The 57029-nt window shown below is 43.3% G+C and carries 59 protein-coding genes, 3 pseudogenes and 1 riboswitch (1 of these 63 running past the window's edge); of the genes and pseudogenes, 30 read left to right on the top strand and 32 right to left on the bottom strand.

The window, feature by feature from the left end; genetic code table 11:
- Nucleotides 1–496 carry the 3' portion of a TspO/MBR family protein gene (locus JCM16418_RS16330; RefSeq protein ID WP_036651042.1) on the top strand. It extends 263 nt beyond the left edge of the window, so 496 of the gene's 759 nt are visible here — the last part of the coding sequence; its start codon lies beyond the left edge, outside the window; it ends in the stop codon at nt 494–496.
- 89 nt (nt 497–585) lie between these two features.
- On the opposite strand, the gene JCM16418_RS16325 is transcribed toward JCM16418_RS16330, so the two are convergent.
- From JCM16418_RS16325 to JCM16418_RS16310, 4 genes are all read right to left on the bottom strand, one after another.
- Nucleotides 586–966, bottom strand: a complete 381-nt coding sequence (locus tag JCM16418_RS16325) for a RidA family protein (RefSeq protein WP_036651039.1) — start codon at nt 964–966, stop codon at nt 586–588.
- 73 nt (nt 967–1039) lie between these two features.
- Nucleotides 1040–1708, bottom strand: coding sequence for an oxidoreductase (locus JCM16418_RS16320; RefSeq protein ID WP_036651155.1), 669 nt, complete (start codon nt 1706–1708; stop codon nt 1040–1042).
- A 35-nt stretch (nt 1709–1743) separates the two neighbouring features.
- The gene (locus JCM16418_RS16315) at nt 1744–3156 is read right to left on the bottom strand and encodes an ATP-binding protein (protein WP_036651037.1); all 1413 of its coding nucleotides are present in this window, start codon (nt 3154–3156) and stop codon (nt 1744–1746) included.
- Between the two features lie 163 nt (nt 3157–3319).
- Entirely contained in the window at nt 3320–3529 is a 210-nt protein-coding gene (locus tag JCM16418_RS16310) for a CsbD family protein (RefSeq protein ID WP_036651034.1), read from the bottom strand.
- A 284-nt stretch (nt 3530–3813) separates the two neighbouring features.
- On the opposite strand from JCM16418_RS16310, the gene JCM16418_RS16305 reads away from it, so the two are divergent.
- The 6 genes and pseudogenes from JCM16418_RS16305 (at nt 3814) to JCM16418_RS16280 (ending at nt 9445) form a co-directional block, all read left to right on the top strand.
- Complete coding sequence (locus tag JCM16418_RS16305) at nt 3814–5163, top strand: MATE family efflux transporter (RefSeq protein WP_036651031.1); 1350 nt, start codon at nt 3814–3816, stop codon at nt 5161–5163.
- A gap of 205 nt (nt 5164–5368) precedes the next feature.
- A complete protein-coding gene (locus tag JCM16418_RS16300) occupies nt 5369–5776 on the top strand; it encodes a GntR family transcriptional regulator (protein WP_036651028.1) in 408 nt (135 codons plus the stop codon).
- Nucleotides 5773–6485: pseudogene (locus tag JCM16418_RS26700) on the top strand (ATP-binding cassette domain-containing protein). Before JCM16418_RS16300 ends, JCM16418_RS26700 begins: the two are co-directional and overlap by 4 nt.
- The gene (locus JCM16418_RS16290) at nt 6482–7270 is read left to right on the top strand and encodes an ABC-2 transporter permease (protein WP_036651026.1); all 789 of its coding nucleotides are present in this window, start codon (nt 6482–6484) and stop codon (nt 7268–7270) included. Before JCM16418_RS26700 ends, JCM16418_RS16290 begins: the two are co-directional and overlap by 4 nt.
- A 12-nt stretch (nt 7271–7282) precedes the next feature.
- On the top strand, nt 7283–8257 hold the full coding sequence (locus JCM16418_RS16285) for an ABC transporter ATP-binding protein (RefSeq protein ID WP_081765481.1): 975 nt from the start codon (nt 7283–7285) through the stop codon (nt 8255–8257).
- A 45-nt stretch (nt 8258–8302) separates the two neighbouring features.
- Nucleotides 8303–9445, top strand: a complete 1143-nt coding sequence (locus JCM16418_RS16280; RefSeq protein WP_036651023.1) for an ABC transporter permease — start codon at nt 8303–8305, stop codon at nt 9443–9445.
- A 19-nt stretch (nt 9446–9464) separates the two neighbouring features.
- Here the strand turns inward: JCM16418_RS16280 and JCM16418_RS16275 are convergent, their stop codons facing one another.
- The 3 genes from JCM16418_RS16275 to JCM16418_RS16265 all read right to left on the bottom strand — a co-directional run bounded on the left by JCM16418_RS16275 (nt 9465) and on the right by JCM16418_RS16265 (nt 11346).
- Complete coding sequence (locus JCM16418_RS16275; protein ID WP_036651020.1) at nt 9465–9683, bottom strand: hypothetical protein; 219 nt, start codon at nt 9681–9683, stop codon at nt 9465–9467.
- A 96-nt stretch (nt 9684–9779) separates the two neighbouring features.
- A complete protein-coding gene (locus tag JCM16418_RS16270) occupies nt 9780–10772 on the bottom strand; it encodes an anti-sigma factor domain-containing protein (protein WP_036651017.1) in 993 nt (330 codons plus the stop codon).
- Nucleotides 10765–11346: an RNA polymerase sigma factor gene (locus JCM16418_RS16265; RefSeq protein WP_036651015.1), complete on the bottom strand. Its 582-nt coding sequence runs from the start codon at nt 11344–11346 to the stop codon at nt 10765–10767. Before JCM16418_RS16265 ends, JCM16418_RS16270 begins: the two co-directional genes overlap by 8 nt.
- 190 nt (nt 11347–11536) lie before the next feature.
- On the opposite strand from JCM16418_RS16265, the gene JCM16418_RS16260 reads away from it, so the two are divergent.
- Together JCM16418_RS16260 and JCM16418_RS23885 are read left to right on the top strand one after the other, a co-directional pair.
- Nucleotides 11537–12751 (top strand): hypothetical protein, encoded by a 1215-nt coding sequence (locus JCM16418_RS16260; protein ID WP_052020418.1) that lies wholly within the window; start codon nt 11537–11539, stop codon nt 12749–12751.
- Complete coding sequence (locus JCM16418_RS23885; protein WP_081765479.1) at nt 12748–13110, top strand: copper amine oxidase N-terminal domain-containing protein; 363 nt, start codon at nt 12748–12750, stop codon at nt 13108–13110. The genes JCM16418_RS16260 and JCM16418_RS23885 overlap by 4 nt, the downstream gene beginning before the upstream one ends.
- A 192-nt stretch (nt 13111–13302) precedes the next feature.
- Here the strand turns inward: JCM16418_RS23885 and JCM16418_RS16255 are convergent, their stop codons facing one another.
- The 3 genes from JCM16418_RS16255 to JCM16418_RS26410 form a co-directional block, all read right to left on the bottom strand.
- On the bottom strand, nt 13303–14823 hold the full coding sequence (locus JCM16418_RS16255) for an HD-GYP domain-containing protein (RefSeq protein WP_036651013.1): 1521 nt from the start codon (nt 14821–14823) through the stop codon (nt 13303–13305).
- 577 nt (nt 14824–15400) lie between these two features.
- Nucleotides 15401–15673 (bottom strand): polysaccharide deacetylase family protein, encoded by a 273-nt coding sequence (locus JCM16418_RS26415; RefSeq protein WP_158442441.1) that lies wholly within the window; start codon nt 15671–15673, stop codon nt 15401–15403.
- Nucleotides 15649–16407 (bottom strand): polysaccharide deacetylase family protein, encoded by a 759-nt coding sequence (locus tag JCM16418_RS26410; RefSeq protein WP_148298834.1) that lies wholly within the window; start codon nt 16405–16407, stop codon nt 15649–15651. Before JCM16418_RS26410 ends, JCM16418_RS26415 begins: the two co-directional genes overlap by 25 nt.
- Nucleotides 16408–16527: 120 nt before the next feature.
- Between JCM16418_RS26410 and JCM16418_RS16245 the strand changes: the two genes are divergently transcribed.
- Both JCM16418_RS16245 and JCM16418_RS16240 read left to right on the top strand, forming a co-directional pair.
- Nucleotides 16528–16866: a L,D-transpeptidase gene (locus tag JCM16418_RS16245; RefSeq protein ID WP_036651012.1), complete on the top strand. Its 339-nt coding sequence runs from the start codon at nt 16528–16530 to the stop codon at nt 16864–16866.
- Between the two features lie 231 nt (nt 16867–17097).
- Nucleotides 17098–17634 carry a GNAT family N-acetyltransferase gene (locus tag JCM16418_RS16240; protein WP_052020414.1) on the top strand — a complete coding sequence of 179 codons (537 nt, stop codon included), beginning with the start codon at nt 17098–17100 and terminating at the stop codon, nt 17632–17634.
- A gap of 73 nt (nt 17635–17707) precedes the next feature.
- Here the strand turns inward: JCM16418_RS16240 and JCM16418_RS16235 are convergent, their stop codons facing one another.
- On the bottom strand, nt 17708–19243 hold the full coding sequence (locus JCM16418_RS16235) for a SulP family inorganic anion transporter (RefSeq protein WP_081765478.1): 1536 nt from the start codon (nt 19241–19243) through the stop codon (nt 17708–17710).
- 132 nt (nt 19244–19375) lie between these two features.
- Nucleotides 19376–20617, bottom strand: a complete 1242-nt coding sequence (locus JCM16418_RS16230; protein ID WP_036651008.1) for a sialidase family protein — start codon at nt 20615–20617, stop codon at nt 19376–19378.
- 171 nt (nt 20618–20788) lie between these two features.
- Here JCM16418_RS16230 and JCM16418_RS16225 point away from each other — a divergent pair, with 171 nt between their 5' ends.
- The 4 genes from JCM16418_RS16225 to JCM16418_RS16210 all read left to right on the top strand — a co-directional run bounded on the left by JCM16418_RS16225 (nt 20789) and on the right by JCM16418_RS16210 (nt 24058).
- Nucleotides 20789–21157 (top strand): hypothetical protein, encoded by a 369-nt coding sequence (locus JCM16418_RS16225; protein WP_036651006.1) that lies wholly within the window; start codon nt 20789–20791, stop codon nt 21155–21157.
- Between the two features lie 26 nt (nt 21158–21183).
- Nucleotides 21184–21615 (top strand): hypothetical protein, encoded by a 432-nt coding sequence (locus tag JCM16418_RS16220; protein WP_036651004.1) that lies wholly within the window; start codon nt 21184–21186, stop codon nt 21613–21615.
- A 153-nt stretch (nt 21616–21768) separates the two neighbouring features.
- On the top strand, nt 21769–22962 hold the full coding sequence (locus JCM16418_RS16215) for a glycosyltransferase (RefSeq protein ID WP_242403867.1): 1194 nt from the start codon (nt 21769–21771) through the stop codon (nt 22960–22962).
- 7 nt (nt 22963–22969) lie between these two features.
- Nucleotides 22970–24058 (top strand): glycosyltransferase family 4 protein, encoded by a 1089-nt coding sequence (locus tag JCM16418_RS16210; RefSeq protein WP_036650999.1) that lies wholly within the window; start codon nt 22970–22972, stop codon nt 24056–24058.
- Between the two features lie 77 nt (nt 24059–24135).
- Here JCM16418_RS16210 and JCM16418_RS24375 read toward each other — a convergent pair whose 3' ends face one another.
- Nucleotides 24136–24237, bottom strand: coding sequence for a sporulation protein YjcZ (locus JCM16418_RS24375; RefSeq protein ID WP_081765477.1), 102 nt, complete (start codon nt 24235–24237; stop codon nt 24136–24138).
- A 210-nt stretch (nt 24238–24447) separates the two neighbouring features.
- On the opposite strand from JCM16418_RS24375, the gene JCM16418_RS16205 reads away from it, so the two are divergent.
- Nucleotides 24448–25605, top strand: coding sequence for a hypothetical protein (locus tag JCM16418_RS16205; protein ID WP_036650996.1), 1158 nt, complete (start codon nt 24448–24450; stop codon nt 25603–25605).
- 481 nt (nt 25606–26086) lie between these two features.
- Here the strand turns inward: JCM16418_RS16205 and JCM16418_RS16200 are convergent, their stop codons facing one another.
- Together JCM16418_RS16200 and JCM16418_RS16195 are read right to left on the bottom strand one after the other, a co-directional pair.
- A complete protein-coding gene (locus JCM16418_RS16200; protein WP_036650993.1) occupies nt 26087–26296 on the bottom strand; it encodes a hypothetical protein in 210 nt (69 codons plus the stop codon).
- Between the two features lie 301 nt (nt 26297–26597).
- Nucleotides 26598–26900: an MTH1187 family thiamine-binding protein gene (locus JCM16418_RS16195; protein WP_036650991.1), complete on the bottom strand. Its 303-nt coding sequence runs from the start codon at nt 26898–26900 to the stop codon at nt 26598–26600.
- A 266-nt stretch (nt 26901–27166) separates the two neighbouring features.
- Nucleotides 27167–27377, top strand: a riboswitch (cobalamin riboswitch).
- 197 nt (nt 27378–27574) lie between these two features.
- Here JCM16418_RS16195 and JCM16418_RS16190 point away from each other — a divergent pair.
- The 3 genes from JCM16418_RS16190 to serS all read left to right on the top strand — a co-directional run bounded on the left by JCM16418_RS16190 (nt 27575) and on the right by serS (nt 32749).
- Nucleotides 27575–29908: a ribonucleoside-diphosphate reductase subunit alpha gene (locus JCM16418_RS16190; RefSeq protein WP_036650988.1), complete on the top strand. Its 2334-nt coding sequence runs from the start codon at nt 27575–27577 to the stop codon at nt 29906–29908.
- A 115-nt stretch (nt 29909–30023) separates the two neighbouring features.
- The gene (locus JCM16418_RS16185) at nt 30024–31055 is read left to right on the top strand and encodes a ribonucleotide-diphosphate reductase subunit beta (RefSeq protein WP_036650986.1); all 1032 of its coding nucleotides are present in this window, start codon (nt 30024–30026) and stop codon (nt 31053–31055) included.
- Between the two features lie 377 nt (nt 31056–31432).
- Entirely contained in the window at nt 31433–32749 is a 1317-nt protein-coding gene (gene serS / locus JCM16418_RS16180; protein WP_036650983.1) for a serine--tRNA ligase, read from the top strand.
- Between the two features lie 156 nt (nt 32750–32905).
- Here the strand turns inward: serS and JCM16418_RS16175 are convergent, their stop codons facing one another.
- Nucleotides 32906–33124: a hypothetical protein gene (locus JCM16418_RS16175; protein ID WP_036650981.1), complete on the bottom strand. Its 219-nt coding sequence runs from the start codon at nt 33122–33124 to the stop codon at nt 32906–32908.
- 133 nt (nt 33125–33257) lie between these two features.
- On the opposite strand from JCM16418_RS16175, the gene JCM16418_RS23880 reads away from it, so the two are divergent.
- A complete protein-coding gene (locus tag JCM16418_RS23880) occupies nt 33258–33461 on the top strand; it encodes a hypothetical protein (RefSeq protein ID WP_052020412.1) in 204 nt (67 codons plus the stop codon).
- Nucleotides 33458–33721: a hypothetical protein gene (locus JCM16418_RS23875; protein ID WP_052020410.1), complete on the top strand. Its 264-nt coding sequence runs from the start codon at nt 33458–33460 to the stop codon at nt 33719–33721. Before JCM16418_RS23880 ends, JCM16418_RS23875 begins: the two co-directional genes overlap by 4 nt.
- Nucleotides 33722–33813: 92 nt before the next feature.
- Here the strand turns inward: JCM16418_RS23875 and JCM16418_RS16165 are convergent, their stop codons facing one another.
- The 3 genes from JCM16418_RS16165 to JCM16418_RS16155 all read right to left on the bottom strand — a co-directional run bounded on the left by JCM16418_RS16165 (nt 33814) and on the right by JCM16418_RS16155 (nt 37122).
- The gene (locus JCM16418_RS16165) at nt 33814–35433 is read right to left on the bottom strand and encodes a bifunctional ADP-dependent NAD(P)H-hydrate dehydratase/NAD(P)H-hydrate epimerase (RefSeq protein WP_036650978.1); all 1620 of its coding nucleotides are present in this window, start codon (nt 35431–35433) and stop codon (nt 33814–33816) included.
- A gap of 139 nt (nt 35434–35572) precedes the next feature.
- Nucleotides 35573–36205: an NAD(P)-dependent oxidoreductase gene (locus tag JCM16418_RS16160; RefSeq protein WP_036650975.1), complete on the bottom strand. Its 633-nt coding sequence runs from the start codon at nt 36203–36205 to the stop codon at nt 35573–35575.
- Nucleotides 36206–36423: 218 nt separating this feature from the next.
- Nucleotides 36424–37122, bottom strand: a complete 699-nt coding sequence (locus JCM16418_RS16155; RefSeq protein WP_036650974.1) for a DUF421 domain-containing protein — start codon at nt 37120–37122, stop codon at nt 36424–36426.
- Between the two features lie 136 nt (nt 37123–37258).
- Between JCM16418_RS16155 and JCM16418_RS16150 the strand changes: the two genes are divergently transcribed.
- Both JCM16418_RS16150 and JCM16418_RS16145 read left to right on the top strand, forming a co-directional pair.
- Entirely contained in the window at nt 37259–37912 is a 654-nt protein-coding gene (locus JCM16418_RS16150; RefSeq protein WP_036650971.1) for an MgtC/SapB family protein, read from the top strand.
- Nucleotides 37913–37988: 76 nt separating this feature from the next.
- On the top strand, nt 37989–38843 hold the full coding sequence (locus JCM16418_RS16145) for a hypothetical protein (protein ID WP_036650968.1): 855 nt from the start codon (nt 37989–37991) through the stop codon (nt 38841–38843).
- 144 nt (nt 38844–38987) lie between these two features.
- On the opposite strand, the gene JCM16418_RS16140 is transcribed toward JCM16418_RS16145, so the two are convergent.
- The 4 genes and pseudogenes from JCM16418_RS16140 to JCM16418_RS16125 all read right to left on the bottom strand — a co-directional run bounded on the left by JCM16418_RS16140 (nt 38988) and on the right by JCM16418_RS16125 (nt 42280).
- Nucleotides 38988–39209 carry a YezD family protein gene (locus JCM16418_RS16140; protein WP_036650966.1) on the bottom strand — a complete coding sequence of 74 codons (222 nt, stop codon included), beginning with the start codon at nt 39207–39209 and terminating at the stop codon, nt 38988–38990.
- 166 nt (nt 39210–39375) lie between these two features.
- Nucleotides 39376–40235 (bottom strand): annotated as a pseudogene (cysW, locus tag JCM16418_RS16135) (sulfate ABC transporter permease subunit CysW).
- 65 nt (nt 40236–40300) lie between these two features.
- Entirely contained in the window at nt 40301–41134 is an 834-nt protein-coding gene (gene cysT, locus JCM16418_RS16130; RefSeq protein ID WP_036650965.1) for a sulfate ABC transporter permease subunit CysT, read from the bottom strand.
- 42 nt (nt 41135–41176) lie between these two features.
- Nucleotides 41177–42280, bottom strand: a complete 1104-nt coding sequence (locus JCM16418_RS16125; RefSeq protein WP_036650964.1) for a sulfate ABC transporter substrate-binding protein — start codon at nt 42278–42280, stop codon at nt 41177–41179.
- 355 nt (nt 42281–42635) lie between these two features.
- Here JCM16418_RS16125 and JCM16418_RS16120 point away from each other — a divergent pair, with 355 nt between their 5' ends.
- Nucleotides 42636–43556, top strand: coding sequence for an ArsR/SmtB family transcription factor (locus tag JCM16418_RS16120; RefSeq protein ID WP_036650962.1), 921 nt, complete (start codon nt 42636–42638; stop codon nt 43554–43556).
- 93 nt (nt 43557–43649) lie between these two features.
- Here JCM16418_RS16120 and JCM16418_RS16115 read toward each other — a convergent pair whose 3' ends face one another.
- The 4 genes from JCM16418_RS16115 to JCM16418_RS25015 all read right to left on the bottom strand — a co-directional run bounded on the left by JCM16418_RS16115 (nt 43650) and on the right by JCM16418_RS25015 (nt 46156).
- Entirely contained in the window at nt 43650–44708 is a 1059-nt protein-coding gene (locus JCM16418_RS16115; RefSeq protein ID WP_036650960.1) for a lactonase family protein, read from the bottom strand.
- A gap of 187 nt (nt 44709–44895) precedes the next feature.
- Nucleotides 44896–45312 (bottom strand): DUF4395 domain-containing protein, encoded by a 417-nt coding sequence (locus JCM16418_RS16110; protein ID WP_036650957.1) that lies wholly within the window; start codon nt 45310–45312, stop codon nt 44896–44898.
- A 207-nt stretch (nt 45313–45519) separates the two neighbouring features.
- On the bottom strand, nt 45520–45954 hold the full coding sequence (locus JCM16418_RS16105) for an RrF2 family transcriptional regulator (protein ID WP_036650955.1): 435 nt from the start codon (nt 45952–45954) through the stop codon (nt 45520–45522).
- 31 nt (nt 45955–45985) lie between these two features.
- On the bottom strand, nt 45986–46156 hold the full coding sequence (locus tag JCM16418_RS25015; RefSeq protein WP_156327226.1) for a hypothetical protein: 171 nt from the start codon (nt 46154–46156) through the stop codon (nt 45986–45988).
- A gap of 209 nt (nt 46157–46365) precedes the next feature.
- Here JCM16418_RS25015 and JCM16418_RS16100 point away from each other — a divergent pair, with 209 nt between their 5' ends.
- Together JCM16418_RS16100 and JCM16418_RS16095 are read left to right on the top strand one after the other, a co-directional pair.
- Nucleotides 46366–46698, top strand: coding sequence for a sigma-70 RNA polymerase sigma factor region 4 domain-containing protein (locus tag JCM16418_RS16100; protein WP_036650952.1), 333 nt, complete (start codon nt 46366–46368; stop codon nt 46696–46698).
- Nucleotides 46650–46880, top strand: a complete 231-nt coding sequence (locus JCM16418_RS16095) for a helix-turn-helix domain-containing protein (RefSeq protein WP_036650951.1) — start codon at nt 46650–46652, stop codon at nt 46878–46880. The genes JCM16418_RS16100 and JCM16418_RS16095 overlap by 49 nt, the downstream gene beginning before the upstream one ends.
- Nucleotides 46881–47139: 259 nt before the next feature.
- Here JCM16418_RS16095 and JCM16418_RS16090 read toward each other — a convergent pair whose 3' ends face one another.
- Complete coding sequence (locus JCM16418_RS16090; protein WP_036650949.1) at nt 47140–48843, bottom strand: DUF4127 family protein; 1704 nt, start codon at nt 48841–48843, stop codon at nt 47140–47142.
- A gap of 168 nt (nt 48844–49011) precedes the next feature.
- Between JCM16418_RS16090 and JCM16418_RS25010 the strand changes: the two genes are divergently transcribed.
- Nucleotides 49012–49185 (top strand): TetR-like C-terminal domain-containing protein, encoded by a 174-nt coding sequence (locus tag JCM16418_RS25010; protein ID WP_158442443.1) that lies wholly within the window; start codon nt 49012–49014, stop codon nt 49183–49185.
- 126 nt (nt 49186–49311) lie between these two features.
- The gene (locus tag JCM16418_RS16085; RefSeq protein WP_052020408.1) at nt 49312–49854 is read left to right on the top strand and encodes a CcdC family protein; all 543 of its coding nucleotides are present in this window, start codon (nt 49312–49314) and stop codon (nt 49852–49854) included.
- Nucleotides 49855–49935: 81 nt separating this feature from the next.
- Here the strand turns inward: JCM16418_RS16085 and JCM16418_RS16080 are convergent, their stop codons facing one another.
- Nucleotides 49936–51405, bottom strand: coding sequence for a sensor domain-containing diguanylate cyclase (locus JCM16418_RS16080; RefSeq protein WP_052020406.1), 1470 nt, complete (start codon nt 51403–51405; stop codon nt 49936–49938).
- A 187-nt stretch (nt 51406–51592) separates the two neighbouring features.
- Between JCM16418_RS16080 and JCM16418_RS16075 the strand changes: the two genes are divergently transcribed.
- Nucleotides 51593–51865 (top strand): hypothetical protein, encoded by a 273-nt coding sequence (locus JCM16418_RS16075; protein WP_036650947.1) that lies wholly within the window; start codon nt 51593–51595, stop codon nt 51863–51865.
- Nucleotides 51866–51916: 51 nt separating this feature from the next.
- On the opposite strand, the pseudogene JCM16418_RS16070 reads toward JCM16418_RS16075, so the two are convergent.
- Nucleotides 51917–53403: pseudogene (locus JCM16418_RS16070) on the bottom strand (amidase family protein).
- A 32-nt stretch (nt 53404–53435) separates the two neighbouring features.
- Entirely contained in the window at nt 53436–54134 is a 699-nt protein-coding gene (locus JCM16418_RS16065; protein WP_036650945.1) for a Type 1 glutamine amidotransferase-like domain-containing protein, read from the bottom strand.
- Between the two features lie 145 nt (nt 54135–54279).
- Between JCM16418_RS16065 and JCM16418_RS16060 the strand changes: the two genes are divergently transcribed.
- Nucleotides 54280–55788 carry an NAD(P)H-binding protein gene (locus tag JCM16418_RS16060; protein WP_036650942.1) on the top strand — a complete coding sequence of 503 codons (1509 nt, stop codon included), beginning with the start codon at nt 54280–54282 and terminating at the stop codon, nt 55786–55788.
- 635 nt (nt 55789–56423) lie between these two features.
- Here the strand turns inward: JCM16418_RS16060 and JCM16418_RS25005 are convergent.
- On the bottom strand, nt 56424–57029 hold a 606-nt coding region (locus tag JCM16418_RS25005), incomplete at its 5' end, for a BclA C-terminal domain-containing protein (protein ID WP_036650931.1).

Genomic DNA, 57029 nt, shown 5'->3' with positions numbered 1-57029 from the left:
TATCATCAGCTGTTTGCTAAACGTTGGATGGCTGTTACTTTGGCAATATCTATACATTGAGCTGTCCGTTGTCGTGATGGCATTGCTCTTGATATCGCTTATCGTCCTTTATTTGAAAACTCGTCGAATCCACTACCCTACACTGGGTGAAATGTGGCTCGTGAAGCTTCCTTTTAGCCTCTATCTTGGTTGGATTAGTGTTGCGACGATCGTAAATGTTGGAGTTGCTCTTGAGAAAAATAACTGGGATGGCTTTGGCCTTAGTGATGCCACATGGGCTATTATTATGCTGATTGTTGGAACCGTGTTAGCTGTGCTTGTCAGCTTTCCTTATAGAGATAGCATTTATCCTCTCGTTTTTGTTTGGGCTTATATCGCAATTGCGGTGAAACATCAAGATACGAACAACGTCTTTATAACCGCTTTGATTGCGGCAGGATTCCTGTTTATCTATCTCATTTGGCTCTTCTTCATCCGCAATCGTGATCGTGATTAAATATTTGCAGCAACAAAACAGGGTGACCGTCCATGCCATATCTGGCTCTCGGTCACCCTGTTTTATCGTATGATTTATTTCATTATCAACTATTTCAGATAAGCAATCGTTTCAATTTCAACCAGGCCATCTTTAGGTAAGCGAGCAACTTCTACTGCGCTGCGTGCCGGATAAGGTTCCGTGAAGTACGTGCTGTAAATTTCATTCACGGCTGCAAAATCATTCATATCTTTCAGAAACACAGTCGTTTTGACCACTTGATCCAACCCAGCACCCGCAGCTTCCAGAATAGCCTTCACATTGTTTAATGCCAGATGTGTCTGTTCCTGAACGCCATTACCAAACTCCATCGTTTCTGGATTCAATCCCAATTGCCCAGATGCAAAAATAAGATCTCCAATACAAACAGCCTGACTATAAGGCCCAATCGCTCCTGGTGCAGACGTTGTTGAAATCACTTGTTTACTCATAATAGATCACCCTTTCCTCAGTCTTCGATCTGTACCAATTGTAATCAGAGGTAGCCATATTAGCAATACTTGCCTATGCTGGCGCACCTAGTGCATGAATAACATCATTTGGATATACATGTACTCCAGGAACACAAGTAAGGGCAATATTAACCATGGCTCTAGCAACCGTTTCTGCTGGAATAGCCTTATATTTCGCCGCGCTCCCCGTCATAATCGGGTCCAAAACCTTCATCATTCGCCCGCCTAAGTCTTCGACAAAACGCTTCTTTGGACGATAACCTAATAGCATGGAAGGTCTAAACAAGTGCAGTCCCTTCAAACCAGCTATTGTTAGTGCGTCCTCGATTTCTCCCTTGGTACGGTTATAAAATATGCGGGATGAAGCATTCGCCCCCATCGCCGTGACAATAAGAAATTGGCGTACTCCTTGCTTCTGTGCCAACCTTGCAGCAGCAAGCGGGTACTCAAAATCGACACGGCGGAAATTCTCTCTCGAACCCGCTTTACGAATGGTAGTTCCAAGGCAGCAAAATACGTCCTCTACCCCTTCAAAAAAAGCCTCCTGCTCATCCAACCTGTCCCAATCTGCGATCTGTTGAAGAAGCTTCGGATGCGAAATCTCCAGTGGGCGGCGAACAAGCACTTTCACGCAGCTATATGCGTCATGCTCTAGCAGCTCGTGAACAACCTGTTCACCCACGAGACCAGTAGCACCAAGTACCAACGCTTGATAACCCATGCAACCACCTGCTTCCTGTAATCTATACATACGTATTATGCATCCTCTTGGCTCAGTGGTAAATAAAGCTTGAAGCAACTTCCTACGCCGAGTTCACTTTCAAGTCTGATAAATCCACCCAATAACCGCGAAAGATCTCTACTAATGGATAGTCCTAGTCCAGTACCTCCATATTTACGGTTAATCGATCCATCAGCCTGCTGAAAGGCTTCAAATATAGATTGTTGTTGAGATTCTGAGATACCAATCCCTGTATCTTTCACTGAAAATATAATCCACTCCTGCAGATCTCCCGGATCTGGACCATCCTCAGTGCGAATATCAAGTGTAACCTTACCTGAATGGGTAAACTTAAACGCATTGGACAACAAATTTCTGAGTATTTGCTGAACACGCACAGGATCTGTATAAAAGGTTAATGGCAAATGTTCGTCCATCTTCACTTCAAATTCTACAGCGTCCTTCTTCGAAGTCATCTCAAAATGCATAAAGGCAATCTGCGGAATCTCACTAATATTCATCTCTTCGTTGACAATTTCCAGCTTACCCGCTTCAACCTTGGACAAGTCCAAAATGTCATTGATAATGGTTAACAAATCCTGACCTGATTGATAAATAATATCGCCATACTCAATTAACTCTTCCTTCGTACGAGTACTATCATGTTCGCTAATGAGTTGAGCAAAATTAATGATACCATTGAGCGGTGTACGCAGCTCATGAGACATATTGGCTAAGAAATCCGTCTTATATTGTGAGGATAGCATTAAATCGCGGGCACGCTCCTCCAGCACCATTTTGGCTTTGTGAAGCTCATCTGCCTGTGCTGATAACAAGACATTACTATATTTTATTTGAACCAACCGGTTTCGCTCCAATTGAAAGTCACGAAGAATGAGCGAGAAAATAAGACTGAGTACCAGGCTTAGCGGAAGTGTTACAGGCATAATATCAAAAATATAGATACGGTATGGAATCACGCCCAGGAGCGTAATGTTAATGGAGTTAAAAATATTAATAACTAGGATGGATATCAGGCCTTGCTTCAAAAGACCAAAAGATTTGTGACGCATCCAATAACTAAGTGCTGCAGCTACAAACCCCAATATAACTAAATTCAGCGTTCCTGCTATGGCCGCCTCATTTACACCGAAGGTTAAGCGCGACAAACCAATTCCTGCCCCAATCACAATTAGAATCAATGGCTCTGAATAGGCAACCGTAGCTATTATTAATGGGATATACCGAAGATCAAATATGACTGCATCATGGACTTGATACCCAAAAAACATGCTGAGCCATCCACAAAAAATAATAAGAAGCACCGAACTTATGTATTTAACTGAGGATGAGGTGCGGCTTAATACATACTTATAGAACAAATTTGCGAGGTATGCTACGGTAATTAGTACCGCAGTATTACTCAGGAAAATTTTAAGAAATCCCACCCAACCAACTCCTGCTCTGAACATTTGTACATAACAGTATCATATCACGAATGTCACAAGTTAATCAGCCATGACAAATAAAAAAGAGCCCAAAGTACCATATCTAATGGTTTCAATGAGCTCTTCTATGATTCAATATCATATTAATTTAATTCATGATGCTCTAAACATCATCGCTATGTTTGCGGCTCCATGAATGATACTCGGCTTCAGCCGCATCCTTGGTGTGACCATAACGTTCTTGTAGTTTGCCCACCAGCTTATCCTTCTCACCGTCAATGACATCCAGATCATCATCGGTTAATTTGCCCCACTGCTTCTTGGCATCACCTTTGACTTGGTTCCACTTTCCTTTGAATACGTTGCTATCCATGATCTATCAGCTCCTTTACGTTGTTAAGAATTAGCTTCAATAAGCAATTCCTCTATGCTCTTTTATTACCCGCACCTGCTACATATGAATCTAGAGTAGTATGGGAACAAATACCTTGCCTGATCTCGCCCAATTCATTGAATTCGTTTAATGATCAGGGTATACTACATTTATATTTTAGAACGAACGTTCAGTATATAAGGTTGTCTTAAATCTGTGCATGTATTCACGCATTGAATTATTCGCTGTCATAATCTACGTTTCCACAAATGTTGGAGGGCATCATGAATCAAGAGAATGTTTCACTTCAGTCTATGGAATCCGATTTTGTAGCCAAGGTATTTATCCGTTATTTAATTCCGTCCCTGATTGGGATGCTTATGATGTCAGTCAATGTAGTTATTGACGGAATTTTCGTAGGCCATCGATTGGGAGCACTAGCCTTAGCAGGCATTAATATAGCCTCCCCCGTTTTCTCCGTATTCTTTGCAATGTCTCTATGGATTGGAATCGGAGGGGCGACCCTGTTCTCACAATCGATCGGGGCCAAGGCGTATAAGCATGCGCAGCGGATCTTTACCCACTCGCTCGTGCTTATCTTTGTACTCACACTAATTATAGCAGCCATAGCTTATATATTCCGCGTGCCACTAGCCTATGGGCTTGGAGCAAACAGCGATACACTACCTTATGTGCTTGATTATATGACCGTATTAATCACATACGGTTTTATCATAACCATTCAGAGCTCGCTTAGCCTATTCGTACGTAATGACGGCAATCCGAATCTGGCGATGATCTCCATGATTGTTTCTGCGGTGCTCAATATCATTCTTAACTATGTATTCCTGTTCCCGCTCCATATGGGGGCTCAGGGATCAGCCTTAGCTACAGTTGCGGCTACCCTTGTTGGAGCCATCGTATTGTTCCCCCATTTCTTGCGCAAAGATAACTCGCTCAAGTTCGTGAACCCTCGTTTCTCATGGAAGCTGAGCTGGGAAACACTCACGATCGGATTTCCAAGCTTTATATCCGAAGTCGGCTTGTCTGTGTTTACAATAGGCTATAATTTAGCACTTGTCGCTTGGGCCGGAACGGCTGGCGTCGCTGCCTTCTCTGTGCTGAACTATGCGCATAGTGTAATGCTTATGCTCTTCCTTGGTATGGGTAGTGCTATCCAACCATTGATTAGCTATTACCGCGGTGCGAAGCTGCGTTTGCACGAACTGCAAACGATCCGTCTTGCCGTGATTACAGCCTTCGTAACAGGCGTAGCTGTCTTTATCGCAGGATTGATCGGTGCAAATGCCATCGTCTCCGTCTTTGGTGAGTTCACAGCTGAAGTAAGATCTCTAGCTGTGATGGGAATCCGTATTTTCTTTATCGCCTACATGTTTATGGGTATCAATTTTGTCATGATGACCTACTTCCAAGCCACTGAACAAGTCAGAGTAGCGATCTATATTACATTCTCGCGTGAAATTATTTTAATGGTGATCTTTCTGTTTACGCTTCCTTATATCATGGGTACGAATGGGATTTGGTTATCGATTCCAATCTCTGAATTCTTAGTGACTGCAGCAATCTTCATCTATATACGCTATAAAAACAAACGTGAGAATGCCCTTCGCTAAAGCAACGAATGCTATCATATTACAAGGTCCAGAAGCCATTTAACCCTTATAGGGTAGTGGTTTCCGGACCTTTTTATTCTTTTTTTAAAAATTTTTGTGACTAATAAGGAAAAACGTAGTTGCATTAAGTGTATTAAGTGATATAATACACTATAGTCACCACAAAGAAATGACTTTGCCATTTGCAAGTTAGGAGGTACGCCATATGGAAGATCAACAGGTTGGCTCTTTGCGGTTCAATATCGATTTCAGTCAACCGTTGTATGAACAAGTCATAGATCAGGTAAGAAGCTCAATTGCAAAAGGAGAGATCGCTTTGGGAGATAAAATGCCTTCTGTACGAGAACTAGCGCAATTACTGAAAATGAATCCAAACACCGTTATGCGGGCCTATCAGGAGCTCGAACGCGACGGATTGACAGAGAAACGCCGCGGTCAAGGAACGTATGTTACATCTTCACCGGAACGAGTTCAGTCCTTTCGTGCAGATTTAGCAGCTAGATATATTGATAACTTTATGGAGCAGATGAAAAGTCTCGGACTTTCTTGGTCTGATATTCAGCAATATGTTAGCCAAAAGAGTAATTCAGAACAAGGAGGCCCACAAACATGACTTCCCCCATCATCGTCTGCGACCAAGTGACGAAACGATATAACAAAGTAAATGCTCTGGATCAGCTGAACTTTACCATTCCTGCGGGCCGCATTACGGGTATTCTTGGGCCCAACGGTTGTGGCAAATCAACGTTCTTCCGGGCACTAACGGGACTGGTTAAACCGGATAAGGGGCAGCTTCAAGTTCTCGGTAGAACACCAGGCTGGCAAACCAATCAAGGCATTGCTACTTACCTGATCGGGCACGCTGGTATCCAAGCCATACGACGCAGCAGGCTTTTGAGTGGGGACAATCCTTTCTGCCTGGCTTTTCAATGGAACGCGCTCATCATCTAGCTAACAACATGGATGTGGAGCTTGAAATGAAAATTGGCGGAATGAGCCGCGGGCAAGAAGCCCGGGTTCTCTTGATCCTTTGTCTTGCTCGTGATATCCCACTTATTATTCTGGATGAACCGTTTGCTGGAATTGATGTCATGTCCAGAGAAGCGATTATTTCCGGAATTATCGACTACCTAGAGGATCGTGAGCAATCTCTTCTCATTAGTACGCATGACATTACGGAGGTTGAAGGATTATTCGATTACACTGTCATGTTAAAGAAGGGACACGCAATATGGTCTGGAGACATGGATGATCTACGTTCGGAATACGGGTCGCTGCGTGACGTCTTCCGGACGATGTATGCAAAGGAGTGGAACAAATGAATGCTACCCGAAGTACTTTCTGGGCGCTTACTCTTCATGAATTCAAAAATAAGGGCAGTTGGAGAAAAAAGAATCGAACGAAAATGAGCAGAGCTTGGTGGCTGGCATACTGTCTATTGTTGGTCATAGCAGCTTTGGGAGCCACAACCTATTTCGCGGTTCGAGAAACCTTTCCACTTGACCGGATATGGCTGGCCACATTGGGATTTCCCTACATTGTTTTTTTCCTAGGATTCGGTAGTATCAAGCGAGAATGGGAGAACGAAACTTACGGATGGTGGCTTACTCTACCTTATTCACGTTTACATCTCATTGGAGCCAAATGGCTCGGCACATGGATTAAAGTATTAATTGTAATTTCGGCTGTATTTGTTATAGGAACGGTCTATATTTTCTTATTGTCACTTATCCTTAGCAATTACACCCTTTCCGATGCCGCTTCATTCATCATTACCGGCCTGAACTGGCTTAGTATTATGATCGGATTCAGTCCTATTCTAATTTCACTTGGCCTAATAATGAATAGTGTTATGCATAGTACTCTTCGCCCACTCACTCCGGTCCTATGGATTGTGTTCATGAGTAGTTTCAGTATTCTCTTTTACAATAACGACAATTTCTTATCTGAAGGTAGTTTAGACCTTTCCAACGGGTCTCAGCCGCATATGGCCGTTCTATTCCCCTACCATTGGGCTGTCCCTTTAAGCATGCTCATCAGTTGGCTGGTCACCTATTTCGTCATTCGGCTCACAGCCTATCTATTTCAAGAAAAATTATCTTTATAGGAGGAATGTTCAATGATTGAGACAACACCGAAAGCAAGTTCCACGTTACAATTCGCTTCTGCTCCGATTGAAACCATATTAGAAGTTTCTCATTTGCGTAAAACCTATGCTAAGAAGCAGGCACTGCAAGATGTAACATTCTCACTAAAGGCCGGAACTTCCTTTGGCTTTCTTGGACCTAATGGAGCTGGCAAATCGACGACTATGAAAATATTGACTGGTATAATCAAGGCAGACAGCGGTAGCGTAAAGCTATTCGGACAGGAATTAACTACAGATGCTGACGCTGTCTCCAAATATATTGGATACGTACCTCAAGAAATCACACTATACGAGAAGCTGAGCGCCTATGACAATCTGGAATTCTTCGGACAGACGTATGGCGTTCGTGGAAAAGAACTGAAGCAGCGCATTCAAGAAGTCCTCACACAGACTGGCCTCTTAGATCGGGCCAAGGATGAGATTAGCACCTTCTCAGGTGGAATGAAGCGGCGTATCAATATCGCCGCCGCCCTGCTTCACCGTCCCAAACTGCTTATTCTGGATGAACCGACGGTCGGTATTGATCCTCAGTCGAGAAATCATATTTTTGAAATGATTCGTGAATTAAACCGCGAAGGCGTAACCATCATCTACTCCACGCACTACATGGAAGAGGTTGAAGTGCTATGTGACGAGGTGGCCATTATGGATCAAGGTATGATTAAAGCCATGGGTCCACTGGGAGAGTTACTTGATCGTTACGGAGACAATGCAATTTATCTAGAAGTGAACGGTCTTCAAGAACTGCCTCCACTTGAGCATGTAACCTCTACACGTAAAGAAGGGTCTGGATGGGTGCTGGAAACCGAACGTATGAATTCAGTCATGCAGCATTTACTCCAGTTGGCCTCTACTCATAGCTGGGATGTAAAGCAGCTTACCGTTGTCAGACCTTCACTTGAGCATGTATTCCTTCGTGTAACAGGGACACAACTACGTGATTAATCTGCAATCCTAATATAATCATTTGTTAAGGGGAGAATTTCGAATATGAAAGCCATCATTATCAAAGAGTTAAAGCTGATCCGTAAAGATCGGCGAAGCTTCATCTTCCTGCTGCTCATGCCGATCCTATTTATAGTTATGTTTGGCTCCATTATGGGGGGTTCTTCGGATAGCTCCGCTATCTCGATTCACGTGATCGATCAAGATCAAAGTACAGCTTCTAAGTCGTTCATCCAGCAAATAGACAACATAATGGACGTCAAAGAAAGCCCAGCCGCGAGTTTGAATGATGAGCTTGATAAAATCAAACGTGGACAGTTCTCCTCCGTGCTTGTCATCCCGCAAGGCTTCGGCGCAGGGATGCAACAAGGCAAAGCTGCCGATGTACAGCTCCATGAAGACCCCTCTGCTAAAACAGATCTTGCTCCTATACAGGCCATACTTTCGGGTATCTCCAGTGAGTATCGTGAACAAAAGCTGAGTAAAACGCTTCTTGCAAACGGTGATTCCAAGGCTCAGGTCGAAGCTACGCTGGCCTCTCCTATTCGCATCCAGCATATCCCCACAAGTGCCGATCACTTCGACGCAATTGATCAGGTGGTTCCAGGTATGACCGTTATGTTTGTCTTCTTTATTATGATTACAATGGCACGGCGCTTTTTCGATGAGAAGAAAACAGGACTGCTATCCCGTGTACGCAGTACCAACGTGAAACCATTGCAATATTTAATCGGGATGTGGATCCCCTTCGTACTAACCGTCATCGCTCAGTGTGTAGTATTATTCGCCTTTGGCCATTTCGTATATGGACTCCAGCTCGGTGACTTATTCGCACTTGGAGCCGTCATCCTCTGTCTCAGCATAGCTGGAACTGGAATTGGACTCGGTCTTGCTTTTATCGTGCCTGGCGAAGGTGCTGCTATGGTCATTACTCAGCTCATCTCAACAGGTGGAGCTCTAATTGGCGGACTGTGGGTACCTTCATACCTCATGCCTAAGTTCATTCAAAATATTGGACACTTCTTGCCCCAATTCTGGGCTCAAAATTCTCTCCAGAACATCATAGCTCATGGAGCACATATTAATGATATATGGGGACCCGCGCTGATCCTACTCGTATTTGGACTCATAGGACTCATCATCGCGCTTGTACGACTGCCCGCATTCCTGCGCTCAGCGGTTAACTAACAAATCCAAAACTTAAATGCTAATGGGTCATCTGATAAAAAGTAATTTGAATCCAATCCAGCCTCATAAATGCGGTCGATTTACGCTTCAGACAGACTAAAAAGGTTGAACAGCCACGATGCTGTTCAACCTTTTTTAATTCAAACGTATCCTTTATGTTAGCTCCGCCAGAGCAATAATCGTTAATAACGCGATACTGAGCATCCCTCATGTCTTTAATCCAAATAGCTTTGGACATTGTGCAGCTCCAAACTATAACAAATAGGAAGCGTTTGTGAAGAGAAAATCCCTCGATATGCACGAATGTCATGCGTGTCGAGGGATTTCAATTACATTATATAGAACCTGCTAGTATGACCGTTCCTCTTGGCTGCTGCCCCTTGGCATCGGGTTCAAGTGTAATCGCTACAGTATCATACTCATCTGGATCGAAGGTATAGTATACAGCTCCTGTACCCTTCTTGTTCGCGACAAAGGTTCCGGCATTTAGCTTAACATCCCCTTTAATCAACCAAACCTGAAAGGCCTCATTACCCTTAAGCTCCGGCAGTTTCTCTGCCTGAACAACCAAATGAGTCCCTTTATCATCAATAACGACGGTCGCAAGACCCTGCGCAACAATGTCTTTCGTCGTTGGACTTAGCTGCACTGCCTCGTCAGCTTTTAGTCCCTGTGCAGGCTGCTTCATGGCACTCAACTGGTTATTCAGTAGTCCTGCTCGTTCATCAGATATCGCCAGCTGATTATGCAGTCCATTCACATCCCGCTGTAGCTGGGTTGTATACATCGCCAGCCCCGCTATGGCTGCTGCCAGCCCTATGCTCACTGTGCGCCACAAGAGCAGACTACCGCGCCGCGTATCATTGCGAGCCGGAATCCAGGCACCATTCGGCTGCTCTGATTCTCGCTTGAAAGAGATCGTTCCGCGTTCAGCCTCTGCTTGCGCGTTCGCTTCATTTACCTTACCCAACCTCGGATCAGCGTTATTCACGGATTCCTGAGCCTTATCATGCTCTATGATCCGTAGGCTTTCACCTTGATCAGCTAATGTTTGATGCTCAGACATCCCTTGTGTTCCATCTATTTCAGGCATAGTGCTATTAGCCAACACGCTTCCCAATATACGTGCCTTCATACCTTCTGGCGGCTGCACATCTTCGACAGCTAAGGGAAGCAGTCCTACCACTTCGCGAAGCTCTTGCACTAATTCTTGGCAAGCGGCGCAAGTTTGTAGATGTTCTTCAAATTCAGCTGTCTCCGCTGGATCCAGTCCGCCGATTGCGTACATTTCTGCCCAGTCACAACGTTCATTCTCTCTCTCATTCATGGACGTGTTCCCTCCTTCCCGCATCCGTCAGTCGCCTTTTAAGCTGTTTCATTGCTAGTCTCACACGGCTCTTTACGGTCCCCAGCGGAATGCCATGCTTCTCTGCTACCTCTTGCTGTGTCAGTCCCTGATAATAAATCAATTCAATCACATGCTTCTGATCAACACTAAGTACATTTAAAGCTTGCTTCATTTCTTCACTTTCAGCTCTACGCTCCACTTCCTGCGCGGTATCCGCCGTTTCATCCGTGAACTGCTGTAGAACTTCGGTCTCGATCGGAGCATCTTTATCTCTAACCGATTTGCGCCGTAGCATGTCAACAGCTATATTTCGTGTAATAACGAACATCCATGTTGTTAATTTTCCCTGGTTAGCCTCATATCTCTCACCATAGTTCCAAATCCGCAGGAACAATTCCTGCACTACTTCCTCGGCAGCCATGGCATCATTTACAATTCGGTAGGCAAAAGAATACACGACCCGCTCATAGCGGTCATAAAGCTGCTCAAGCGCCATCTGATCTCTTTCCCGAATCCGCGTCATAATCTGGCTATCCTCTATGAGTTCTTTCATTCGAGGGCCCCTTTCCGTGATCTCCCTCTATTATAACGTTCGCAAGAACCTTTGAAGAGGATGACTTTTTTTTATTTTTATTTTTTTAAAAATGATTGTGATCCAAAACTAAACTTCCTGCGTTTCATCAGCATAACCGCTTCTGAGACAGGCGGATAAATAATCCAAACTCAAAAGGAGAGTGCTATTCATGAAATCTCATATGAGCAAAATACTTACATTAATGCTAGCCGTATTCTTAGTCATCCCGGCGTTCGCAAGTGCAGCGCCAACAACGAAAGGTTCTGCGGCGGACCTCAGATCAGCCTTAGGCAATCTACTTGGTGAGCATGCCATCCTTGCAATCAACACGATGCAAAAAGGTTACGATGCTAAAGGTGATTTCACAGATGCAGCCAACGCGCTGAACATGAACACGGCTGATCTTAGCAAAGCCATTGCTTCAGTATACGGCGATGAAGCAGGTAAATCGTTTAACACCATCTGGTCTTCCCATATCGGCTACTTTGTTGATTATGTGAAAGCTACGAGTGCTAAAGATAATGCAGCGAAACAGAAAGCTGTAGATAACCTTGAAAAGTACCGTTTTGCTCAAGCTAAATTCTTTGCTACAGCTAACCCTAACTTAAGTGAAAAAGATCTTGCTGATGGTCTGAAGATGCATATCAATGAATTATTGAAAGCATTTGATAGTTATGTAGCTAAAGATTACAGCACGGTTTATAAAACCGAGCGTGAAGCATATGCTCACATGCTTATGACTGGTGATGCTCTTGCTGGCGGAATTGTTAAACAATTCCCTGCTAAATTTACAGGTGATATTATGAATAACCCAGCTTCCGACCTTCGTCAAACACTGGGTCAACTACTTGGTGAACATGCATCTGCTGCAGTATTCGCTATGCAAAAAGGAATTGACGGTGCCCCTGACTTTGACCAGGCTGCTGCTGTATTAACAATGAACACAAATGATTTATCCAACGCCATTGCTTCTGTCTACGGACAGGACGCAGGTAAATCGTTTAACACCATCTGGTCTTCTCATATCGGTTACTTTGTAGATTACGTGAAAGCTACAGCTGCTAAAGACAATACTGCTAAACAAAAAGCTGTAGATAACCTTGAAAAATATCGTTTTGCTCAAGCTAAATTCTTTGCTACAGCTAACCCTAACTTAAGTGAAAAAGATCTTGCTGAAGGTTTGAAAATGCATATCAATGAGCTACTGAAAGCATTTGACAGCTATGTGGCTAAAGACTACAAAACGGTATATTCCCTAGAGCGTGAAGCTTATGCTCACATGTTTATGACAGGCGATGCTTTATCTGAAGGTATCGTAAAACAGTTCCCTGCTAAATTTGAACCAACAACGACGACGCTACTGTACCTACAACTCCTCAAATGAGTACAGTGATGATGCAACTTGGTAGCAAAACGATTACAGTGAACGGTAACAAAATGATGATGGATGTAGCTCCTATGATTAAAAACGGCAGCACGTTTATCCCTGTACGTTACCTAGCTGAAGGTATTGGTGCAGAAGTTAAGTATGACAATGCAACCAAAACAACTTGGATTATGGCTGGCGACGACAAACTGGCTTTCTGGATTGGTAAAGACACAATGCAATTGAATGGTATGAACAAGAAAGTTGGAGCAACTGTATTTATAAAAAATGGCCGTACCGAAGTACCACTTCGCTTCATCACTGAGCTTCTAGGTTGGAATGTGGCTTGGGGCAAGATAAAACAACGATTACTTTAACAAAAATGATGGCACCGGCAAGTGCCGCTTCGACTACAATGTCTGACATGTCCGGAATGTCAATGGATCACATGTCTCACTAAGAAATCGATACATTCTCTCTTTGTAAAAAAAAGCTTCCGCATCGATGCGGAAGCTTTTTTATTTAATTCGATATATTATTCATTACATTTATCTTTACATGCACCAGATCTAATTCGCCAAACGTTTCCGCATATGATCCACAAATACCTTCGCAAACATAGGGTCCCACTGCTTCCCTCTTCCTTCTTCCAGAATCGATAACGCTTTAGTGCAATCCATTCCTCTACGGTAGGGACGATCGGAAGTCATGGCGTCATAAGCATCTGCTACAGCAATAATTCGGCCCAGCAAAGGAATGTCTTCCCCAGCCAAACCATCCGGGTATCCCTTACCATCATATCGCTCATGGTGAGAGCGCACTCCTGGCAATAGGGGAGCCATAGCATCCTTGGGTTCAATCTGCATCAAAATATTTTCCCCAAGTGCGGGATGGGCCTTAATTTGATCAAATTCCTCATCCGTTAGCCGTCCATCCTTGAGTAGAACCGTATCTCTAATCCCTATTTTGCCGATATCATGCAGCAGTGCAGATTTACGAATCACATTGATTTGTTCATCCGCCATCCCTGATAAACGACCGATGAGCTCGGAATACTCCGCCACGCGTGTAGAATGACCCGCTGTATAAGCGTCTCTTGCATCCAACGCAGTAGCCAGTGTTACAAAATAACTTTCAAGCATCGTGAGGCTTTGCACTTCACGGTTCTGCAAAGCCCTAACCATCATATTAAAGCCCGCTACTAGTTTAGAAAACTCATCCGAATATTCATTCTGAATCAGGACGAGTCGTCCTTCTCTAATCTCGTTCATGGCATCATATAACTTCCCAATGGGCTCCTCTACATTCTGAGTGATCAACCTTGCGCCCGCGTAAGCGAAACTAAGATCAATGACAAGAATGAGCCCCGCCCAACTCCAATAGTTCTGAATGATATCATGATCTAAACTTCGGAGCCGAAGCTGAGCTGCCAGACTGAAAAGCAACAACGGAGAAGAACCGATCAGCATAGCACTTACTAGAAATTTGGGTCGAATCGACATAAATACATGTCCATCCAAATCTAATTCAACCCTATACCGCTCCTCCGTTTGTTTTTTAAATTCCTGTATCAGCGGACGAATGGTAAGTGTAGTCAAGAAAAAATCGATCATCGCATGCATGCTAGCTACTAATATGGCTCCCAAAACCGCAATGGTCAGATAAAATGGAGGGAACGTCAGCAGCCCTACATGCAGCATCCATAGTGTCATGCCTACCGCAGGCACCATAAGTCCAAGCAGATGCGGACCGAGGATGCGATATATCGCTAACATAGGCAGCTTATGCGTTTGCAAATAAGCCTTTTCCAGAACATCAAACCCACCTTCAGGTTCGAGTAGACCCTTTCGTATCGGCTTAATATGTACAAAAAAGACGATGAGTTCCGTCACAAGCATTACTGCTAAGGATACAAGTAGAATGTACATCATACGTTTATACTCAGGGCCAGGAACTTCGAGAGTCGTTAGAACAATCGCACTTCCCACGACCAGCACAGCGAACATAGAACCTACAATATAGTTTCGTAGTAACTTCTTCAAAAATAATTGATACAACGCTTTACGTCTTCGCTGCTGTTCACTATCCATAGTTAAAGCCTACCTTTGTGTAAAATGACCTAGATCAACCCTCCTATTTTATCGGTCGAGTCCAATGAAATTATGACATAAAACCTGATTTATTCACTTTTCACTCCATTTCAGATCCCGGACTTTTCATATGATGGCTTTTTGAAGAATGCGAAGATACTCCATTGAGCATGTAGCAGATTTGTTATTTGGCGATATTTGTGATATAGTATAATCATAATGTTTATTTAACCCCTTTTATCGTTCCCCGCATTAAGAATAACTCTTCACTCTCACTGAAGTTTTAAATTCCTATTTTGATTAACCCAAACGAAGTATGAGTTTACAAAGACATTTTTATCTGATTCACGCTGGCGCGGTCATTGGAGCCGCAAGGACAAAAGAGAGGTAGGGCTTTTGTTGTTTTAGAAGTCATTATTCTGACACTAACTATGAGATCACTAAAGGAACCGGCTGCAGCCATTAACGATGGGCTGGCAGGGGTTAAATATACAGCGCAACAAGCGCCCACAACATAATCCCCGTGAAGCTCTTAAGAGCTTCACGGGGATTTTCCAATCTGATTCGTATCTATAATTTATTTTAGCAAGTTGGACATATTCATTGTGGTTGCCCCGCGTTTCATATACTCAATGAGTACATCTGGATCATTATCTGTACCCCCAGCATTTACCCGGAACCCATTAGTCTCGCCGGGTGCGTTAATCCCCTTTTTCACAGTAAAGGTTACCTGAATACCTAGCTGCTTGCATACATCCATAACTGGCTTGGAGAAACCACCATATGGAAAAGCCACAATGTTTCGATGATTACCGAGCTTTTTATTTAATATGTTATTAGCTCTACCCAAATCGTTAGTAATGCGCCGAACATACTGTTGCTGCTTTCATGCCGATTATATTTGACATCATCAATGGGACCCATCAGTAACGGTGCTAGCATAGCTTTTCGCTTACCAGGTATAAGGACCCAATCATATTTATGTGAATCATAGGTGTGATTATAGAAATCAATGCCACTTTTATGCATGGCCTTCACTTCATCCCAGTTTAATTTCTTAATCCCGATATGGTTTTTGTTGCCGATGGTTGATACGATCAGGAAGTTTGTCGCTGGAACTTGATATTTCTGCAACAACGGGAATGCGTACTTGTAAAAGGATTCATACCCATCGTCAAATGTCATTAATACCGCATTATCCGGTACAGGAGCATGTTTCGTAATGAAATTGGCATACTGCTCCATCGTAATCCAATGAAAATTGTTATTTTTCATCGAATCAAGCTGTTTTTGAAATACAGTAACGTCCAAACTCTTATTATTGATTGGATTAGCGGATACATCATGATACATCAGAACGATAACTTTGTTGCGATAATAAACACCATCAGGTGTAGGTTTAGTTGAAAAGAAGCCATGAACCAGCTTTGGATTTTTATCTGATTTATCATGAAGATCTGCCTTCGTTTTAGCTGGATGATATACATATGGACCTTGGGTCCAAGTGAAAATAATGCCGATCAGGGTGATGATTCCAAAACAACAGCTCAGTATCAGCTTTTTATTGGACATGTTGAATTTCATACTTTACCTCCAGGATACAACGTAAAGAAACGTACAATGATCTGTATAAACAAATTTAAATAACAAAATAGAGGCTTTCTTCCACTGTTATACATAACTTGGTAGCAAGGGGGAATTTTGATGCCTAACTACCGGATTATCGTGGATCTGTCAGACCGCACTTTATATTTACTTGATGGTGAACAAGTGGTTCATTCTTACCCTGTGGGCATTGGCAAAATGCTAACGGTCACACCAACAGGAGATTATAAAATCATTAACAAGCAGCTAAATCCAGGCGGGCCCTTTGGAGCCCTGTGGATGGGATTATCCAAACCTCATTACGGCATACATGGCACCAATGATCCATCCTCTATCGGACATGAAGTATCACATGGATGTATCCGAATGCAGAATAAGGATGTTCTGGCTCTATCCGCACTAGTTCCCGTCGGAACAGAGGTCACGATTCGACCTTAATGATTTAACACTCCATCTGCATTACACAATTCTTGCCGGGTGAGGCAAGGATTGCTACATACTGTCAACGGTGCACTTTCATTATGTATATGATGTAGAATGTTATCGTAATCGATAAATATCTTTTTTTCAATTTATCTACCTCCACAAACGCTGGATTGCCTTCTTGGACAAGCCTCTTTACAATAGTTACATACGTTTCTTACATCGATATCAGAGGAGGATCTTTACATGGCTGAACCATTCGTGATTACCAATACACATCTGAATCAGGAAATAACAGCCGCAATGGCGGTGCATGATGACCACGAAGCAGTGAACGGGCTTCTCTTGCAAACGGCGACATGGCTTAAGAGCATCGGCTCGACCAGTGGAATGAGATCCTCTTGGGAGAAGATAAGCATGATATTGCTGGCGGTATTTCTCGCAGGGAAGTGTTTATCTTCAGACAGAATGATGATCAACGTGGGTGTAGTCATTCTTCAGCCCCGAGCGAATGCATGGGATCGTAAGCTTTGGGGAGAAGACGGACATGAATCCTCCGTCTATTTGCATCGTCTTGCAATTCATCGAGACTACGCAGGACAGGATCTAGGGAGCGATATTCTTCAGTGGGCGCTTACAGGCATTCAATTCGCGGGAAAAGATCGAATCCGGCTAGATTGCATTGCAGGTCATGAGAAATTGAATGCGTTATACCTTCGCAATGGATTTACTCTTATCGAAACCACGCCAAATGGATTCAACACGTATGAGAGATTGGTCTGACATTAGTAAATGCCTATGATTACAGGTAATACATATAGAAGGCTCCCGCCGGGAGGCGGAAGCCTTCTTCGTTTTATTTAGTTTGAATCGTAATATCCATCCCCATCTTGTCCATCATCTGCTTACTCTCCTGATTAATTCCTGTTAAAGTAACCTTTTTATCTAAAACCTCATACTTATCAATGACTTTCAGTAAGGCGGCCATAGCTGAGTGATCCCATAAATGCGACTTCGAGAAGTCGATGATGACCCGATTCGGATCTTGTTGACAATCAAACCGATGGGTGAAATGTGAGGCTGTACCGAAATACAAAGGCCCCTCGACGCTGTACACAATCTGATCGTCAGAAGCAAGTTCTGTAGATATGTGAATCCGCGCCATTTTCCATCCAAAATTCAGAGCACTTAGAACAACGCCTGTAACAACACCTAGCGCCAAATTCGATGTCGCGACAACGATAATGACAGTTAGGATCATCACAACGGTATCACTTCGAGGAGCTTTAGTTAATGTACGCAATGATGTCCAGTCAAACGTACCAATCGCTACAACAAACATAACTCCCACCAGTGCGGCCATTGGAATTTGCTTCACGACATCTCCAAGCACAATGATAAGAAACAGCAGAAATGCTCCCGATATAAAGGTTGATAGTCTTGTACGCCCACCTGATCTGACGTTAATAACGGTCTGCCCGATCATCGCGCAACCTGCCATCCCACCGAAGAAACCATTTATAATATTTGAAATGCCTTGACCCTTAATTTCTCGATTCTTATCACTGCCCGTATCTGTCATTTCATCCACGACCGTAGCAGTCAGAAGGGATTCCGTAATCCCAACAATCGCGAGCGCCAATGAGAATGGAAGCACGGTTAAAATCATATGCACAGTAAATGGAACTCCCGGCAGATGAAATGATGGCAACGACTGCGTAATCGCACCCATATCTCCCACAGTACGAACATCTGCATGGGTAATCATAGAGATGATCGTCATCACGACAATCGCAATCAAAGCAGAAGGTATTACCTTCGTAAGCATTGGAAAGAAGTATACAATCAGTAGTGTACCTGCCACCATTAAATACATTTCCATTGAAGCACCTTTGAAATTAGGAAGCTGAGCCATAAAAACAATGATGGCGAGCGCATTTACGAATCCGACCATGACCGAATGAGGGACAAAGGTAATGAACCGCCCAAACTTAATTGCACCAAGTATCCATTGAATGATTCCGGTGAGTATGGTGGCAGCGAATAAATATTCGATACCGTATTTTGCAATTAAAGGCCCCATTAAAGAGGCCATCGCTCCTGTCGCCGCAGAAATCATACCTGGACGACCACCGAAGAAGGAAATACTGACTGCCATGACAAAGGATGCGTACAAACCGACCATGGGATCTACCCCAGCCATAATTGAAAAGGCAATAGCCTCTGGAATCAGGGCGAACGCTACGGTCAACCCCGATAACAAATCTTTTCTGACATTCGTAAAAAAACCTTGCTGTATCCACTGTAAAAACAAAGCTGTGACTCCTCCTATGATGTTGTTTAAATTAGGCGCCCCACTCTCAGGATTGCCGGGTCCGATGATTTGCTTCATCTATTATATCTAAGGTCAGTGGATCTCCAAAGCCGAATGTAAGCGATATATTATTACGTTATCTACGAAATTCGAGTTCATACGGCTGAATATTCATGAATTTAATATTTAATCACCTTATCTCTTCAGCAATCAAGTAATTACAATATTAGAGTATCCTGCAACAATAAACTGCGTTGTACTTGTATCCGTCCACACGCCGATATATCCACCCGGAGGTACACTAATAATATCAATATAATCTCCTATCAATGTGGTTGGCGTTGGGGAGCCCCCATTGGGATTAAACGAGATATTGGTAATTCTTGTATTCGTGAACGTTTGCCCTCCGTTAATAGAACGAGCCACAAATACATCGAGATTGAAACCATCTACTTGATTACTATAGTAAATTACGTTAACTGTACCTAAGAGCGGATCAACATCAATCGCTGGGAAGAAGTTCTGCGATCCCGCCGGCGCTCCTGTGATACTCACGGGCGATGAGAATGTACTTCCACCATCTCTTGAAACCGACATAAATATATCCGCATAACCAAGTCTATTATCCTGCCAGATCGTATACACCGAGCCTGTATATGGACTGATGGATTTGTCTGTCGAGATATTGGCAAAGGTCAGCACACGGAATGCATAGCCGGGCACAGGTAAAATGATGGGTACGGGGACGATGGCTGATACCTGATTGGGCGCTCCAAATGTAAGTCCTCCATCCGTAGAGCTACGGATTACAAATCTGTAGGTTGGATCTACCGTAATCCATGCCCCATAAACCTTGCCTACTAAATCAACAGCGACCTCCGGTCTTTCCACCTGTTCCGCATCACTTGAGAGCAAAAATTGATGATCCCATGTCAGTCCTCCATCCGTTGATCGTGAGAAAAAGGCTGTGGAGTTACCGAAATTAGCTATATTAAATTGACGGTTAACGGTCACATAGATATTACCTATAAATGGACTGGTCTGGCCTGTATCTACGGTTATATTCGTCTCATCATTATTGATGTACGTTCCATATCCCATAGTTACTATTTTAGGAGCACTAAACGTAGTTCCGTTATCTGTTGATGCATAGAAAGCACAGGTCCCGTCTGAATTTCCCGGGAATACATGAGATGTGATGTAGAAGGTATTAGGAAATGCATAGGCCACAGCCGCAGCCTCTGCACCCGTGTAACCTGCTGGTAGAGGTAAAATTGAATTGGCCCATGTAGCCCCCCCGTTGGTTGACACATAAACGCCAGTTTGAGGTACTCCCGTCGTATAATCCGTGGATACAGCTACCATAATACTCGGATTCAGCAAGTTAACTGCGACATCCGGTTCAAACTTCGGTGGGCCGCCCGGTGTAACTTGAAAATTAAAATTGGTCATAACTCTCCCTACCCCATCTTTTTTTTAATATATATGCTAGTCACAAGCAGTCTTCTTGTTCATTTGTGCCTTATCACCATAAAAAGGCATGCAACCTATTTATAAGAATCCCGAACAACCTTCCTATCTATTGAATATGTTGGTAGAAATAGAGGAAAGGAGTGATAGATTATGCCCTATTCAACAGGTATGATTACAAATACCCGAGCCACTGGAACTGCCGCTGCCAATGTAGTAGTCAGCACAAGAAATACCTCATCTAGTAGCGCCGTCATATTGGTAGCTGTCTTTGGTGTCCCTTCTTCGACATTGATTCCTCTCGATTTAACAAGCTATGTTGTCCCACCCTATGGAGTCGATATCCGAGAGTTCTTCATCGAAGGAAATATCGCCTATGAAGTTCAATTAAGTGAACTGTCTATACTCGCTCAGGTTCTCTTCTCTACGTATGGAATCGATGAATACGGAAATATAGTTACAGAACAGCGTGTACTAAATTCGGAACTTACCGAAATTCAAGCCATCAGTCCTACTTCTTAAACTAAAATATGATAGGAGTGTTTCACATGACTACTTTATTAGATATAAAAACCTCACAAAACGCAAGTTACGCGAACTCTATTGCCATTCCGATTTCCGCAATCAATACCCCTGAGCTTATTGCCCAGCAAACCCTTAATTTATCGCAAGGTATCGCAGGTTCAACAGTCGTAGAATTTACAGGTGTCGCTGCTGTTCAGCTTCCTCTTCTGCCTGTTGTGACCACAGTTACAATTACAGTTATTCGGGGGCTCACTACTTCAGGGCTCATCGTTTTCTCGGCTGCTCAGAACCTTAATATCAATGTACTGGGGCCTCAGCTCATAGCATTCTCAGGCTCAGACTTTACCGCCCCTAATGCAGCTAACACTGCTTATACTGTATTTATTTCCTCCTCCGCCTTGGGAACCATTCGTGTCGGACCTGAAAGCTTTAACTTCACAGGAGTATCCGGATAATATTTTATCCACTGCACACAAAGAAACCTGTTGCCATTGGCAGCGGGTTTCTTTCTGTGAATAGTCGCACTGCCCCCGTCCAATGAATAAAATAGATCTATCCTATATTATTAGCGGAAGTGGTGAAGAACTTTGGTTGATTTAGGGGTTGTCATGCCCGTATACAAGCAAAAGCCCGAATTTTTAACAGCAGCACTGCAATCTGTGCTTAATCAGGAATGGAATCAATTCAGGCTTGTGATCGTCATTGATGGCGCACCCGAAATGGAGCCTCAGATTCGTGCCATCGTAGGCACTGATCCCAGAGTAGAGCTGCTGCATCATGAACATAACAAGGGCGTAGCTGCTACCCTGAATACAGGCTTTGCTAGGCTTTATGAGGATCATGATATTGAATATTTGACGTGGGTATCCAGTGATAATATTTACGGTCCCCGATTTCTTGACGTGCTTCGGCAAGCACTTGTGGAAGGACCTGAAGAGCTAGGACTTGTCTATAGCTGCTTTGAGCCTATGGATAATGATAATAAACATTTATACAGTGAATTGGACTTGTCAGCATTAAGACAATTTCAGGGCCAACCTAAGGATGCTCTACTCGACTCTTCCATTGTGGCTGTTTCTTTTATGTATAAAAGCCGTTATGCACAGCTTACACGTGGCTATGATCTGATACCTGTCGAAGATTATGATTACTGGTTGCAGTTAACCGATCATTGTGAAATAAAATTTATTCCAACTGAATTGATGGAGTATCGTGTTGATTCAACATTTAGTGTATCCGCCCAGCTCAAATCTGTAGAAAAGCAAAGACACTGGCGTTACACCTATCACTTAGCAAGACATCAGGCTCGCACTCGTCGGCATATCGCTCCTGAAATCACCATTCTTTTCCCCGTATCTGTTGGAGATCAGAATGCCATTAACCGAATCGAAAACTTGTATAATCAATCATTCAGCAATTATGTCTGTTATGTACTCGATCTATCCCCAACTAAACAAGGAATAGAAGTCTTATCACAGGTTCCACATCCCCTCACCGATTTTCAGCACCATCCTAATGTTGATATAGCATCTGCCGTCAAAATCGCTGCTTCCCAAGTAACAACACCCTATACGATGTGGATTGGACCTAATGATTTCCCTACCGTCGTCGATCTACAAATGCTATATGACAATTTATGCAAGCAAGACCCTTCCGTATGGTCCAACTATTTCGCTCCCGTTGACTTCGGCATCAATTACCGTTGGCAGCTTATGACAGAGCGTCCAGATTGGGTAAACGAATTGTTCCGTACTCCTCACCTTATTCAATATTTGAATTACAAAACCATTGAAAATGAGTGATCACGCTATGAAAGTATTGTTTACGTTTTACAATCCGAGCGGAGGGATGGAGACATTAAACCGAATACGGAGCAAAGCTTTAATCGATAAGGGAATCGAAGCTCACCTCCTCTACAACTTCACTGGAGAAGGGCTTCGAAATATTAAAGATATACGGACGATTGTAACTAGTGATGATGAGTCCGTACGAACCCTAATACAGCAAGAAAATTACGATGTCATTGTAGTCTGTAGCGACATCAACATGCTGGAGAACATCAGCAATTCGAGTTATACGGGTCATCTTATTTATGAACTACAGGGGCTGGGTCCGATAGAAGAGGCCAAACTCATCGTAGACAATTACTCCGAACGTATTCTTGAGCATGCGGATGCGATTCTCTATCCTCAGACACTACATCTAAATCAGCTCATGCTTTCTTATTTTCCGAATATTCCTCAGTTTAGTTTCGATGATCCTCTTGATACAGAGCATTTCGGCTATCATTCGTATCCTCGCAAAAGCTTCCCTATCCTTGGCTGGATCGGACGAATTCAAGCGAACAAAAACTGGCGCGAATTTCTCACTCTTGGTGAGCGTCTGATGCAATACTGTCCAGATTTGTTCTTGTGGATGTTTGTAGATAAAACATTACATGACCCAATCGAAAAAGCAGCGTATGATCTTATGGTCACAAATAGCCCCCAGCTCTCTACTCGATTGTTTCTCTATTCCAACATCCCGCATGATACCATGGCTGACTACCTAAGTATCATTGGAGACTCTGGTGGATTTCTAGCCTCAACATCCATCTTAGAAGGCTTTGGATACGCTGTGGCTGAGGCGATGCTATGCAGGTGTCCTGTGCTGTCTACCGACTCCGATGGAGTACGAAGGTTCGTCGCCCACAACCAAACCGGCAAATTTTATGAACGAGGAAATATAGATGAAGCTGTGGCCGAGGCACTTTCCCTTATGCAAGATCAAAATTTACGTACACAAATCATTGACAATGCACAGGCGCATATCAAACGAGAATTTTCAACAGATCTCTACGTTGAGAGATTTATGAACATGAAGCAGCATTTAGATTATAAAAGTCCAAAAAAACTATGAATTGGAAACGATATAAGCCCCTCCAGCTGTTCCGCTGACAGGGCTTATATATGCATGATCATGGATTACTACTTCAATTAAAGAAGAATCGTTTTAGAGATAATTACAAGAAGAATAAAAAGAACCAGTATGGCACCTGTGGACGTAAAAGCATTTCCAACGCCTCCATATTCACTCATGGCTTTTTCCCCCTCTCCTCTATATAATGCTATTCTATGTCGATAGGGGGAGCGAGGTTTGGACAGATACTATAAATGGACTCAATAAAAAAGAAACAAATAAAATAGATATATCCACCTAGTCCTGATAGACTAGTCTATATTGATATACATTGTAACAAGACCTAAGAATACAGCCAATACTCCAACCGATGGAGAACACTTAAAGGATTGAGAAGATTGAAGAAATGTATCGTACTATTGATTTTAGCTTGTACATTAACTGCCTGTGGCAATGTGCAACAAACTAAAGAGACCACAGTAACTAGCAATACAGAAAAAGAAACAACTATAGTAACAACTAAGGTGGAAGATGCCAAATTTAAACCAGCATTCAGTACATATGACAGTCCAGAATTCTCTATCTCATATCCATCAAACTGGAAAAAAATTGATCTTGAAGAAAGCAATAAATCTATACGAGTAGCCTACGCAGATCCTTCCCCTAAGGTTGCTTTTGCAGATAATGTATCTGTTGGTATAAATAATGATTCAGGATATAACATGGAAGCACTGGCTAATGCGACTAATGATGAGTATGTTGCTAGGAGCGCCACTAGTGGTATGCTTAACTACAAAAAAATTAGTTTTACTAAAAGCTCTAAATATCTGAAAGACTCCGATGTTTTAACAGCAGAATATACGAATGAAAAATCAAACCTCAAAATCGTTCTAACACAGTATTTTGTTCCATTAAATAATCAAGTATATACAGTTACAGTATGCGCTTCTAAGGAATCCTACAACAATGGTGGAGAAGCTGTTGTTCAACAGATTATTGAGTCTCTGAAAGTACATAATCCAGTCCAAACCTCTTCCGTGGATAATTCTGTAACTACAAATGCAAATACAAAAAACACAAAGGAAACAAACACTGCGGATGTAATGTCTATGATTGTCCCCAACTTACTAGAAAACGCCCAGATCGATGCTAAAACATATCAATATATCAACGATCATCACAAACTCTTTCCAGCTATTGATGCTACAAGCAAAAAATCTGCGAAAGCTCTTTTTGATCAGAACATCACAAGTCGGCATATTTTCAAAAATATAACACCCTATTTAGATAAAATGGTAGAGTTTAGCGGTTATGTCTTAGAAATTCAAGAAGAAGAGACAGACTATGGGACGATGGCCACCATACACATTACTGACGAGAATGATAATTCCATTATGGGAGCCTACATGAATTCAACTGGAGATATTTTAGACGGGGATTTTGTTACAATGCGTGGAGTACCGACCTTACTATATTCTTTTGAAAATGTTGGAGGGGGAATAACAAACGCCCTTCTTCTAACTGTTTCTACAATACAAAAGCAATAATGTATCAGACGCCTGAAAGGGCGTGTTTTTATTTAATCGTTCACTTAAGGGTTTCATTCATTTTTAGATAAACTGAAAAGAAACAAAGATACGATTACCACCATAGATATTCAATTAATCTCGTTGTTTAGAGTAAAAATATGTAACCATTGAGACTAGCGTAATTGTAACTAACACTTTAACTACGGTAAATATAGAGGATACCCTACTAAATTTAAAAATGGTTAAAAATTCAGTTCCATTAGATAATCCGGCAAATAAGGCTAAATTCACTAACAAAATACTTAAACTTATGGTGATAATAATGAGGAGTAAGGAAATATTAGTGAGATATTTTTCTTTAGATAAAAATAATAGAGAACATTAAACATAAGATTAGAAACAAAAAGTACATTTCAGTATCCTCCATATTAAAATGGAATAGATGAGTAACATGAACACTATCCTATTGCATTTAAGTTTATATATTCAGAAGTATTTATCAATTCATAGGTTCCCAAACTGCTGTTATAAAGTTATGCATTGCCTCAAGCGTAGCGGCGGTAATTACAAACCAAAGAAGATATACATCTATTACCTGACTAAAAGTATTGTGTTGCTTTAATACGACTTGAAAGAAAGTATACCCTGCAATTAAAATGTAATTAATAGATTTCAAAAAATACAAGAGCTTATTTACAACTGCATACATTTGCACACCTCCATACGACGACTTTTAGATATATTTACCTGAGATCTTACTGTTTTTAATGCTATGTATCCTATTGCTAGCACGAGATTATAAGCGGTGTAAAACATGCCGGTGACCTTAAGCAGGTGACCGGCGTTTGCATATTAGCATTTTTGGCATCTTGCTTTCTTCCACTACAGCAGGTTACAGCGCTGACCGTCCAGATCAGCAAATCCTGCGCCGCAAATCCAGCCGTCAATTTCACTCGGCTTGCCAAAGATGTTTTCTCAGGCAGACTCTACCTTTTGAATATAAGCATCTCTTATTTCAACTTGTCTTTCACCGATTGAAGTTTCTGCGCACTAGAGGATGCCTTATCGCGTCGATCGTCAATTTTGACAGATGTCGATACGCGCTGAGCTCCGGATAAAAATGGAGCTTCATGCAGTGCGGCAATCGCCTTCCACACTTGATCGAGCGGCCCCTCAATAATGGTACTCATCGACGTCAATTGATAGCTTACTTCTGTATGTTTTGCCAGCACCTGCTGCATCTGGGCAACATACCCACTAAGGCTCGTTGTGGCTGTTCCTATTGGAATAATGGTAACTTCTGCAATAGCCATGAAATCCCCTCCATATTCTTTATATTATATTGTACCCAACTCACAATCCCTCCACAAAAAAACTTAAAATATTTTTATCTCGGCAAACCTCTTGCTACGTCCGCATTTTCTCCCTTTTACCTCCTTTTTGAGACATGATGTACTCGTATTAACTTAGCTTCGCAGTGGTTTTCGTGTAGCTATTCTGATATAATTCATCTTGCTTGCATTTTCGTTCAGATCATTTACAAACACAACATATTGGGGTACATTAGTATAACCACATCAAAATATAGTGTGAACAGATAATGTCGTGTTCTGATAGATACGATATTATGAGAGGGAAGAACGGTGTAAATCCGTCACGGTCCCGCCACTGTAACCGGATATCCGGTCATCACATCAGAGAGCCGGAATGCTTGGTGTAAGCCACCGTAATGGGAAGAAACCAAACCTTTTTTCGGGAGTCAGAACACTCGCCTGTTTCACGCGCAATCCACCTACGAGGATAGGAAATGGATCATGATATATCTACATATTTGTGATAGATATAGTTCTTGGTGTCTCTACACCTATAAAAGAACGACATGATAGCATTTTCGATCCTCACCCCAAGAGGTTTTCGAAAATGCCTTTTATATGCTTTTTTTATGATTTATTTTTACCATATTGAGATTTTGAAGGGAGACTGCACCATGCCACAGCTCGTAACCAAACCGAATAACCGCCAGCTGGAATTCGATGAAGTCCGCCTATCCGTATATGCGGATCGTATTTTAGAAGGATTGGATATGCTAGATAAAGAACGCCTTCTTCGTGGAGTCCTAAGTAAACTTCGCCGTGAGGAAGTGACAGGAGAAGACATCAGCAGCGCATTCACCATGTCATCACTTGAGCTTGTAACTAAAGAGGAGCCCAATTGGAAATTTGCAGCTGCACGTTCCCTGCTCACAACCTTATATAAGAAAGCTGCCCATAATCGCCGCTACAAAGCATATTCAGACGAGCCTTACGGTGCACTCTATCCCCTCATTACCGAACTCGTACAAAAAGGGATATACCGTCAAGAACTACTCGATTTCTACACCAAAGAACAAGTTGAAGAGCTTGGCAAATGTATCGACTACCGCCATGATCTACTTTTTGATTATATCGGCCTTCTGACCTTGTCAGACCGCTACCTTGCTAACGATTTCGAAGGTCGTGTGATGGAACTTCCTCAGGAACGTTACATGATCATTGCGATGTTCCTGATGCACCGCGAGCCTGCCGAGAAGCGTCTCGATCTCGTAAAAGAAGCATACTGGGCTATGAGTAATATCTATATGACAGCAGCTACTCCCACCATGTCTAATGCGGGGAAAAAAGTTGCTGGACAGCTCTCTAGCTGTTTTATTGATACGGTCGACGATTCACTTGAAGGAATCTTTGATTCCAACACAGACGTTGCTCGCCTCAGTAAAATGGGCGGCGGTATCGGCGTATACCTCGGTAAAGTTCGTGCACGTGGATCAGACATCCGCGGTCACAAAAATACCAGCTCAGGCGTTATCCCTTGGATCCGTCAGTTGAACAACACAGCAGTTAGCGTTGACCAATTAGGTACACGTAAGGGTGCAGTTGCGGTATACCTTGATGTATTCCACAAAGACATTCTTGCATTCCTCGATCTGAAGCTGAACAACGGCGACGAGCGTATGAGAGCGCATGACGTATTCCACGGTATTTGTATCCCTGACTTGTTCATGGAAGCAGTGGAATCACGCGGGGAATGGAGTCTCTTCTGTCCGCATGAAGTGAAGAAACTCATGAACTGGAAAGATGCTAACGGTCGTCCATTGGGTCTCGAGGATTTCTACGATGAAGCTAATGGACAAGGAACATTCCGTGATAAATATGCTGAAGCAGTAGCTCACCCAATCTTGTCCCGTATTACGGTTCAAGCGATTGATATTATGAAACGTGTGATGAAATCACAGCTTGAGACAGGTACGCCTTACATGTTCTACCGTGATACGGTGAACCGCGCCAATCCAAACAGCGCACATGGTATGGTCTATTCTTCTAACCTTTGTACTGAAATTATGCAGAACCAATCGGCAACCGTTATTGAGTCCGAAGAATTGGTTACCAAAGATGGTCAAACCCGTATTGTGATTTCTAAAGTTCCAGGTGATTTCGTTGTCTGTAACCTAAATTCCATACATTTGGCTCGTGCTGTACCAGCGGATGTCCTTGAACGCCTTATACCGATTCAGGTACGTATGCTGGATAATGTTATTGATATTAACAACATTGAAGTGTTACAAGCACAATATACCAATAGCCAATATCGCGCTGTCGGCCTTGGCACCTTCGGGCTTCATCATTTGCTCGCACTCGAAGGCATTCGCTGGGAATCCGAAGAAGCCGTTACCTATAACGATAACCTGTATGAAAAAATCAACTACCTGCTCGTTCAAGCTAGCATGGAGCTGGCGAAGGAAAAAGGGCATTATGCCAAGTTCCAAGGATCTGACTGGGAAAGTGGGGCTTACTTCGAGAGCCGTGGTTATGTTGACGGTGAACATGAAGGTAAATATGTAACCACTGAGCAGTGGAAAGCACTTCAACAACAAGTACAAAGTAATGGAGTACGTAACGCATGGTTATTTGCTATTGCGCCAAACGGTTCAACTTCTATTATTGCCGGTTCTACGGCAAGTATTGATCCATTGTACGAACTTCTTTCTTATGAAGAAAAAACAACATATAAGATCGCTAATCCAGCACCAGACTTGTCGGAGAAGACGATTTGGTACTATAAAACTGCCTTTACGATTGATCAACACTGGTCCATTGATATGGCATCTGCGCGTCAGCGTCACGTTGACCAAGCCCAAAGCTTTAACCTGTATGTACGCCCAGATATCAAAGCAACGGAATTCCTGGAGCTTCACCTACATGCTTGGAAAGCTGGACTTAAATCGACATATTATGTGCGCAGCCGTGCTCTTACGATTGAAGAATGTGAATCTTGCGCAAGCTAAGCGACCCATTAGAAAATGGATCATACAATAGATTAACTGGAATAATAACCCCTCCTTTCTAGGAGGGGCAAATGCAAACACGTTTTTGGTAAGAAATTAAAAGGAGTGAAAGTCTGTGCAACTGCAAAAAATATTTAACACAGAAGCGCCTAACCAATCGACGCGGATTATTGAAGGTGAATGTTCAGGTATTCTGAACTGGAACGATATTCGTATGCCCCATATGTACAAATTGTATAAGGTTTTGCTGCTAAACCACTGGATCGCAGACGAAATCCCAATGTCGAAGGATGCGCAGCAGTTCGCTCAGCTTGAACCAGAAGAGCAGCGTACATTCAAAATTAACATCTCTTTGCTAGCTGTTCTGGATTCGATGCAAACGATGTTTGTAGGCGATGTGAAACGCTACTTTACCGATTCTTCGTTAGAGGCAATCTCCGCCATTATCGGACAACAAGAGGTTGTGCATAATCAGTCTTATTCATATGTCCTATCTTCGATCGTTTCAGATCAAGAGCAGAAAGAAATTTTTGAATATTGGAAAAATGATCCGGTTCTACTGGATCGTAACCGGTTTATCTCTGAGATTTATCAGGAGTTCCGCGATGAGCAGAACCCATCCACATTCTTCCGTGCACTGGTAGCCGATTTGATACTAGAAGGTATTTTCTTCTACAGCACCTTTGCGTTCTTCTATAACCTAGCCCGTGACCAAAAAATGATGGGAACTAGCCAAATGATTTCTTATATTCAGCGTGATGAGAACCAACACTGCTACTTCTTCGCTGAAGTGTTCAAGCAGCTTTTAGTTGACTTCCCTGAACTGAATACGAAAGAGAACATGGATTATGTCTACACAACGATCGATCGCGCAGTTCAATTAGAAACAAACTGGGCTCACTATACACTTAGCGAAACACCAAGCATCGATCTAAACGAATTAACCGATTATATTAAATATATCGCGAACAAACGTCTTAAACTAATGGGCATGGAAAAAGCTTACCAAGGTGTAGATTCCAACTGTATGCCTTGGATCAGACCTTTCTCCGATGATGCACTGAATGCTACGAAGACAGACTTCTTTGAAGCCAAGTCCCGTAACTATGGTAAAGTCGGCGATGACAACGGATTTGACGATTTGTAAGTTACTCTTAGCTAAATGAAGCTAAGTTATACTAGAAGCAGCAAAGCCCCTTATGGAGCTTTGCTGTTTTTTTGTTGATAGCCCTTTTCGTTTATGCTATAGTAATGCCCATAGAATTACACATCGAAATTACGCCCGTGACCAGCATCCAACTGTGAGGCGTTTGCGACCAGAGCTAGACCAGATATATTCTTATATCTGTCCATATATGCTCTCTAAGTTAACCGGCCTCCGACCGTTATCGCGGAACCAAAGAGGATCGAATTTGCCAAAAAGCAGGTTCGGTCAAGTTGGGTGGCACCGCGAGCAGACGCTCCTCGTCCCAAAGGATGAGGGCGTTTTTTGTATTTTTTTAAAGACAAAGGAGCGCGGTTAGGATGTTGGATATTCGGTATATAAGGGAAAATGCGGAGAGAATTCAAAGAACGGCAAAGCAGAAGAAGCTACATTTTAACGTGGAAGAACTTCTTGAGGTGGATACCTTCAGGAAAGATGTGCTGGTGCAAGTGGAATCGCGAAGGGCAGAACGTAACCGGCTCACACAGAATATTAAGGCTCTAATGAAACAAAATCATGCTGAACCAGTTGAACAGATTAAAGAACAAGTTAGGGAAATCAATGAAGAACTTACGCGCCTTGAGGCTCAGCTGACACATTCTAATGCGAGATATGAGGAATTGATGCTGCTTGTTCCTAATATCGTCTCTGTGGATACTCCCATTGGAGAAGATGATACGGACAATGTAGAAATTCGTTGTTGGGGCGAGCCTCCTGTTTTTGATTTTGAAGCCCGCGATCACGTGACGTTAGGCGAAATACATGACCTCATTGATATTCCACGTGGTGTAAAGACTGCTGGAAGTCGCAATTATTTTCTCAAAGGCGCTGCACTCTATCTTCATCTTGCCGTGCAGCGACTAGCCTTGGACGTACTGACTGCTCATGGTTTTACACCGATGGATGTGCCGGTTATGGTGCGGCCGGAATCTCTGAAACGAACGGGTTTCTTCCCAGGTGGAGAGGATCAGACCTATGAGCTCACAGGCGAAGATAAGTGGCTGGTTGGTACCTCTGAGGTATCCCTCGTCTCTTATTATAGTGATGAGATTATCGACGTCACCCAGCCTATAAAGCTTGCTGGAATGTCTTCATGCTACCGCCGTGAGATCGGGTCGGCAGGTCGTGATGTACGGGGGCTATACCGAGTTCATCAGTTTGCTAAAGTGGAACAAGTCGTCCTTTGTGAGAATAACCCTGAGGTATCGGAAGCTATGCTACAGAAGATGACGAGGTACGCTGAGGAGATTTTGCAGCTGCTAGAGCTGCCTTACCGTGTTGTCGCGGTGTGCACTGGAGATATGTCGCAGAAAACGCATAAGCAGTATGATATTGAGACTTGGATGCCAAGTCGTCAGGCCTATGGCGAAACCCATTCGTCGTCTAATCTGCATGACTTTCAAGCGCGACGCTCGAACATTCGTTATCGGGATCAGGATGGCAAGCTTCAGTACTGCCACAGTCTGAACAACACAGCAGTCGCTTCGCCTCGCATTCTGATTCCACTTCTGGAAAACCATCAGCAGGCTGACGGAACGATTGAGATTCCGGCTGCACTGCGCCCATATATGAATGGTATTGAGAAACTCGTGCCCCCTTCCAATGCACAGAAGGAATCAAACACATTCTTGACCTAGAACGGGATGATGAATTTACAGGCAGCTTAGATAGAAAAGAAGAGCTGTTCAAAGTATGGAACACCCTTAACATTCCACGCAAGAAATAATAAAAGGACTGAAGAACTCCGCGTATGAGGTCTTCAGTCCTTTTGAATTGATGTTCTTTTCGGTTTATCAGGATTTAAGGTTATTGCGAATCTCACGCATCTTCGCCCGCTCCTGCTTACGATGATATCCAAGGAGCTCATATTGATTCATGATGATAACGATGCTAGAGGCAAACAACAAGCTAATTCCTACCAGCATGCTCAAGCTATCATTTTCTCCAACCAACATGTGCATGAAGAAAAATGAAGTTACAAATGCGATAGTTGCCACGATCCATCTACCCATACATGATCCCCTCTTTTCACATGATTGACTGTATTTAATCAATTTCGCTTGAACCGATAACAAATTCATTAACACTTTCATGGTGTTCTGCTTATGCTGTAGTAATCTATTTAACGGCAAGGAGCGAGCATCTATGAAGTTAGACAGATATCGAGTCATTCAATCACGCTTACAGACAGGTCAATATGCTTTGAATAAACTCGCTAGTGGTGGAATTATCTTCACCCTACTTACCATACTTTCCTTGCGAACACCTTGGGATACAACGATATGGGCGATAGACCAGAGTGATGATTCGTCCATTCCTATACAGTACTGGGTCTATGGCTATGCATGATTGCTGCGATTGCAGCTGACGGAATACTTGCACTATTACCTGCGTTAAGTAACATGAAACAGGCCTCTTTATATGCTGCCGCCGGCTTTATTTCGTATTATAGCATCTATGCTGCGAGTGATCAGCGTTGGTTAGAAGCAGTGGCTGGGGCATGTATGGTTTTGCTATTTTACGCTGGTAAACGAACCTTCTCCAATGAATCACTAATGACACTCTTCTGCGCAGTGGTGTTGCCCCTGCTTTGCTGGAGTTTGTTATGACGGATGAAAATAAAGATTGTTCCAAAAATGAATGCGTACGATTATTACGATGAATTGATGGGATATGATTATTTCGTGATTGATACTTTTACTTACAACGCTTCAATGATATCTCCTGCCGCAAGCGATGACGGATGGCCGCGATGCGCAGCTGCGGCATCTCCGGCTAGGCCATGCAAGTAGACGCCAAATGTTGCGGCCTGTATACCGCTATGACCTTGGGCGAGCAGACCGGCGATGATACCGGTCAGAACATCCCCAGCACCACCAGTTGCCATGCCCGGGTGGCCCGTCATGTTGACATAGGCGCTGCCATCCGGGGCGGCAATGACCGTTCGTGCTCCTTTGAGCACGAGTGTGACACGATGGGAAGAAGCATATGAAATGGCGAGGCCCATGCGGTCACGCTCTACCTCTTGCGTAGACAACCCCGCAAGCCGGGCCATTTCGCCCGGATGGGGTGTCAGCACAGTGTCGGCTGCCCTTGACTTCCACGAAGTGAAGTCTCCTGCGGCAGCTAACATGTTGAGCGCATCTGCGTCCACGACCAGTGGACATGCCGCGTCTTCCCAGAGGCGCTGAATCCAGCGGCCGTCGCCCACAAAACGGCCGAGGCCAGGCCCGACAGCCAGCACGTCGCGGCTGGCTGCCAGTTGCAGCAGCTGCTCTGCGGATGCTGCGTCCCAGTCTGCTGCCGCGGCTGCGGCAAGCATCACTTCTGGCGCTGCCCCCATCATATGCGGCAGCACATTACCCGGCAGCGCCCAGGTTACGAGGCCGCTGCCCGCGCGCAGTGCCGCCCGTGAAGCGAGCAGGCCAGCGCCGCTCATGGGATAGCTGCCCGCCGCCAGCAGCACGTGACCATACGTGCCCTTGTGACCATTCGGGTCACGACGGCGCGTAGGGTCCACATGCAGGCGGCTGCGCAGCACATTCTCCGTGAGCAGATGGCAGATGCCCTGCTCACCCGCGCAGCGATCGGCCGGAATGCCGATCGAGCGCACCACGAGTTCCCCGGCTGCACCTGCGCCGGGGAACTGCACAAGGCCTCGCTTCAGAAAAGCGAGGCACACCGTAACACGCGCCGCGATGCATGGCGCGTACATCTCACCTGTGTCGGCGTTAAGACCGCTAGGAATATCCGCCGACACAATAGGTCTGCCGCTGTCATTCGCAGCGGCAATCACCTCTGCATAAGCTGCGCGCGGTGCCCCTAACGCGCCTGTTCCCAGCAGAGCATCCAAGATGCCTGTATATGATTCATAATCGACCTGATCTACGCCGTATACGAGCCTCGGAATGCCAAGCGCAGCTGCAGCATCTCGCTGAATTGCTGCTTCACCTTGCAAAGTATGCGGCGACTCCGCATACATGATCGTGACACCTAGCCCCGCTTCACGTAAGTATCGAGCAGCGACAAGCCCATCGCCTCCATTGTTACCCTTGCCCACTAGAATCAGCCAATGTTCCTGATCAACATTGGGTAATTCAAACATGCGATCCAATCTCACTCTTGAACTCAGTACATGATTATCGGTCAGCTTTCCATTGGTGTCATGACTGTGTTCTAGTCGTCGATTCTGGCAGAAACGGATGATCTCTTCCGCGATTGCCTTACCGGCGCTCTCCATGAGTGCCAACGCTGGAATACCAATATCCTGTATCGTATAACGATCGAGTTCTCTCATTTGAGCTGAAGTCACGATGTACATAGGCTAGGCTCACACTCCTTACATTAGACTTTGTCTATCACAGATCGCTCTATTCATAATGGATAGCAGCGTTAAGTAAATCCTAACTCATTAGTAAACACAGGACGAGATAACATTTCTCTTCCTTAATTAGGATATATTAATAAGCCACCGTAAACCGCGTACCGACGAAGTAAGGATCATCCATTTCATCGATTAATGCCACAGCGTAATCCTCAACTGTAATCCGGCTGTTACCCGCCTCATCTGTTATCAGTTTGTCCATTCCAATTCGGAATTGCCCTGTACGACGTCCTGGCTCCATTTCAGCTGCTGGACTACAATAAGTCCATTCTAAATCCGATTGTCTAAATACCTCATATGCTTCCGCATGCGCTACAGCGAGTGGCCGAAGCTCTGCCGGAAATTCTGCAGTATCCAGCAGCCTTACACCTGGCTCCACCTCTAAACTACCTGCACCGCCGACAATAAGCAGGCGACTTACTTCTGCACGTCTTAATCCTTCGACTAAAGAACGGGCCACTTCAACCAATTCTTCCTCTTTGCCGAAGACGGGACCATAGGCTGTAATGACAGCTTCCTTTCCTTTTACTACTTCAGCAACGAAATCCGAACTCAGAATATCGCCTTGCTTCAGTTCAAGGTTCTCATGTGTCCCTTTCATACGTTCAGGATCTCTTACGACAGCTGTCACATGATGATTTCGTTTCAAAGCTTCCTGCACCAGACTAAATCCAACCGTTCCCGTTGCACCAAAAATAACAATATTCATTAAAAGTCACTCTTTTCTTATGGAATACCTGCTGTGAGTTGTATGAGGTCTCATTAAAAATACATTCCTTTATTGTAACTCAACATATCGAGATTGTAACTCAGCATATCGAGATTGTAACTCAGCATACCGACCTCTACTACTACGCTAAATTCTTCATAACCTCTACTACCTACAAACGACCCTTACAACCACCCCATACATCTTACCTTTGCCCTCTATCCTAGCCGTTGGTTCTCCAATTTATGCTCAAGAACATATAACCCTCTTCCTTGTTGCCATTCAACATACGCAAGTTTTGATGGATTAGGATGCCCCTTCTCCCTAAGCATAGCAAGAAGCCAATCCTGTCCCTTGCCCAATCTTTGAAGCGTGTCTTCATTGATTACGCCATCCTCCAGCAGACTATAAGTCATGCCAAGATCGTCTCCCTTAATATTGAGGTCTCCCTTCTGCAACGAATCATAATCTGAATTCTTCATCACACTAAGCGTTCCATTCGTTTCAAAAATAGCATAAGCAACCTCACGAACGGAAAAGATATCTTTTTGACGCAGCATCATTAACAATTGTTCAAAATCCAGCCGATTATCTTTCATTTCTTTCACATCTATTTTTCCATTTCGTATTAAAATGGATGGAGTTCCTTCCAGAGGTCCACGAGACTTCTTTGCATATTGAGTTATTTTCTCAAACGCATAGGATAGCGCAAACCAAATGACCAATGAAAACAACAATTCTATTATGGAAACATCTTTCTGATAAATGGTGTTACCTACAATTTCACTGAGCATCATAGAGGATACAAAATCAAACGGTGTAAGCTGCGAAATTTCTTTCTTACCCAGTACTCGTGTCATAATCCACAATCCGAGGAAACCTGCAATTAATTTCACAGCAACCATACCGAAATCCATCTTAAAGCCTCCCTAAGCACATTTTATCGATATTACTTACCCAACGGGCTACATAAATGAATAGTTCATCCGTTAATATCTAAAGGAATTAGGGTATTTTATTTAGATGGGTGTATGTAAAGGAGTTGACTAAAGCATGATTACGGAATACATCATTCGATTAGCGGTGGCTGGACTGCTTGGAGCTGTCATCGGACTGGAGCGTGAGTTAAGAGCTAAAGAGGCTGGACTGCGGACACATTTCCTCGTCGCAGTTGGAAGTGCGCTGATCATGCTCGTCTCACAATATGGCTTCTCCGAAGTCATCAATCATGAGCATATTGCTCTCGACCCTAGCCGAATTGCTGCACAGGCGGTCAGTGGTATCGGTTTCCTCGGCGCAGGAATGATTATTATTGAACGCAAAATGGTCCGTGGACTTACCACCGCAGCAGGGGTTTGGGCGACGTCCGGCATTGGTCTGACGATAGGATCAGGCATGTATGCCGCGGGCATAAGTGCCACCATTCTTGTACTTATAGGACTGGAGTTACTGAGTATGGTTTTTAAGACAGGCAGAGCTGTGAAACTATCCTTCGATCTGGACTCTCATGAATCTGTTGAGCCACTGCTCAAAGTGTTATCCACCAAGCATATCGCAGTCTTGTCCTATGAAATGGAGCATAACCCCCAATTTCCCGAAAAATACATTCTAAGCATTGAAGGTAAAGCCAGACACAATGGCTCATTACACGAGTTACTACAGGATATGCCGACGCTTCCTCCGATTTTATCTGCCAAAATGGAATAAGTACGGTGATAAAATCTTGTATTCCCTCACATGATATGCAATAGTGAAGTAAGAAAGATAAAGGAGGGATCCCCGTTTGTCCCTTGCGGAATTGTATATCCAACCATTCTCAGTAGCAGAATGGATTCATATTGATGGGTTCACCGATGCTGGTGTTAACCTAATCGCTGCCGGACTTGCCGTGATTGTGTTCCTTTGGCTGTATATTCGTACCGCACGTTCTTTCCGTTCGGCCGCATCAGCGCGGCTCGAACGGCTTCAGTCAACACTTGCGCTATATTGCCGTGCAGCTGGGCTTTTGCGTGAAGAGGCTGACGATGTTTCAGATGCTGTTATTTTACTACTTGAAGAATGTAAAGCTGCTCCGCTCATGACGACCGAACTCCTTGAATTGATTGATGCCTATTTACAGGAACGCGATCGATCTCGCCTCCATCAATTACAGCGGGCATTGGACCGTGAAATTAACCATCGTATTCATGAACAAGCTACAATTATTCGTACGCTCGATAGCCCGGGATGGGGTATTAGCTTCTGGAAGATGCTCAAACCAGCTATTCCCTTTGCAGCCTTAGCTGCACTGCTATTATGGAGTATTCAGCTCTACGATGGGCTGCATGAGCCTACGACAGTTATGGCATCATCCTTGTGGACAAGTATAGCGTTATGGTCACGTTATATTTCTAGTTTGGCTGCGACACTCTCGTTATACCTCGTTATTATGGAGACACGCAGAGGTGAATCTAGAGTAATATATCAAACGCTCTCTCTTCTGATCTCAGCCGTCGCCTTGCTTCATTTCATCGGATTAAGCTTCTCACCCTATATACTTATATTGCAGCTTATCCTATTCCTGTGTGGATTTAGCCTTACCCGCAAACGTTCAAGACGTGAGCGTCCATACCCCGGTCATGAAGATTTTTTGGAATAACCCTTCTTACAGATTGAACACAAATTATTGTCTTACATAAGCTATACTGGCTAGCAACCACAAAAAACCCCGCTAAACATATGATGGACTTCCCTTTTCGGAAGCTCTCATGCGTTTAGCGGGGTTATTAGTTATGAGTCAAGTTTATCTGTAACTAGATTCACGGCTGGATCTTGGCTCGGCCTTAGCGACTGTTCCTGGTTTGATTACATTGGAGGTATTCTCAAAGCGTTTCCGCTCTGTACGCTCCATTTGTACGATTTGTCCTTCATGCACCACGATATGAAGTGAACCGAATTCCATATCGTTTAATTGCCCGGCAATCCGTTCTAACCATACCTCATCCACTTTAAGGGGTTTTGCCATCCTGCCGCCTCCTTCTTACTTCGAATCATACGTTGTCAGATTTCAAAATGAGTTTAAACGTTGATCACCTTAGTTACCTTATTAGAATGAATATTCAATTTCATTATCCATCCTTTTCCAACCTATTTACTATGTTTTATACATTACCACGGCTACAAAACTGCTGTCAATGTGCATTTTTACGTGTAAACCAACTTTTTAGAATCAGTGTCACTAATGCCAATAGAAGAAGTAGCGAGGCGACTGCGAACGATGCTGAAAATTGATATTCGTTATATAAAATTTCGACATGTAACGGCAGCGTATTCGTCTCTCCTCGGATATGACCGGATACGACCGAGACGGCGCCAAACTCCCCCATTGCACGAGCATTACACAGAATAATTCCATATAATAGACCCCAGCGGATGTTTGGCAACGTAACTCTCGTAAAGATATACCAACCACGTGCACCGAGTGTAACAGCCGCCTCTTCCTCTTGTTGCCCTTGTTCTTCCATGAGTGGAATCAGCTCTCTAGCCACAAAAGGAAATGTAACAAATAAGGTTGCAAGTACAATACCCGGAACTGCATAAATAATTTTGATGTCATGGTCGCCAAGCCAAGATCCAAACCAGCCATTTGCCCCAAAAACGAGCACATAGATTAGACCGCCAATAACCGGTGAAACCGCAAAAGGTAAATCAATCAGTGTAATCAATATCCCTTTACCGCGAAAATTAAACTTCGTCACCGCCCAAGCAGCTGCCACTCCGAATATCGTGTTTAGGGGTACCGTAATAACAGCAACGAGTAACGTTAACTTTAGCGCGGACAAGGCATCCGGATCTGATAATGCCGCAATATATACATCCCAGCCTTTTTCAATGCCTCAGTTAATACAATCGTTAAAGGCAATACAATCAGCCACAACAGTACCAGTCCAGCAGCAACAATAAGAAACCACTTTACAAAGCTTGATTCTGTCGCTGCCGGTGATACCGGCGATTTCGTGCGCGCCGCAGCCATAGGAACAGTACCTGCCATATTCTCTCCTCCTTAATCCATATCGATATGAATAATTTGCTTATTGCATCATTTCCAAGCCATGGTTACCGAGCCGAACGACGTGTCCAGCGCTGCAAGGAGTTAATGAACAGCAAGAGTAAGAAGGAAATCAATAGCAATAGTAATGCCACAGCTGTGGCTCCAGCATAATCATACTGCTCCAGCTTCGACATAATCAGTAACGGAGCAATTTCTGTCTTCATGGGCATATTTCCCGAGATAAATACCACCGAGCCGTATTCCCCAATTCCACGTGCAAAGGCAAGTGCAAAGCCTGTAAGTAGTGGTGGTATCAAATCGGGTAAAATAATGGACCAAAAAGTTCGAAACCGCCCCGCCCCGAGTGTTGCTGCAGCTTCCTCCGCATCCGGCTGTACATCTTGTAAAACCGGCTGCACGGTGCGAACCACAAATGGAATACCGATAAACATCAGCGCGATTGTAATGCCAAGCTGTGTGAAGGCTACCTTAATGCCAAGTGGCTCGAGAAATGAACCTACCCAGCCGTTTCCAGCGTAGAGTGCGGTTAAAGCTACACCAGCGACTGCCGTCGGAAGGGCAAATGGAAGATCAATCAGCGCATCAAACAATCTTTTACCTGGAAATTCATAGCGAACCAGAACCCAAGCCAGCAGCAATCCAAGAAGCGTATCAATCAGCGCCGCTACTGCAGAAGTTGTGAAGCTGATCCGGTAGGAGGTCAGCACCCTTGGATCCGTCGCAACATCCCAAAATTTATCCCAAGTTAACCCCGTTGAATTAAGAAGCAATGCAGATAAAGGCAGGAGAACAACCAGGCTTAAGTACAGCATACTGTAACCCATGGTTAGTCCGAAGCCGGGCAGAATGTTTCGCTGTACTGCCTTGACTTGACTCATGAATCTTCATCCTTTCATGGCCTTCGGTCATCTGTGGACCGATCAGCTACCCGGCGTGTAAATGCTATCGAATACGCCGCCATCTTTGAAATGCTTTGTTTGTGTTTCTTCCCATGTACCAAACACATCTTTAAGCGTAAACAGTTCTAGATCCTTGAACTGATCTTTAAACTTCGCTTTTACACTATCAAGTGTCGGACGGTAGAAGTTCTCTGCAGCAATGGTCTGACCCTCTTCAGAATACAAATACTTCAGATATCCCTCTGCTACCTCACGTGTGCCATGCTTATCTACAACTTTATCGACAACGGCTACTGGGGGCTCAGCCAAAATACTCACCGAAGGATATACAATATCAAATTTATCAGGACCCAATTCTTTTACAGATAGCAAAGCTTCATTCTCCCATGCAAGTAGTACATCACCAATGCCGCGTTCGACGAACGTAGTCGTTGCTCCACGAGCACCTGTATCCAATACGGGAACGTGTTTGTACAATTGTTGGACGAATTCCTTCGCTTTTGCCTCATCATTGTTATTCTTTTTCAGTGCATATCCCCATGCTGCGAGATAGTTCCAACGCGCTCCACCTGAAGTCTTAGGATTTGGAGTGATCACCTTCACGTCACCCTCAATCAAATTGTTCCAATCTTGAATGTGCTTTGGATTTCCTTTACGCACTAGAAATACGATGGTTGAGCTATAAGGCGTGCTGTTGTGTTCAAACTTATTCTCCCATCCATCTTGAATCAGTCCCTTTTTACGTAAAGCATCGATGTCGTACCCAAGCGCAAGTGTCACAACATCAGCTTCTAGTCCATCAATGACGGAACGACTCTGTGCACCCGATCCCCCATGGGACTGTTTAATCGTAACTTTCTGGCCCTTTTCTTTCTCCCAATAGGCTGCAAAAGCCTTATTGTACTTGGCATACAACTCTCTCGTTGGATCATAGGAAACGTTAAGCAATTCGATGTCTTTGGCGGTACTGCTCGTTCCTTTCGTGGTTGAAGCATCTGCGGTAGAAGCTTCCTTTTTACTATTATTGTCTCCGCAAGCAGCCATCATGGCGGTCATCAGTAGTGTAAGTCCAATCAAGATCCCCTGTTTTACAACTCGTGTTTTCTGTACTCTACTCTTTACCATTCTTTCCACTCCCCATCGTTATTTACTGCCATTCAGTCCTTTTTCCATAAAAAAAGACGAAGAGACATCTACCACGACATCACAATGATCTTGAATGGCCCTTGTGGGAATTCAATTCGGATCTGCCTAGGTTCGATGTTCCTCCGTCTGTACGGCGAGAACTGATTTAATATTATTCCTACCCGATTAGTAAGATATAGTATTATTGTAAAGAGTGCCCTCTCTGCTGTCAAACCTTTTTTTATTTTTAATAATCATTTTATGTTTATAATGGGTTTTATTGGATATTGGGAGTTTTCCGTTATATAATTCTTATATTATTAGAGATTACATATGGGAGAATGGAGGTTTGGAATTGGAACTTGATACTACGGAAAATTCACTTCCCGTCTATGAGGCGTTAGCTAGCCAAGTACGGCTAAGGGTTATTCGGCTTCTTGCCAAACAGCAAATGAATATTCGCGAGCTTGCAGAAGCACTCAATCTAAGCAGTGCCATTATGACCATGCATATCAAAAAGCTGGAACGCGCTCACCTAATTACAACCCGTATGGCCCCCGGCAAAGGTGGTGTACAGAAAATTTGTTCATTATCCGCAGATAAAATCGAAATTATGATGCCCCAAACCCTCAACCATCAACGTAGCTTCCACTATACAGACATTGCTATTGGACATTTCACAGATTGTGATGTGACGCCCTCCTGTGGATTAGCTACCATTTCTCAAATGATTGGTGAGTTAGACGAGCCCCGATGCTTCTGGAGCCCCGAACGTGTGGAGGCTAAGATTCTGTGGTTCAATCAAGGCTTCTTGGAATATAAAGTTCCAAACTTCCTCCTCCCAAGTCAGCAGCCAGATGAACTGGAAATATCATTTGAAGCTCGCTCTGAAACCCCATTTACACAAGGACAGTGGCCCGCTGGACTAACCTTTTCATTAAATGATCATGAACTCGGTTCATGGACAAGCCCTAGCGATTGCGAGGGAAAACGGGGTAAATATACTCCCAATTGGTGGCCAAGCACGATTAATCAATATGGGACGCTCAAATCCCTCCGTATTTGCCGTGAAGGTACCTTTCTCGATGGCAATCGCATATCAAACGTTACACTGGACATGTTGTCCATCGAACAGAAGCAGTGGACATTCCGCATTTCCGTACCAGAGGATATTCGTCACAACGGTGGCCTAACGTTATTCGGTGCGGGATTCGGCAATTATAATCAGGATCTCTCCTTCAAGCTATATTACTCAACCCATGCCTATCCACTCTAGACTCTAATCTAGAGGGCTCTTATACGTAAATACGCACTCTTGATTAAACAAGAGTCGGCGTATTTGTCTTTCCCTAATCCACGTTCAAACCATTTATTTTCCCTGTCCTGTCGGACGAATACATACTGGTTTAGGAAGCTCAAGCGAGTACCCCGTTGGTGTTAAGCGGCCCGTGTCCGTATCCATACGTAAAGAAATGATATTGCTGCTGTTCTGATTAGCAGAGATCACATACCCAGGTTTCAGGATCGCGAAGTTCCGTGGATATGTTCCGCCAGATGTCGCCCAGTCCACCGGTGTCAACTGGCCTGTAGACAAATCGATGTGGAATAATACGATACTGTCATGTCCACGGTTGGAACCATATAGAAAGCGACCACAAGGCGAGACATGAATATCCGCGCAGTAGCTTTCACCGCTGTAGTCCTCTGGGAGCGCATCAACACTCTGGATCAGTTGTAGATCTCCAGCCAGTTCATTATAAGCAAATGCGATAATCTTGTTATCTAGCTCATTGATGGCATATGCCCACTTTTGAGTAGGATGGAACGCTAAATGACGAGGCCCTGCTCCCGGAGTAAACTTCACTTCACCCTTCGTACTTAGTTTACCGTCCTGCAAGCGATAGATTATGATCTGATCCAGACCAAGATCACATACAAATACATAGGCTCCAGATGCATCTGAATATATCGAATGTGGATGTGGCGCATCCTGCCGATCATCACGTATGCTGCGGCCGCTGTGTTTGACCATTGCCGTCATCTCTTCCAGTGCGCCATTACTGTCTACACTGAACACATTAATGTTGCCTCCAGAATAGTTAGATACAAGTACATTCTTACCATCCGGTGTAAGCGATACATAACATGGGTCTGCCCCTTCAGTAGACATCCGATTTAGAAGACTAAGCTCACCATTATTCGGGTCAATGGCATAAGCAAAGACTTCCCCCTCACCTTTTTCACTCACTGCATATAGACGATCTTCTGCCGCATTTAGAGCTAGAAATGAAGGGTTTTCGATTCCTGATGTGCTGCTCACGACCTTCAACTCACCGTTCTCTTCGTTGACTGAGCAAAGGAAGATTCCTGATTCTCCCTCGGGTGCATATGTCCCTGTGTAAAAGAAACTTTGATTCTCCGAATTCATAACTCATTCACTCCTTCTATGGTTGTAAAAATAAGTATATATCCTACTATAGTTCATTCTTTATTCTTTTACCCTATTTACCCCTTAAGTTAGACCATAATTATTGTAAATATAAAAAAAGTACCTTTCAGGCTCCTCTGGTGTAGAGAATTCCGACTGGCACTTCGATATTGTATAACCTTCAAGCTCATAGCTTTAATTTATTCATTCGTTTCGCTTTCAATTGTTTGTATTGGAAATAGATCGTACAGCCGATGCAATATCCGCATAGTGCCGCACCCGCAGCAAGAAATAACATAGCCTCAAAGATATATCCGAGAATGGGAAGCTGCGCCAGAAACAATAATAAGGATAGACTTAGAAAAATGATAGCTAGCACATTATTGAACCTTTGTAATTCAAGTGCTTGTGTAGTTGCACCCTGTACATTTATAGCAGGTTTGGCAATGAGCACAAATACATTTTTACCCGTCAAGATGCCTACCACTTGGATGATCCAAAGCACGAGCAAAATATAAGGCTGATTGAGTAGTGCGCTTAGCAGTACAAACAGAACAATTCCCGCCTGATTCGCTTTAACGTATGGTTCAGGTATTTCTTTCACCCTTCTCACCAACCTTCACGATCTATTGCCCATACTATAGTATATTATTCCTACCTATACAATAGGTTTTTATCATTTTATGGATAACAGGCCATACACCATGGAATACCTTTGTTAGATCTGAAATCTCGTTCATCCTAAGCCAGTTCTTCATGTAATCAATCTATATAAAAAAGCCCAGCTTTCGCTGGACTTTCGGATGAATTATTATTCGGGATTCTCGGTACCTGCATCTTCAATTTGTTGCTTTACATCGGCCAGCGTAATTCCATCTAAGTAACGCTCTAGAGCCTGTTCTCCGCCGTTATATATTTGACTCATAATTCCCTTCATATTGGATGCTACCTCACAAGGGAGTTCTTCTCCGCCTGAACACCAGCTTGGTTTCAGCGAGCCTTGTGCGAGCAGACGATATAAATCGCCAAGCGTTACCTCTGCGGTCTCCGTATTCAGCAAATACCCACCGCCAACACCTTCCTTGGTCGTGACATAGCCATGTTTACGCAATATGCCCAGTACCTTACGAATACGGGCCGGATGCGTACATACACTCTTAGCAATTTCCTCACTATTAGCCATATGTTCCGCTTTCAAACTAAGAAGGGTTAAACAATGGACGGCAATATTAAATTCACTATTCATATGTGATCCTCCTCATACTGTAATTATATGGTTAACAGTTGGTTGTGTCAACCGAACGTAAGGAGGCCTGATGCCCCGCTCCCATCCCTCGTAGCAAACTGTATATTTTAACCTTATGTAAATTAACAAGCTCTGCGAAGACTTCCTTGTGCCCTGAAAGTACCTGCTCGATTAGGGCTATTTCCCTTGACGGGTTATTCATATCGATCCCCCTTATTCTTCTGTACCTCTAACTATTTAGACGAGACCGCTACCCTATTCCTCTCACTACATCGCTATATAACTTAAATCACACTTCAATTTTCCAACATACTATCATATAATAAGAACATAAGTTCCTATTTTTGGTTGTATAACCCCATTATTTAACTCCATCAATAATAAAGACTATTATATCTAGGAGGTCACGACATGGGAGCTATTGATTATTATAAAAGAGAACTAAATCGGATTGCTTGGCGCATCCAAGATCGTGTCAAACGTCAACATAGACGTGAAATTACTCTACCCATTGAGATTAAAGCAGCAGTACCCTCTTTCGCTGAAACTTCGGATAATAGAATGTTGGTTCAACATCTATTCGAGAAACTGCCTGACCATTTAGGCAAAAAAATCATCTACGATATTTACATACATGGTAAAAAAGAAATCGAGATTGCGTGTGAACTACAAATCAGTCAGCAGGCGGTGAACAGATGGAAGCGAAAAACGATTCTTCAATTACGTCAGATGCTGCTTTTGTAAAGCTATTAAAGCTGGTTCGAGAACACAATGATCCAGAGGCTATGATTGCGATTTTAGATTTTTTTGAACAAGACATTGTTCGCTTAAGTAGATATATACGCATTCCTAGAGAGGATGCCATTCAAATTATTACACTCGAATTAATGACATTGTTGAAGGATTCAGAGAAGAATATTTACTAAAATGCAACTTTAACAGACATCTAAATCGTTATACCTTATAAATAGCGAAAATATATAGGGGGACTATATGTTAAGAGATGCCACGTCATCTCACGTCATCTATAGTAAGAACAGCTGGAAAGTTGATGGTGTGACCTTTTCACTTATTCAAGAAATTCTTAATCCCTAAGGATTCTCTCTTTAATTTATATGTTAACAAACAAAAGTAGCTCCTTCTCAAGCGAAGGAGCTACTTTTAGTAGCAGTCATGATAATCATACTATTGAAGTGTAACGTGAGGGTTCAAAGTAATCTCAAAAGCTCGTCCCCAAATGAAGTCCGGATTTTCGTAATCAAGTGATGCACTGACGTATTCAGCATAGAACCACTTATTTCTTCTAATTTGACGTATACTACATGAACCTGCCGAATGACCAATTTGAAAGGCATTTTTACCAGCAAGAGTTTCCGTATATGTCTGCATTCGATCTCTTAGGAGCGTCTGTAAATATGCATAATCCTCTCCTGTGTTGAAAAGGAGCATATTTTGATCCGCTATTGTAGCTACATTCGTATACATAGAATGATCTCTAGAATATTTCCGAATCTCTGCAATAGCTACTGCTTTATAGTAATAGTCTTTCAAGAAACGTTTGAACAATAGCGAACCATGAGCATTCATTGCAGCATCGAGTGCAGAGGCTTTCGTTTCAGCTATTAAATATGCATATCTTGCCTGCCCCATACCAAGCGCAATTCCAATCTTATTTCCCGGTGTATTCCAAGCGCTGTAACCTAGAATCCGTCCAGTTTGTGGACAACCAAGCAATGCCTCTGTAACTGTTGCATCTGCCGGCCCTTGACCCACGAAATCAATAACGATCGTTGGAAGATGATTGGCTGCGTTCGTTTCAATTCGGCTGACTGCGCTTGTTACTTGGTTAACATCTGTAATGGCTATAATTTCAACATTGGGAGAGCAGGTTACATTCTGACCTCCGATGATATCAACATGGCGTTGAATATTCTGATGTACATCCATATATTCATAAGTGCTAGTGATCGTCGAACCGTGAGGACCATAATATTGGACTGCGTACCCTGGTTTTGACCCACTTCGATATAAGTGATTGGCCATACGAGCCATTAGGGCGTGACCTAAGCCATCCGCATCTGGGAGAATAATGGCACGATCAGGGTTTTGTCCCCCCGTTCCACCTAACCAAGCATTAATGCGTCCTTCAACAAATTTAATTTCATTGATTTGAACTCCTTGTGTGTTTGCATCATCTACACCAACCGCAAGGAAATCAATATATCCCAACTTAGCAAGCTGGTCCAAGATATAATAGTTAGATTTAAATTTATGCTGTCTCGTGTTGTAATACTCGTCTTTATTAAAGTTGACCGTACTTCCATACGATGATGAAGTCGGCGATAAATTATATCCATTTAAGATATCGTTAAACGCTGTGAAGCTTTTGCGTGGTTGTTGCATCAAACTGCGTGATTCTGTATAGGCAGCCGTAGCTAGACCACCAGCAAAGGCTGTCGTAGCTAGTCGCATAATTGTATCCAGTACATAAATTGGCTTATGAGGATAAGACTGTTTTACTTGGCGAATAACATCCAGCAGGTTTGTCGTAGTCGCATCATAATTCGGATATGAATCACCTCCACTTGCGCGAAGACGTCTGCTACCAATTAGACCTCCATAAGCGAGCATGTCCGTTGAGATAATGAAGCCATCCACCGAAGCTGCGTTATTGAGAATAAATTGTTTAATGTTTGCTGTGTTACCGTATGTCGGCGACGAAGTGGTATCTAGTGTGGTGTCCGTTGCTGTTTTTTGTGAGTCTAGACGATTCTTAATATCATTAACGCTTGGGGTGATGACATTAATTCCTGCCGATCTTCCTTGCACAACGACATCATCCAAATTTGCTGGCCGATCGTCGAGCGGTACATACAGAATGTTTTTCATATAAAAAGCCCCTTATATTTAGATAGGCCATATACAAAAGGAAAGTGAAGAATTGTAGTAGACCCCTTTCCAAGTCCAATACAATTCTTTTTTGTTCACGCCTTCACTAATATAGGAGGTTTAAAGTTAATAAACACAACCCAATTAATGATTTATTGCAAAAAATAAATAAAAAAAGTTTCGGAAGAACAACACACACTGCACACCGTACATGGACTACGAAGTCTTCTTCATGGATTTGCATCTCTTGAACAAAACCACGGCTTTCGTATGCAACTGGATCTTAATGAAAGTTTAGCCTATACACTTCGCATGTTTCTACACGGTTTGAAGCTATCCTAAACAACAGAGAATATGTACCTCCTCTTCAGGTAAAGATGTCATATGACATTCAAGTTTACATCGACCTTTGTGTGATATAATATAGTTACATGTGATTAATTACATTGAAGAGAGGAGTCTTGAAACGTGCCTCATATCAGTCCCTTATATTTGCAAATCGGAACCACCGTAGGGACCCTCGTCTTGGCTCTATTGACCATATTTATTCGGTTAAAAGCAAGTCATCGGCCTGTTACCATCAAAAAAATTCTGATTCCACCGCTCGGTATGTCCACAGGTTTTCTAATGTTTGTGGTACCTGCTGTACGGGTACCCATGCTGTGGGCACTCGCCGCTTTTTTGGTCGGTTGGTTATTATTTTCATATCCCCTTATTCGCAGTACGAAGTTTGAATTTGTTGAGGGAAAGGTATTTGCACAACGCTCAAAGAGCTTTATAGTGATCCTATTTGTTCTTTTAGCTGTGCGTATGCTACTCCATCAGGTGATCGAGGAATACGTGTCTCTGCCTCAAACCGGAGCTCTGTTCTTCTTACTAGCTTTCGGTATGATTACCCGCTGGCGACTGTATATGCTAAAGCAGTATTATAAGTTTGCTGCGGAGGGCTTGGTTTCACAGGAAGAGGAAACCAAGAAGAATTCCTTATCCTCGAGAAATAAAAAAGATTAAATAATAGGAAAAACCGCTTCTGTAGGTTACGAAGGCGGTTTTTTTTATATATTGCTGATCTGTTGTTTGCGAGTCTGACAGCTAGACAGCTACCAGAATATCATTAACCATGGTACGGTTTCTACCGCCTTCCTTTGCCTGATAAAGCGCTTGGTCCGCAAGTGTAATCATGAGATTGGCCGTCATTTCTGTTCGTGATTCATCTCGATCCATGGTGTATCCACCTACACTAATTGTAATCCAAGGACTTCCCTTAGAAGCTGCATGCGGAATATGCTGTCCCTCAACCATTCGGCGGATTTGCTCTGCCATGTTTAATGCTTCTCTGTGGTCCTTGCCTGGTAAAATAACGGCAAACTCTTCTCCCCCGTAACGAGCTACCATGCCTCCGACCAATTCAACTGCTGAATGAATAGACTGAGCTACACGCTGCAATACAGCATCTCCACCAAGATGACCATAATAATCATTGTAGGCTTTGAAATGGTCGACATCGAGCATAAGGAGTGAAAGGGGGCTTTTTCTTATACCAGCCAGTTCCAACTCTTGCAGCAAACGTTCATCAAAATGTCTGCGATTTGCGATACCCGTCAAACCATCCAGACTAGATAATAACATGAGCTGGTCGTTCACCCGCGTTAATCTTGCCTGAGAATCCACCAACTGATCCTGCTGATCTGCAAGTCGAACGTATAGACGATTGATTTCATAGGAAATAGAGAAAATCACCGCCGTAGTAGCCACGAGCGAATTCACTCTAGCCACATACCAGCCTAAACTATACCTTTCCCCAGCAAATAAAGTTAAGGTTACATCAAGTAAGGAAGCAAATACTGCTACAGTAAGCCATAAATTAAGCACATCTCTTGCTTTATGTATACGGATCATTAAGAATAGAGCTAATAAATTTAGTAGCCAAACTACAGGACCTACGCCCGAGGTTATTAGAATTCGGTAGTTCCCTTTTTGAATGATTCTCGGCAGTAGATCGTTACCCAGAGTTACAAGCACATAGATCGTTGCCAGAACAGCCACGGTAATGCCAACCCCATACACTCCGAATCTAAAAATCATCTGTGGCTTAATCGACTTCGTAAAAAATACGTCCGACAACAGATATAGCATTACCCCTGCCGGAAATCCACCATGCCAGAACACCCACAGCCATACAGCACTTTGATCCCCCGCTCCGATCAGACCTGTGTCAGAGAACACGCCCGGAAAGGTTAAAATATGCGGAATAATAATAAATCCGGTAAATAAATAACTACAAGCAAGTACCAGTTGGGGTATGGATTTCGAAGCACGATATTGGATAAATAGTAAATACGATGTCATTAGATCACCAAAAATAAACCACGAGACAAACATCGGAAGAAAGGGCTTCACTTCAGGAAGCATCCGGGTTCCAAACGGTAAGACTGCAACGGTAGCCAAGAATATAAACAAGGCTGCCGCCCATGCAATTTTCTTCTGTCTAAGACTTGCAGGAATATTTAACAACTGCGTGACATACTTCTCTCGGCGATTCATCCATTTCGTTCCCTTCATCTAAACAACCTTCAAACATATGTACCCCATTATAAGCCTGCTATATACAACATACGATATTTTTCGATAAAAGTTGGTTATTTCTCAAATAGATCCTTGGGAAATTGTTGAAAGAGCTTATCCCAGACGAATAACAAACTTCACACCTCCATAGACATTAATTATTCTTTAATATGGAGGAACCTTTGTGCGAAGTCGTTATAAATCGGAAGAATTCACCATTTGGATTGTCACCCGTGCGGATATGAGAAAATTTCTGATATTCGAAATTTTATTTAGTTCTGCCCTATATGCAGGCCTTAAAACGATAAATGGGCATGACTTGATTGCCATGATCGGCAGCTCTGTTGGAACTAACTTTTGCAAAAGATGGCCTTCGGATCGCTTCCCTAGTTATCTGTTTCGCAGAAAAGATTTACAGGTCATGTCTTGGGCGAAGCAGCTTCCCCTCTATTCCTGATATAAAAAAGAAGAGGTGGCTAATATTAGCCCCTCTTCAACTTGCTTTGCTCTATTCCATAATCGGCGGCAAACGATGTTTGGTTGCTTGCTCATAACTATAAGCTATTTTGATCAACGTCGGTTCACTGAAGGCTATACCTGCAAATGAAATACCCTGTGGTCCTTTTGTATTATAGCCGCCACTTGCGATTACGCCATCTAACGCATATCCCCCCGGAACCGTAACGACTGGAAAACCCGCTCTGGAAGCTAGATCATTCACATCCTCGTCCCCGAGAAACATCAGCGCATCAAGTTGATGCAGCTTCATCACAGCTTCAAGTCCTTGGTCACGCGCTAGCTCATGGTTCATACGTAGGCTGTCCAGATATGCAGGTTCCGTCAGTGTTCCACTGGTCTTCTCAGCTTGGACAAGCACGTCCTGTCCATATTTTAAGCAAGATTCAGAGTGTTCAATGTTAAAGGCAATGACTTCCTGTAAAGAATGTACAGGTATATGATCCGGTAATTTGCCGAGATAATCATTGACACCCTTTTTAAATTCATACAATAATACATGCCAGTTCCATGCTATCTGCTCTGTCCCGATCTCTACTGGATCAATAACCGTAGCTCCCTGATCTTTGACCACTTGAATGGCCGCTTCAATCACGCTGAGCCTATCTGGGTCTAAATCTTTATAATAATAGCGCGGAATACCAATCCGAGTATGTTTGAGTGCATGACTGTCTAGAAATGGCGTATAGTCTTTACAAAATTGCCCCTCACTTTTTAAAGTAACTTCATCACGAGAATCCACACCTGTCAGCACCCCTAGAATGATGGCGGCATCTGCCACCGATCTCGTGATCGGCCCCGCCGTATCCTGACTATGCGTAATCGGAATAATGCCTTGACGGCTAATTAAACCATGTGTAGGCTTAATGCCCACAACGCTATTCTGACTTGCCGGACTAATAATGGAGCCTGATGTTTCGGTTCCTATAGCAGCCGCCGCCAAGTTGGCAGCGACGGCAGACGCCGAACCCGAGCTCGACCCTCCCACAAAAAATCTCCCGGGCCATACGGATTGAGGCAAAGCCCACCTCTTGTGCTGTAACCTGCCCACATCGAATTCGACATAAAGTTAGCCCATTCCGACATGTTCGCTTTTCCCAGAAGTATTGCGCCTGCTGCCCTAAGTTTGCTAGCAACCCATGCGTCCTGAGCTGCCAAGTTATCTTGAAGAGCAAGTGCTCCTGCGCTGGTGTGCATCTTATCATGTGTATCAATATTATCTTTAAGGATGATTGGAATGCCATGTAACGGACCCCTAGTTCCACGCTTCTGACGTTCTTGATCCAGTGATTTAGCAATTTCAATGGCTTCGGGGTTCACTTCAATGATGGATTTCAGCTTGTCGTCATACCTACAAATTCTCTCTAAATATACTTCTACTAAATCCTCCGAGCGTATATGGCCCGCGACCATAGCGGCCTGCATCCTGCTAATATCTGCCTCGATGATCCATTCATTCAAATTTTGTTTATTTACCATGATGAGCTAGACCTCCTCTTCGTGAAAAAATATTAATCTCCCAAGTAGAAAGGAATGACTGGAGTTTCACGAATCTCCCCATGTATACATTCCACCTCATATGCTCTAGCATCTGGCCGTGAGCTTACGATCTTTTGAATATGATCATCAATATAATGGATCGCAACGCCATCACTAGCTGCGATTCCACTACAAATTTGTCCTTCTAGTAAGAGACGATGGTATTCTCTTCTATACATGGGATCATTATCGTAATGCGGACTATGGCTACCCTTTACTAATCCTAGTCCATTAATGACTACAGACTGTCCCGGAATACAATCGCTGACCCCTTCTTCAAACCAACAAAGTGAACCTGCACTCAAGCCAGACAAAATGACTCCCTGCTCCCATGCTTTTTGCAAATACTTATCTAATTCCCAATGTCTCCATAACGCTAGTAGACTTGTCGTATTTCCACCGCCAACATATATGATATCTTTATCCAATATATAATCTTCCAAGTCAGCTGTAGGCAAATTGAACAAGGATAGATGAGAAGGAACACAGCTATGCTTCTCAAATGCTTGATAGAATCCTTCTATGTATCCTTCGGCATCTCCACTTGCAGTAGGAATGAAACATACCTTCGGCTGTTTTTGACTAGATTGCTTCAATATATATTGATCCAACAGCGGGTTATCCGGTTCCATTGAGAATCCTCCGCCACCCATAGCGATAATCTGTTTCATATCTATCAACTCCAGTCATGATTTACTAATATCATAATGGTAGTTATACATAATTCCAATCTGCATATTAGACGGGTAGACGTTAAACTTGTTATGAATCAGGGTATAGGAGTTGAATAGGATACGTATCAGGGGAGGAACAACAATGAATGAGTCAAGCACAGTGACAAGGCGGCCGAAAATCGCATTGACCGGAGCCACTGGCTATATCGGACATAATCTTTTAGAAAAGTTAACCGATCATGCGGATATGATCGCTTTGTCTCGCAATGGCAGCAAGCATGAAAGTACCAATGACGTTGAATGGCGCTCATGTGATTTCTTTTCACTAGAAGATGCTGTGCAGGGTTTAAAAGATGCTGATTATGCTATCTATCTCATTCACTCCATGCTACCTTCGGCTAAATTAACGCAAGGTACATTCGAGGACATGGATGTCATTTTGGCAGAGCATTTTGCAAGAGCGGCATATCAAAATGGGGTTAAACAGATCATTTATTTAAGTGGCATTATTCCACCCCACACCACAAAAGATGAACTGTCTCGTCACCTCCGCAGCCGTCTAGAGGTAGAAGAAACGCTCGCTTCATTTGGTGTACCCGTTACCACGATTCGTGCCGGACTTATTGTAGGTCCTGAAGGCTCGTCTTTCCCCATTCTCGCCAAGCTCGTTCGCAGGCTGCCTTTGATGATTTTGCCAACTTGGACGCGCACCAAAACGCATCCAATCGCGCTATCTGATGTTCTGGAAGCATTAACGAAGTGTATTGGGAATGAACGTGTATTTAGTCAATCCGTTGATGTAGGTGGACCTGATGTCATGTCGTATAAGGAGATGATGCAACGCACAGCAGACATTATGCATAAAAAGAGAAGGTTTATTAATGTTCCTTTTCTAACCATTAAACTGTCCAGGCTATGGGTCACGCTGATTACGGGCACACCGAAGGAAATGGCCTATCCTCTAATCGAGAGTCTCGCACATCCGATGGTAGCTCAGAACAGACATCTGGTAGAGGGAATCAGTGAGGGAGAAATGACGTACGAGGAGGCCGCACGCACTGCTTTAGAGGAAGAACAGCGAAAGATTGAGGCACAGAAGTCTCGTAAACAGGAAAAAGGTTATCTTCCACATCCACTCAAGGCCATGAAACGCGCCATGAAAGCGGATGTTCGTTCCGTTCAAAGAATCCATTTGCCCGAAGGTAAAGATGCACAGTGGGCAGCAGGATATTATTTCAATTGGCTTCCAAGCTTCGCCAAACCATTAATTCGAACAGAAACGCAGACCAATGGAGTTACTCGTGTATATCTCCTATTCAGCCGCAGGCCTTTACTAGAACTGACATATTCACGCGCAACAAGCAGACCTGCACATGCTATTTACCGCATCACGGGAGGCTCTTTTGCCAAGGCCAAAGAAGCTCATCGAGGTAGACTTGAATTTATGCAAATACCGGGCACTCGCGAATGCGTGGTCGCCATTCATGAATATATGCCATCGTTGCCATGGTTTCTCTACAAATACACACAAGCTAAGGTACATTTATGGGTCATGTATGCCTTTCATAGGCACCTACTTCGCCTAATCCGAAACAACACTGTAAAGTATGCTAAGCCTGTGGATCAAGGTCCCGGGATACGCAAATCATAAGGTAACGTATTACAGAAGATCCAGATTAACTATTGTGGCGCTTCACTAGATTCATAGTGTCCTTGGTATGTAGCTTTGATATATATTCCTTTCGATGCCTCAACAGCAATTTCTTTACTCTCACTTACACCTTTAATAGAGTAATATCCTGTAGTTCCCTTCGGTTAGCTGTTAGAGAAATTACCATAATACGTTCCTTCCTGATCCGAATATAACGTGACTTTACCAATCTTCTGATCAATGTTATTTTCTTGGATGCGACCATCGGTTATTACGTAAATATCACCTGAATAAACTACGAAACGATAAGCCCAGCTGGCTGATACTAAAGGATTTTATTAGAGAAGACATACATAATTAGCATTAAAAATGATGACTCTCCTCATTTGGATTCTCTTTTTATATCTATATCCCATGTCCAAATCTAATATAGGATTTTCATTCATATATGAATGTCTTCAATGTAGTGAAAGGAGAAAACCAAATTCAGTCGTCTCCAATCACGTTAGTTATGGTATTATACTTCTTTTTTCAAATCATTCGCCTCAATTTTTAGGTTTAAGATCAAATTTTTGGGCATTAACTATTCCACAAATTATCTCAACAACTTGCGGAATAGTTAAATTTTATATGAATTAACTTAAACGAATTATATTAAAGGCTGCACCTGTTGCACCACCCCCAACAATTACAACCGTGCCTACAACCCCGAAAAACTGAAGTTGTAGCGTATTACCTGCGGTCAAATTCACCATAAAGCTATTATTGAACTGGGTCACAGCTAAAGCAGGCGAAAGTACTGAACCTGGAATCTGAGTCGAACCATTAAGCAAGACTCTTGTATTGGAAAGTAAGGATGCTGTTGTGTTCAAATTGTAGGTAACATAGTACAGGCCACTCACTGGAACTGTAAACGTTGTATTGGAACCATCCACAGTGAATCCATCTAATATTTGATTGTTAGGAAGTGCAACAGATGTCCCTCCTAATAAGACAACAATCGTAGCTCCTGAGGTATTTGAGGCATACATCGAGTTAGACGTCGCACTTGTTCCGGTGGCCCCAGTGACTCCATTCAGTCCAGTTGCTCCTGTGACTCCGTTCACCCCGGTTGCCCCTGTGACTCCGTTCACCCCGGTTGCCCCTGTGGCTCCATTCAATCCGGTTGCTCCGGTGACTCCGTTCAATCCAGTAGCTCCGGTGACTCCACTCAATCCAGTCGCGCCTGTAACTCCATTCAA

This window comes from Paenibacillus pini JCM 16418 (genome assembly GCF_000576305.1).
Classification (GTDB): domain Bacteria; phylum Bacillota; class Bacilli; order Paenibacillales; family Paenibacillaceae; genus Paenibacillus_AQ; species Paenibacillus_AQ pini.
This window is presented reverse-complemented; position numbering and strand designations above follow the sequence as displayed.

What these genes read in the sequence shown, in the direction of transcription:
- JCM16418_RS16290 (WP_036651026.1), top strand. Translation starts at nt 6,482, where the DNA reads ATGAATGCTACCCGAAGTACTTTCTGGGCGCTTACTCTTCATGAATTC.
- JCM16418_RS16175 (WP_036650981.1), bottom strand. Translation starts at nt 33,124, where the DNA reads ATGGGTAGATGGATCGTGGCAACTATCGCATTTGTAACTTCATTTTTC.
- JCM16418_RS16255 (WP_036651013.1), bottom strand. Translation starts at nt 14,823, where the DNA reads ATGGATAGTGAACAGCAGCGAAGACGTAAAGCGTTGTATCAATTATTT.
- JCM16418_RS16305 (WP_036651031.1), top strand. Translation starts at nt 3,814, where the DNA reads ATGAATCAAGAGAATGTTTCACTTCAGTCTATGGAATCCGATTTTGTA.
- JCM16418_RS23880 (WP_052020412.1), top strand. Translation starts at nt 33,258, where the DNA reads ATGAAGTTAGACAGATATCGAGTCATTCAATCACGCTTACAGACAGGT.
- JCM16418_RS16240 (WP_052020414.1), top strand. Translation starts at nt 17,098, where the DNA reads ATGGCTGAACCATTCGTGATTACCAATACACATCTGAATCAGGAAATA.
- cysT (WP_036650965.1), bottom strand. Translation starts at nt 41,134, where the DNA reads ATGAGTCAAGTCAAGGCAGTACAGCGAAACATTCTGCCCGGCTTCGGA.
- JCM16418_RS16065 (WP_036650945.1), bottom strand. Translation starts at nt 54,134, where the DNA reads ATGAAACAGATTATCGCTATGGGTGGCGGAGGATTCTCAATGGAACCG.
- JCM16418_RS16320 (WP_036651155.1), bottom strand. Translation starts at nt 1,708, where the DNA reads ATGGGTTATCAAGCGTTGGTACTTGGTGCTACTGGTCTCGTGGGTGAA.
- JCM16418_RS16155 (WP_036650974.1), bottom strand. Translation starts at nt 37,122, where the DNA reads ATGGATTTCGGTATGGTTGCTGTGAAATTAATTGCAGGTTTCCTCGGA.
- JCM16418_RS16300 (WP_036651028.1), top strand. Translation starts at nt 5,369, where the DNA reads ATGGAAGATCAACAGGTTGGCTCTTTGCGGTTCAATATCGATTTCAGT.
- JCM16418_RS16245 (WP_036651012.1), top strand. Translation starts at nt 16,528, where the DNA reads ATGCCTAACTACCGGATTATCGTGGATCTGTCAGACCGCACTTTATAT.
- JCM16418_RS16225 (WP_036651006.1), top strand. Translation starts at nt 20,789, where the DNA reads ATGCCCTATTCAACAGGTATGATTACAAATACCCGAGCCACTGGAACT.
- JCM16418_RS16125 (WP_036650964.1), bottom strand. Translation starts at nt 42,280, where the DNA reads ATGGTAAAGAGTAGAGTACAGAAAACACGAGTTGTAAAACAGGGGATC.
- JCM16418_RS16260 (WP_052020418.1), top strand. Translation starts at nt 11,537, where the DNA reads ATGAAATCTCATATGAGCAAAATACTTACATTAATGCTAGCCGTATTC.
- JCM16418_RS23875 (WP_052020410.1), top strand. Translation starts at nt 33,458, where the DNA reads ATGATTGCTGCGATTGCAGCTGACGGAATACTTGCACTATTACCTGCG.
- JCM16418_RS16215 (WP_242403867.1), top strand. Translation starts at nt 21,769, where the DNA reads ATGCCCGTATACAAGCAAAAGCCCGAATTTTTAACAGCAGCACTGCAA.
- JCM16418_RS16115 (WP_036650960.1), bottom strand. Translation starts at nt 44,708, where the DNA reads ATGAATTCGGAGAATCAAAGTTTCTTTTACACAGGGACATATGCACCC.
- JCM16418_RS16210 (WP_036650999.1), top strand. Translation starts at nt 22,970, where the DNA reads ATGAAAGTATTGTTTACGTTTTACAATCCGAGCGGAGGGATGGAGACA.
- serS (WP_036650983.1), top strand. Translation starts at nt 31,433, where the DNA reads ATGTTGGATATTCGGTATATAAGGGAAAATGCGGAGAGAATTCAAAGA.
- JCM16418_RS16195 (WP_036650991.1), bottom strand. Translation starts at nt 26,900, where the DNA reads ATGGCTATTGCAGAAGTTACCATTATTCCAATAGGAACAGCCACAACG.
- JCM16418_RS16275 (WP_036651020.1), bottom strand. Translation starts at nt 9,683, where the DNA reads ATGTCCAAAGCTATTTGGATTAAAGACATGAGGGATGCTCAGTATCGC.
- JCM16418_RS16235 (WP_081765478.1), bottom strand. Translation starts at nt 19,243, where the DNA reads ATGAAGCAAATCATCGGACCCGGCAATCCTGAGAGTGGGGCGCCTAAT.
- JCM16418_RS23885 (WP_081765479.1), top strand. Translation starts at nt 12,748, where the DNA reads ATGAGTACAGTGATGATGCAACTTGGTAGCAAAACGATTACAGTGAAC.
- JCM16418_RS16325 (WP_036651039.1), bottom strand. Translation starts at nt 966, where the DNA reads ATGAGTAAACAAGTGATTTCAACAACGTCTGCACCAGGAGCGATTGGG.
- JCM16418_RS16285 (WP_081765481.1), top strand. Translation starts at nt 7,283, where the DNA reads ATGATTGAGACAACACCGAAAGCAAGTTCCACGTTACAATTCGCTTCT.
- JCM16418_RS16270 (WP_036651017.1), bottom strand. Translation starts at nt 10,772, where the DNA reads ATGAATGAGAGAGAGAATGAACGTTGTGACTGGGCAGAAATGTACGCA.
- JCM16418_RS16100 (WP_036650952.1), top strand. Translation starts at nt 46,366, where the DNA reads ATGGGAGCTATTGATTATTATAAAAGAGAACTAAATCGGATTGCTTGG.
- JCM16418_RS24375 (WP_081765477.1), bottom strand. Translation starts at nt 24,237, where the DNA reads ATGAGTGAATATGGAGGCGTTGGAAATGCTTTTACGTCCACAGGTGCC.
- JCM16418_RS16090 (WP_036650949.1), bottom strand. Translation starts at nt 48,843, where the DNA reads ATGAAAAACATTCTGTATGTACCGCTCGACGATCGGCCAGCAAATTTG.
- JCM16418_RS16165 (WP_036650978.1), bottom strand. Translation starts at nt 35,433, where the DNA reads ATGTACATCGTGACTTCAGCTCAAATGAGAGAACTCGATCGTTATACG.
- JCM16418_RS16080 (WP_052020406.1), bottom strand. Translation starts at nt 51,405, where the DNA reads ATGAAGGGAACGAAATGGATGAATCGCCGAGAGAAGTATGTCACGCAG.
- JCM16418_RS16140 (WP_036650966.1), bottom strand. Translation starts at nt 39,209, where the DNA reads ATGGCAAAACCCCTTAAAGTGGATGAGGTATGGTTAGAACGGATTGCC.
- JCM16418_RS16160 (WP_036650975.1), bottom strand. Translation starts at nt 36,205, where the DNA reads ATGAATATTGTTATTTTTGGTGCAACGGGAACGGTTGGATTTAGTCTG.
- JCM16418_RS16220 (WP_036651004.1), top strand. Translation starts at nt 21,184, where the DNA reads ATGACTACTTTATTAGATATAAAAACCTCACAAAACGCAAGTTACGCG.
- JCM16418_RS16105 (WP_036650955.1), bottom strand. Translation starts at nt 45,954, where the DNA reads ATGAATAGTGAATTTAATATTGCCGTCCATTGTTTAACCCTTCTTAGT.
- JCM16418_RS16230 (WP_036651008.1), bottom strand. Translation starts at nt 20,617, where the DNA reads ATGACCAATTTTAATTTTCAAGTTACACCGGGCGGCCCACCGAAGTTT.
- JCM16418_RS16150 (WP_036650971.1), top strand. Translation starts at nt 37,259, where the DNA reads ATGATTACGGAATACATCATTCGATTAGCGGTGGCTGGACTGCTTGGA.
- JCM16418_RS16190 (WP_036650988.1), top strand. Translation starts at nt 27,575, where the DNA reads ATGCCACAGCTCGTAACCAAACCGAATAACCGCCAGCTGGAATTCGAT.
- JCM16418_RS16310 (WP_036651034.1), bottom strand. Translation starts at nt 3,529, where the DNA reads ATGGATAGCAACGTATTCAAAGGAAAGTGGAACCAAGTCAAAGGTGAT.
- JCM16418_RS25015 (WP_156327226.1), bottom strand. Translation starts at nt 46,156, where the DNA reads ATGAATAACCCGTCAAGGGAAATAGCCCTAATCGAGCAGGTACTTTCA.
- JCM16418_RS16095 (WP_036650951.1), top strand. Translation starts at nt 46,650, where the DNA reads ATGGAAGCGAAAAACGATTCTTCAATTACGTCAGATGCTGCTTTTGTA.
- JCM16418_RS16060 (WP_036650942.1), top strand. Translation starts at nt 54,280, where the DNA reads ATGAATGAGTCAAGCACAGTGACAAGGCGGCCGAAAATCGCATTGACC.
- JCM16418_RS16280 (WP_036651023.1), top strand. Translation starts at nt 8,303, where the DNA reads ATGAAAGCCATCATTATCAAAGAGTTAAAGCTGATCCGTAAAGATCGG.
- JCM16418_RS26410 (WP_148298834.1), bottom strand. Translation starts at nt 16,407, where the DNA reads ATGAAATTCAACATGTCCAATAAAAAGCTGATACTGAGCTGTTGTTTT.
- JCM16418_RS16265 (WP_036651015.1), bottom strand. Translation starts at nt 11,346, where the DNA reads ATGAAAGAACTCATAGAGGATAGCCAGATTATGACGCGGATTCGGGAA.
- JCM16418_RS16200 (WP_036650993.1), bottom strand. Translation starts at nt 26,296, where the DNA reads ATGTATGCAGTTGTAAATAAGCTCTTGTATTTTTTGAAATCTATTAAT.